Source organism: Sphingomonas silueang, assembly GCF_040049155.1.
Classification (GTDB): Bacteria; Pseudomonadota; Alphaproteobacteria; order Sphingomonadales; family Sphingomonadaceae; genus Sphingomonas; species Sphingomonas silueang.
This window is the reverse complement of record NZ_JBDZDK010000009.1, coordinates 111,783-167,261: the sequence shown is the minus strand read 5'-3', so window position 1 is coordinate 167,261 and position 55,479 is coordinate 111,783. Positions and strand designations below refer to the sequence as shown.

The 55,479-nt window shown below is 69.9% G+C and carries 51 protein-coding genes and 1 tRNA gene (1 of these 52 cut by a window edge); 20 read left to right on the top strand and 32 right to left on the bottom strand.

Features of this window, described 5'->3' with window-relative positions; genetic code table 11:
- The first annotated feature begins 227 nt into the window (after positions 1 to 227).
- From ABLE43_RS11120 to ABLE43_RS11105, 4 genes are all read left to right on the top strand, one after another.
- Positions 228 to 1,238, top strand: coding sequence for a ferritin-like domain-containing protein (locus tag ABLE43_RS11120; protein ID WP_348978570.1), 1,011 nt, complete (start codon positions 228 to 230; stop codon positions 1,236 to 1,238).
- Positions 1,239 to 1,258: 20 nt separating this feature from the next.
- Complete coding sequence (locus ABLE43_RS11115; RefSeq protein ID WP_348978569.1) at positions 1,259 to 2,281, top strand: ferritin-like domain-containing protein; 1,023 nt, start codon at positions 1,259 to 1,261, stop codon at positions 2,279 to 2,281.
- Between the two features lie 17 nt (positions 2,282 to 2,298).
- A complete protein-coding gene (locus ABLE43_RS11110) occupies positions 2,299 to 3,627 on the top strand; it encodes an Nramp family divalent metal transporter (RefSeq protein ID WP_348978568.1) in 1,329 nt (442 codons plus the stop codon).
- Positions 3,628 to 3,852: 225 nt separating this feature from the next.
- Positions 3,853 to 4,797 carry an NAD(P)H-dependent flavin oxidoreductase gene (locus tag ABLE43_RS11105; protein ID WP_348978567.1) on the top strand — a complete coding sequence of 315 codons (945 nt, stop codon included), beginning with the start codon at positions 3,853 to 3,855 and terminating at the stop codon, positions 4,795 to 4,797.
- On the opposite strand, the gene ABLE43_RS11100 is transcribed toward ABLE43_RS11105, so the two are convergent.
- Together ABLE43_RS11100 and ABLE43_RS11095 are read right to left on the bottom strand one after the other, a co-directional pair.
- Complete coding sequence (locus ABLE43_RS11100) at positions 4,792 to 5,262, bottom strand: DUF1465 family protein (RefSeq protein ID WP_348978566.1); 471 nt, start codon at positions 5,260 to 5,262, stop codon at positions 4,792 to 4,794. The two genes, ABLE43_RS11105 and ABLE43_RS11100, sit on opposite strands and share 6 nt — an antisense overlap.
- Positions 5,263 to 5,327: 65 nt before the next feature.
- Positions 5,328 to 5,525 (bottom strand): DUF465 domain-containing protein, encoded by a 198-nt coding sequence (locus ABLE43_RS11095; protein ID WP_348978565.1) that lies wholly within the window; start codon positions 5,523 to 5,525, stop codon positions 5,328 to 5,330.
- Between the two features lie 149 nt (positions 5,526 to 5,674).
- Here ABLE43_RS11095 and ABLE43_RS11090 point away from each other — a divergent pair, with 149 nt between their 5' ends.
- Positions 5,675 to 5,830, top strand: coding sequence for a YdcH family protein (locus ABLE43_RS11090; protein WP_348978564.1), 156 nt, complete (start codon positions 5,675 to 5,677; stop codon positions 5,828 to 5,830).
- Between the two features lie 43 nt (positions 5,831 to 5,873).
- Here the strand turns inward: ABLE43_RS11090 and dksA are convergent, their stop codons facing one another.
- The 3 genes from dksA to ABLE43_RS11075 form a co-directional block, all read right to left on the bottom strand.
- Positions 5,874 to 6,317 (bottom strand): RNA polymerase-binding protein DksA, encoded by a 444-nt coding sequence (dksA, locus tag ABLE43_RS11085; protein WP_348978563.1) that lies wholly within the window; start codon positions 6,315 to 6,317, stop codon positions 5,874 to 5,876.
- A 661-nt stretch (positions 6,318 to 6,978) separates the two neighbouring features.
- Positions 6,979 to 7,731: a hypothetical protein gene (locus tag ABLE43_RS11080; RefSeq protein WP_348978562.1), complete on the bottom strand. Its 753-nt coding sequence runs from the start codon at positions 7,729 to 7,731 to the stop codon at positions 6,979 to 6,981.
- A gap of 50 nt (positions 7,732 to 7,781) precedes the next feature.
- Positions 7,782 to 8,234, bottom strand: a complete 453-nt coding sequence (locus tag ABLE43_RS11075; protein WP_348978561.1) for a host attachment family protein — start codon at positions 8,232 to 8,234, stop codon at positions 7,782 to 7,784.
- A 98-nt stretch (positions 8,235 to 8,332) separates the two neighbouring features.
- Here ABLE43_RS11075 and serS point away from each other — a divergent pair, with 98 nt between their 5' ends.
- From serS to ABLE43_RS11050, 5 genes are all read left to right on the top strand, one after another.
- Positions 8,333 to 9,607 (top strand): serine--tRNA ligase, encoded by a 1,275-nt coding sequence (serS, locus tag ABLE43_RS11070; protein ID WP_348978560.1) that lies wholly within the window; start codon positions 8,333 to 8,335, stop codon positions 9,605 to 9,607.
- A gap of 26 nt (positions 9,608 to 9,633) precedes the next feature.
- Complete coding sequence (locus ABLE43_RS11065; RefSeq protein WP_348978559.1) at positions 9,634 to 10,713, top strand: peptidoglycan DD-metalloendopeptidase family protein; 1,080 nt, start codon at positions 9,634 to 9,636, stop codon at positions 10,711 to 10,713.
- Positions 10,710 to 11,720, top strand: a complete 1,011-nt coding sequence (locus ABLE43_RS11060) for a potassium channel family protein (RefSeq protein ID WP_348978558.1) — start codon at positions 10,710 to 10,712, stop codon at positions 11,718 to 11,720. The genes ABLE43_RS11065 and ABLE43_RS11060 overlap by 4 nt, the downstream gene beginning before the upstream one ends.
- A 47-nt stretch (positions 11,721 to 11,767) precedes the next feature.
- Complete coding sequence (gene rimO, locus ABLE43_RS11055) at positions 11,768 to 13,096, top strand: 30S ribosomal protein S12 methylthiotransferase RimO (RefSeq protein WP_348978557.1); 1,329 nt, start codon at positions 11,768 to 11,770, stop codon at positions 13,094 to 13,096.
- Positions 13,097 to 13,275: 179 nt separating this feature from the next.
- On the top strand, positions 13,276 to 14,658 hold the full coding sequence (locus tag ABLE43_RS11050) for a leucyl aminopeptidase family protein (RefSeq protein ID WP_348978556.1): 1,383 nt from the start codon (positions 13,276 to 13,278) through the stop codon (positions 14,656 to 14,658).
- Between the two features lie 141 nt (positions 14,659 to 14,799).
- Here ABLE43_RS11050 and ABLE43_RS11045 read toward each other — a convergent pair whose 3' ends face one another.
- Positions 14,800 to 16,251: a helicase HerA domain-containing protein gene (locus ABLE43_RS11045; RefSeq protein WP_348978555.1), complete on the bottom strand. Its 1,452-nt coding sequence runs from the start codon at positions 16,249 to 16,251 to the stop codon at positions 14,800 to 14,802.
- Between the two features lie 95 nt (positions 16,252 to 16,346).
- On the opposite strand from ABLE43_RS11045, the gene ABLE43_RS11040 reads away from it, so the two are divergent.
- Positions 16,347 to 16,751, top strand: a complete 405-nt coding sequence (locus tag ABLE43_RS11040; RefSeq protein WP_348978554.1) for a ribosomal maturation YjgA family protein — start codon at positions 16,347 to 16,349, stop codon at positions 16,749 to 16,751.
- Here the strand turns inward: ABLE43_RS11040 and ABLE43_RS11035 are convergent.
- Genes ABLE43_RS11035 through ABLE43_RS11025 form a run of 3 tightly spaced genes read right to left on the bottom strand, consistent with a single transcriptional unit; the run spans position 16,687 to position 19,111 of the window.
- On the bottom strand, positions 16,687 to 17,001 hold the full coding sequence (locus tag ABLE43_RS11035) for a 2Fe-2S iron-sulfur cluster-binding protein (protein WP_348978576.1): 315 nt from the start codon (positions 16,999 to 17,001) through the stop codon (positions 16,687 to 16,689). The two genes, ABLE43_RS11040 and ABLE43_RS11035, sit on opposite strands and share 65 nt — an antisense overlap.
- An 8-nt stretch (positions 17,002 to 17,009) precedes the next feature.
- Positions 17,010 to 18,107, bottom strand: a complete 1,098-nt coding sequence (locus tag ABLE43_RS11030; RefSeq protein WP_348978553.1) for a cysteine desulfurase family protein — start codon at positions 18,105 to 18,107, stop codon at positions 17,010 to 17,012.
- The gene (locus ABLE43_RS11025; RefSeq protein ID WP_425475263.1) at positions 18,104 to 19,111 is read right to left on the bottom strand and encodes a cysteine desulfurase family protein; all 1,008 of its coding nucleotides are present in this window, start codon (positions 19,109 to 19,111) and stop codon (positions 18,104 to 18,106) included. The genes ABLE43_RS11030 and ABLE43_RS11025 overlap by 4 nt, the downstream gene beginning before the upstream one ends.
- A 129-nt stretch (positions 19,112 to 19,240) precedes the next feature.
- Here ABLE43_RS11025 and ABLE43_RS11020 point away from each other — a divergent pair, with 129 nt between their 5' ends.
- Both ABLE43_RS11020 and ABLE43_RS11015 read left to right on the top strand, forming a co-directional pair.
- Positions 19,241 to 19,897, top strand: coding sequence for an alpha/beta hydrolase (locus ABLE43_RS11020; protein WP_348978551.1), 657 nt, complete (start codon positions 19,241 to 19,243; stop codon positions 19,895 to 19,897).
- Positions 19,898 to 20,073: 176 nt separating this feature from the next.
- Positions 20,074 to 20,334, top strand: coding sequence for a hypothetical protein (locus ABLE43_RS11015; RefSeq protein WP_348978550.1), 261 nt, complete (start codon positions 20,074 to 20,076; stop codon positions 20,332 to 20,334).
- A 38-nt stretch (positions 20,335 to 20,372) separates the two neighbouring features.
- Here ABLE43_RS11015 and ABLE43_RS11010 read toward each other — a convergent pair whose 3' ends face one another.
- Together ABLE43_RS11010 and ABLE43_RS11005 are read right to left on the bottom strand one after the other, a co-directional pair.
- Positions 20,373 to 20,540, bottom strand: a complete 168-nt coding sequence (locus ABLE43_RS11010) for a hypothetical protein (RefSeq protein WP_348978549.1) — start codon at positions 20,538 to 20,540, stop codon at positions 20,373 to 20,375.
- Entirely contained in the window at positions 20,537 to 21,499 is a 963-nt protein-coding gene (locus tag ABLE43_RS11005; RefSeq protein WP_348978548.1) for a threonine ammonia-lyase, read from the bottom strand. The genes ABLE43_RS11010 and ABLE43_RS11005 overlap by 4 nt, the downstream gene beginning before the upstream one ends.
- Positions 21,500 to 21,638: 139 nt before the next feature.
- Between ABLE43_RS11005 and ABLE43_RS11000 the strand changes: the two genes are divergently transcribed.
- Both ABLE43_RS11000 and ABLE43_RS10995 read left to right on the top strand, forming a co-directional pair.
- Positions 21,639 to 22,877, top strand: a complete 1,239-nt coding sequence (locus ABLE43_RS11000; RefSeq protein WP_348978547.1) for a type III PLP-dependent enzyme — start codon at positions 21,639 to 21,641, stop codon at positions 22,875 to 22,877.
- A 169-nt stretch (positions 22,878 to 23,046) separates the two neighbouring features.
- Positions 23,047 to 24,102, top strand: coding sequence for a 1,9-bis(guanidino)-5-aza-nonane synthase (locus tag ABLE43_RS10995; RefSeq protein WP_348978546.1), 1,056 nt, complete (start codon positions 23,047 to 23,049; stop codon positions 24,100 to 24,102).
- 426 nt (positions 24,103 to 24,528) lie between these two features.
- Here ABLE43_RS10995 and ABLE43_RS10990 read toward each other — a convergent pair whose 3' ends face one another.
- On the bottom strand, positions 24,529 to 27,348 hold the full coding sequence (locus tag ABLE43_RS10990; RefSeq protein ID WP_348978545.1) for a DUF3857 domain-containing protein: 2,820 nt from the start codon (positions 27,346 to 27,348) through the stop codon (positions 24,529 to 24,531).
- A gap of 273 nt (positions 27,349 to 27,621) precedes the next feature.
- Here ABLE43_RS10990 and ABLE43_RS10985 point away from each other — a divergent pair, with 273 nt between their 5' ends.
- Positions 27,622 to 28,107, top strand: coding sequence for a GNAT family N-acetyltransferase (locus ABLE43_RS10985; protein ID WP_348978544.1), 486 nt, complete (start codon positions 27,622 to 27,624; stop codon positions 28,105 to 28,107).
- 373 nt (positions 28,108 to 28,480) lie between these two features.
- Positions 28,481 to 29,455, top strand: coding sequence for a prolyl oligopeptidase family serine peptidase (locus ABLE43_RS10980; protein ID WP_348978543.1), 975 nt, complete (start codon positions 28,481 to 28,483; stop codon positions 29,453 to 29,455).
- 161 nt (positions 29,456 to 29,616) lie between these two features.
- Here the strand turns inward: ABLE43_RS10980 and ABLE43_RS10975 are convergent, their stop codons facing one another.
- The 12 genes from ABLE43_RS10975 to ABLE43_RS10920 form a co-directional block, all read right to left on the bottom strand.
- Positions 29,617 to 31,503, bottom strand: coding sequence for an XrtA/PEP-CTERM system amidotransferase (locus tag ABLE43_RS10975; protein WP_348978542.1), 1,887 nt, complete (start codon positions 31,501 to 31,503; stop codon positions 29,617 to 29,619).
- Between the two features lies 1 nt (position 31,504).
- A complete protein-coding gene (gene xrtA, locus ABLE43_RS10970) occupies positions 31,505 to 33,028 on the bottom strand; it encodes an exosortase A (RefSeq protein ID WP_348978541.1) in 1,524 nt (507 codons plus the stop codon).
- Positions 33,025 to 34,191, bottom strand: a complete 1,167-nt coding sequence (locus ABLE43_RS10965) for a TIGR03087 family PEP-CTERM/XrtA system glycosyltransferase (RefSeq protein ID WP_348978540.1) — start codon at positions 34,189 to 34,191, stop codon at positions 33,025 to 33,027. The genes xrtA and ABLE43_RS10965 overlap by 4 nt, the downstream gene beginning before the upstream one ends.
- Complete coding sequence (locus ABLE43_RS10960) at positions 34,188 to 35,237, bottom strand: FemAB family XrtA/PEP-CTERM system-associated protein (protein WP_348978539.1); 1,050 nt, start codon at positions 35,235 to 35,237, stop codon at positions 34,188 to 34,190. Before ABLE43_RS10960 ends, ABLE43_RS10965 begins: the two co-directional genes overlap by 4 nt.
- A gap of 1 nt (position 35,238) precedes the next feature.
- Complete coding sequence (locus ABLE43_RS10955; RefSeq protein WP_348978538.1) at positions 35,239 to 36,075, bottom strand: XrtA system polysaccharide deacetylase; 837 nt, start codon at positions 36,073 to 36,075, stop codon at positions 35,239 to 35,241.
- A gap of 7 nt (positions 36,076 to 36,082) precedes the next feature.
- Positions 36,083 to 37,510, bottom strand: a complete 1,428-nt coding sequence (locus ABLE43_RS10950; RefSeq protein WP_348978537.1) for an ExeA family protein — start codon at positions 37,508 to 37,510, stop codon at positions 36,083 to 36,085.
- A 41-nt stretch (positions 37,511 to 37,551) separates the two neighbouring features.
- Positions 37,552 to 39,243 (bottom strand): hypothetical protein, encoded by a 1,692-nt coding sequence (locus tag ABLE43_RS10945; protein WP_348978536.1) that lies wholly within the window; start codon positions 39,241 to 39,243, stop codon positions 37,552 to 37,554.
- On the bottom strand, positions 39,240 to 40,229 hold the full coding sequence (locus ABLE43_RS10940) for an AAA family ATPase (RefSeq protein ID WP_348978535.1): 990 nt from the start codon (positions 40,227 to 40,229) through the stop codon (positions 39,240 to 39,242). The genes ABLE43_RS10945 and ABLE43_RS10940 overlap by 4 nt, the downstream gene beginning before the upstream one ends.
- Complete coding sequence (locus ABLE43_RS10935; RefSeq protein WP_348978534.1) at positions 40,226 to 41,749, bottom strand: XrtA system polysaccharide chain length determinant; 1,524 nt, start codon at positions 41,747 to 41,749, stop codon at positions 40,226 to 40,228. Before ABLE43_RS10935 ends, ABLE43_RS10940 begins: the two co-directional genes overlap by 4 nt.
- A gap of 1 nt (position 41,750) precedes the next feature.
- On the bottom strand, positions 41,751 to 42,365 hold the full coding sequence (locus ABLE43_RS10930; protein ID WP_425475261.1) for an XrtA/PEP-CTERM system exopolysaccharide export protein: 615 nt from the start codon (positions 42,363 to 42,365) through the stop codon (positions 41,751 to 41,753).
- A gap of 158 nt (positions 42,366 to 42,523) precedes the next feature.
- Positions 42,524 to 43,744 (bottom strand): pyridoxal-dependent decarboxylase, exosortase A system-associated, encoded by a 1,221-nt coding sequence (locus tag ABLE43_RS10925; protein ID WP_348978532.1) that lies wholly within the window; start codon positions 43,742 to 43,744, stop codon positions 42,524 to 42,526.
- On the bottom strand, positions 43,741 to 45,237 hold the full coding sequence (locus ABLE43_RS10920) for an AMP-binding protein (RefSeq protein WP_348978531.1): 1,497 nt from the start codon (positions 45,235 to 45,237) through the stop codon (positions 43,741 to 43,743). The genes ABLE43_RS10925 and ABLE43_RS10920 overlap by 4 nt, the downstream gene beginning before the upstream one ends.
- A 117-nt stretch (positions 45,238 to 45,354) precedes the next feature.
- On the opposite strand from ABLE43_RS10920, the gene ABLE43_RS10915 reads away from it, so the two are divergent.
- From ABLE43_RS10915 to ABLE43_RS10905, 3 genes are read left to right on the top strand one after another with little or no spacing between them, the layout of a single operon-like run.
- Positions 45,355 to 45,627 (top strand): acyl carrier protein, encoded by a 273-nt coding sequence (locus ABLE43_RS10915; protein ID WP_348978530.1) that lies wholly within the window; start codon positions 45,355 to 45,357, stop codon positions 45,625 to 45,627.
- Positions 45,624 to 46,268 carry an alpha/beta hydrolase family protein gene (locus ABLE43_RS10910; protein WP_348978529.1) on the top strand — a complete coding sequence of 215 codons (645 nt, stop codon included), beginning with the start codon at positions 45,624 to 45,626 and terminating at the stop codon, positions 46,266 to 46,268. Before ABLE43_RS10915 ends, ABLE43_RS10910 begins: the two co-directional genes overlap by 4 nt.
- Positions 46,253 to 47,038, top strand: a complete 786-nt coding sequence (locus ABLE43_RS10905; RefSeq protein WP_348978528.1) for a hydrolase 1, exosortase A system-associated — start codon at positions 46,253 to 46,255, stop codon at positions 47,036 to 47,038. Before ABLE43_RS10910 ends, ABLE43_RS10905 begins: the two co-directional genes overlap by 16 nt.
- Before the next feature lie 7 nt (positions 47,039 to 47,045).
- Here the strand turns inward: ABLE43_RS10905 and trxB are convergent, their stop codons facing one another.
- The 8 genes from trxB to ABLE43_RS10865 all read right to left on the bottom strand — a co-directional run.
- On the bottom strand, positions 47,046 to 48,017 hold the full coding sequence (gene trxB, locus ABLE43_RS10900; RefSeq protein WP_348978527.1) for a thioredoxin-disulfide reductase: 972 nt from the start codon (positions 48,015 to 48,017) through the stop codon (positions 47,046 to 47,048).
- Between the two features lie 106 nt (positions 48,018 to 48,123).
- Positions 48,124 to 48,258 (bottom strand): hypothetical protein, encoded by a 135-nt coding sequence (locus ABLE43_RS10895; protein ID WP_348978526.1) that lies wholly within the window; start codon positions 48,256 to 48,258, stop codon positions 48,124 to 48,126.
- Positions 48,259 to 48,398: 140 nt separating this feature from the next.
- Positions 48,399 to 48,475 (bottom strand) — tRNA-Met (locus tag ABLE43_RS10890).
- 51 nt (positions 48,476 to 48,526) lie between these two features.
- A complete protein-coding gene (locus tag ABLE43_RS10885; protein WP_348978525.1) occupies positions 48,527 to 49,039 on the bottom strand; it encodes a 2'-5' RNA ligase family protein in 513 nt (170 codons plus the stop codon).
- Positions 49,036 to 50,961 (bottom strand): potassium transporter Kup, encoded by a 1,926-nt coding sequence (locus ABLE43_RS10880; protein ID WP_425475260.1) that lies wholly within the window; start codon positions 50,959 to 50,961, stop codon positions 49,036 to 49,038. The genes ABLE43_RS10885 and ABLE43_RS10880 overlap by 4 nt, the downstream gene beginning before the upstream one ends.
- Positions 50,962 to 51,110: 149 nt before the next feature.
- Complete coding sequence (locus tag ABLE43_RS10875) at positions 51,111 to 53,819, bottom strand: exo-rhamnogalacturonan lyase family protein (RefSeq protein ID WP_348978524.1); 2,709 nt, start codon at positions 53,817 to 53,819, stop codon at positions 51,111 to 51,113.
- Between the two features lie 17 nt (positions 53,820 to 53,836).
- Positions 53,837 to 54,466 carry a DUF6250 domain-containing protein gene (locus ABLE43_RS10870; protein WP_348978523.1) on the bottom strand — a complete coding sequence of 210 codons (630 nt, stop codon included), beginning with the start codon at positions 54,464 to 54,466 and terminating at the stop codon, positions 53,837 to 53,839.
- A 98-nt stretch (positions 54,467 to 54,564) separates the two neighbouring features.
- Positions 54,565 to 55,479, bottom strand: partial view of a TonB-dependent receptor gene (locus ABLE43_RS10865; protein WP_348978522.1) — the 3' portion only. 2,319 nt of this gene lie beyond the right edge of the window; only the last 915 of its 3,234 coding nucleotides appear in the window; its start codon lies off the right edge, out of view; it ends in the stop codon at positions 54,565 to 54,567.

Below are 55,479 nucleotides of genomic sequence, written 5' to 3'. Positions count from 1 at the left end.
CCCGCTCCCCCACCCGGCCACCCATCAGGATACTTGCGTGGGTGGCCGGGTGGGGGAGCGGGCCGGTACCGCACTGATCCAGCTTTGCTGGATCAGACTCTAGCGCGCAGGGCATTGAGGCAATACAGCAACCCGCGGCACATGCAGCACGACATGCGCCTGGCGAGAAAGGCTCGCGTCGCCCGCGGCCATGCGGCGGGCGGGGCCACAGGTAAGGGATGCGGTGAATGACCGACGAGACTGAGATCATGGAAGCCTTCGACGCGCGCGCGCGCCGCCGGGCGGAACGTCGCGATTTCTTCCGCGCCTTCGGTGCCGCCGCCGCGATCGGCGGCGGGCTGGCGCTCAGCTCGTGCGGCGGGGGCGACGATGATTCGCCCACCCCGACGCCCACCGGCACGCCGACGCCGACGCCGACGCCCAGCGCGACCAACAGCAGCGGGCTGACCGACGGGGACATCCTGAACTTCGCGCTCAACCTCGAATATCTCGAGGCGCAATTCTATGCCTTTGCCGCGACCGGTTCGGGACTGCCCTCCACGCTGCTGACCGGCGCGGGCACCGCAGGCGCCGTCACCGGCGGGCGGCAGGTGACGTTCAGCGATCCGGTGATCGCCAACTACGCCCGCGAGATCGCGCAGGACGAGCGTGCGCACGTCGAATTCCTGCGCAACGCGATCGGCACCACCGCCGTCGCCATGCCCGCGATCGACATCTCGGCCACCGCCACCAGCGCCTTTTCCGCCGCGGCGCGTGCCGCCGGGCTGATCCAGGCGGGCCAGACCTTCGATCCCTATGCCGACGACAACAGCTTCCTGCTCGGGGCCTATATCTTCGAGGATGTCGGCGTCAGCGCCTACAAGGGCGCGGCGGCGCTGCTGACCAGCCCGATCGTGTTGCAGGCGGCGGCAGGCATCCTCGCGACCGAGGCGTATCACGCCGCGATGATCCGCTCGTCGCTCTATGCCAAGGGGATCGCCACGCCGTCGCTGATCGACGCGACCGAGAATATCTCGAACGCGCGCGACGGCCTCGACGGGGCGAGCGACATCGATCAGGGCGTGCGCCCGATCGGCAACCAGTCGAACATCATCCCCGTAGACGCCAACGGCATCGTGTTCGGGCGGAGCGCCGGTCAGGTGCTCAACATCGTCTATCTCAACCGCAGCGCGGTGAGCGCGGGCGGGTTCTTCCCCGCCGGCCTCAACGGCACCATCAAGACCAGCGCCGCGAACTGAGCCCGGAAGGATTAGCGACCATGACCAACGATTCGATCCTCCGCCTGCTCGAGGTCTGTGACGACCGCCGCGCCCATCGCCGCGACTTCCTGCGCCAGGCGGGCGGCGTGTCCGCCGCCGTCGCCGGGGCATCGCTGCTCGCGGCGTGCGGCGGCAACAGCAGCAACCCGTCGCCCACCCCGACGCCGACGCCGACGCCGACCCCCACCCCGACCACCAGCCCGACCCCGACGCCCACCGCCAGCCCCGCGACCGACGCCGACGTGCTGAACTTCGCGCTCAACCTCGAATATCTGGAGGCACAGTTCTACAGCTTCGCCGCGACCGGTGCGGGACTGCCGAACGACCTGCTGACCGGCGTGGGAACGCAAGGCGCGGCGACCGGCGGGCGGCAGGTGAACTTCACCGACCCGCTCGTCGCACAGTACGCGCGCGAGATCGCCGCGGACGAACGCGCGCACGTCGCCTTCCTGCGCGGCGCGATCGGATCGGCGGTGGTGGCGCAGCCCGCGATCGACCTCGGCGTCAGCGCCACCAGCGCCTTTTCGGCGGCGGCGCGCGCGGCGGGCATTGTCGCGGCGAACGTGGCGTTCGACGTCTATGCCAGCGACGAGAATTTCCTGCTCGGCGCGTTCCTGTTCGAGGATGTCGGCGTCACCGCCTACAAGGGCGCGATCACCTCGCTCGCCAACAAGACCTATGTCGATGCGGCGGCGGGCATCCATGCGGCGGAGGCGTATCACGCCGGGCTGATCCGATCGGTGCTGTACCGCAAGGGCATCGCCAACCCGACGCTGATCGACCGGACCGAGCAGCTGTCGAACGCGCGCGACGCGCTCGATGGCGCGCTCGACCTCGATCAGGGGGTGCGCGCGGTCAACAACGCATCGAACATCGTGCCGACCGACGGTACCGGCATCACCTTCACCCGCGTGCCCGCGCAGGTGCTCAACATCGTCTATCTCAACAACGCATCGGTCACGTCGGGCGGATTCTTCCCGTCGGGCGTCAACGGCCTGCTGCGCACCAGCGCCGCGAACTGACGCTGACGGAGACGCCGATGGCCCCGCCGCCCGCCGACCCCGCGCTGGAGCGGCGGCCCAGCCTGCCCGGATCGTTCCGCACCGTCGCGGTGCCGGGCGGTGCCGGGCAGTTCTGGCGCAAGCTCGGGGCCTTCGCGGGCCCCGGTTATCTGGTCGCCGTGGGGTATATGGACCCGGGCAACTGGGCGACCGACATCGCCGGGGGATCGGCGTTCGGCTATACGCTGCTGTCGGTCATCCTGTTGTCGAACATCATGGCGATGGTGCTGCAATCGCTGTCGGCGAAGCTCGGCATCGTCACCGGGCTGGACCTCGCGCAGGCATGCCGCGAATATTATCCAAAGCCCATACGCTGGCTATTGTGGGTGCTGTGCGAACTGGCGATCATCGCCTGCGACCTGGCGGAGGTGATTGGCACCGCCATCGCGCTGCAACTGCTCTTCGGGCTGCCGCTGGTCGCGGGCATCTGCATCACCGCTATCGATGTGATGCTGATCCTGCTGCTCCAGCAATATGGCTTCCGCAAGCTGGAGGCGTTCATCGTCGCGCTCCTGCTCATCATCGCGGGCTGTTTCGCGGTCGAACTGTTCCTCGCCCAGCCCTCGCTCGCCGGAATCGCGCGCGGACTGATCCCGACGACCGATATCGTGACCAACCCGGCGATGCTCTACATCGCGATCGGCATCCTCGGCGCGACGGTGATGCCGCACAACCTCTATCTCCACAGCTCGATCGTGCAGACCCGCAGCTTCGAGCGGACGCCGGAGGGACGGCGTGAGGCGGTGAAGCTGGCGACGATCGACAGTTCGGTCGCGCTGATGCTGGCGCTGTTCATCAACGGCGCGATCCTCGTGCTGGCGGCGGCGACCTTCCATACGGCGGGGCGCACCGACGTGGCGGAGATCCAGGACGCCTATCAACTGCTCACCCCGATGCTCGGCGCGGGGGCGGCCAGCATCCTGTTCGCGGTGGCGCTGCTGGCGTCGGGGCAGAATTCGACGATCACCGGCACCCTCGCCGGGCAGATCGTGATGGAGGGGTTCCTCAACATCCGCCTGCCCATGTGGCTGCGCCGAATCGTCACCCGGCTGATCGCGATCCTGCCTGCCGTGGTCGTCGCGGGCCTCTACGGCGACAGCGGCACCGCGCAGCTGCTGGTCGCGAGCCAGGTGGTGCTCAGCCTGCAACTGCCCTTCGCCGTCTATCCGCTGGTCCGCTTCACCGGCGACCGCGCGAAGATGGGCAGCTTCGCCAACCGCCCGGTGCTGGCGGCGGCGGCATGGACGATCTGCGCGGCGGTGATCCTGCTCAACTCGACGCTGCTGTACCAGGTGGTGACGGGGTAAGATCGCGAACCGTCATTCCCGCCTGCGCGGAAATGACGAAACACGGGGAGGTTCACTGCGAATACCTCCCGCAACCCTTCGCCGCTGCCGTGCAAACCTCCGCGCGGAATCCGTAGCGTAAACCCTTGGAAACGCGGTTCTCCGGGCATCCTGCAGCGTGAATTGGCGCAACTTTCGCCAATTTCGGCTACTGGACAGCGTGTCCGGTTGCGCTATCCATCGGCGATGGCGCTTCCTCCCCTCTTCGATCGACTGGCGCTGCCGGTCATCGCCTCGCCGATGTTCATCCTGTCCGGCCCCGAACTGGTGATCGCCCAGTGTACCGCCGGGATCGTCGGTTCCTTCCCCGCGCTCAACGCCCGGCCGCAGTCCGAACTGGACGAATGGCTCCACCGCATCACCGAGGCGCTGGCGGCGCACGACCGCGCCCATCCCGACCGCCCCGCCGCCCCCTTCGCGGTCAACCAGATCGTCCACCGCTCGAACGACCGGCTGGAGGCCGACGTCGCCACCTGCGCCAGATGGAAGGTGCCGATCGTCATCACCTCGCTCGGCGCACGCGAGGAGCTGAACACCGCGGTCCATGGCTGGGGCGGCATCACCCTGCACGACGTGATCGACGACCGCTTCGCCCGCAAGGCGGTGGAAAAGGGCGCGGACGGGCTGATCCTCGTCTGCGCGGGCGCGGGCGGCCATGCCGGACGCCTCAACCCCTTCGCGTTCACCCAGGAGGTGCGCGGCTGGTTCGACGGCCCCGTCGCCCTGTCCGGCGCGATCGCCAACGGCGGCGCGGTGCTGGCGGCGCAGGCGGCAGGCGCCGACCTCGCCTATATCGGCTCGCCCTTCATCGCCACCGCCGAAGCCAATGCCGCCGCCGCCTACAAGCAGGCGGTGGTCGACGGCCGTGCCGCCGACATCGTCTACACCAGCGCCTTCACCGGGGTGCACGGCAACTATCTGCGCGGCTCGATCGCGGCGGCGGGACTGGACCCGGACGCGCTGCCCGAACGCGATGCCTCGACGATGAACTTCGCCGGGGCCAAGGCATGGAAGGACATCTGGGGCGCGGGGCAAGGGATCGGCGCGGTCGATGCGGTGGTCCCGGCTGCCGAACGCATCGCCCGGCTGAAGGCGGAATATGCCGCCGCCCGCGCGCGGCTGACGCTATAGCGCCAGCGACAGCCGGTCGAACATCGCCCGCGCGGGGCTGGCGGGCGGCGGGCCGTCGTGCGCCCGCTCGATCCACTCGACCCGGCGATACAGGTCGATGCTGGCCACCGCCAGCGCCCGCGCCCCGCCGGGCATCGCCGCCAGTACCGCATCGTCGGTCCGCGGCGCCGGGCCCAGCACCCGCGCCGGATCGCGCGCGGCATCCGCAGTCATCTCGCCCGTCTCGACCGCGCGCTGGGTCAGCAGCCATGCGACGACATGCATCAGCCGGGTGGTGATCTTGAGCGATTCGCACGAGAATACCACCCGCGCCATCGGGTCGAGCACCGCCCGTTCCCCCCGCCCGCCGTCGTCGAAATAGCCGCGCGCCTCGTCGGCCAGCACCATCGCCTCCAGATACAGCGAATCGATCAGGCGGCGCTGCACGACCGCCGAGCTGCGATGGCTTTCCATGGCGGCGATCATGCCATGACCGGCACGACGGCGGAACGATTCGATCGGATGGCCGCCGTCCCCGAATGCGACAGGCGTCAGGCGATGATGTCGGGGATCAACTGGTCCTCGATCGCCGCGATCTCGTCGCGCAGGCGCAGCTTGCGGCGCTTCAGCCGGGCGAGTTGCAGCTGGTCCGCCGATCCCGCCGCCGCCAGCGCAGCGATGGCATCGTCCAGATCGCGATGCTCGACCCGGAGCACGCCCAGCCGCTGTTCGAGGTCCGATTCGTCCATCGCCCGCCACTTTCGCCCGGTCCGCGCGCGCAGGCAACGGTCCGTCGGCCATTTTTGCACGGCATGTCGAAAAACATGGTGAACGCGGCGACATCGCTGCGTTCGTGTGTTCTACTTCCTTCCCAACCAGCAAGCAGGAGGATGCATCGATGCAGACTGCCCACCTCAACGCCCTCGCCGCGAAGCATGCGACGCTCGACCGCCAGATCGCGGCGGAAGCCGGGCGCCCGTCGCCCGATCAGGCGGTGTTGTCGTCGCTCAAGAAGCGCAAGCTGATGGTGAAGCAGGAGATCGCGGCACAGTAGACGCTGCGCGCGGGGCCGCGGTCCGGCCCCGCGCCTCTTTCCGTTATTCCTCGCGCGAAATCTTTTCCTGCCGCTCGTGGCGGCTCTGCGCCTCGACCGTCATGGTCGCGATCGGGCGCGCTTCCAGCCGGGCGAGCGCGATCGGCTCGCCGGTGACTTCGCAATAGCCATATTCGCCGTCGTCGATCCGGCGAATCGCCGCCTCGATCTTGGCGATCAGCTTGCGCTGCCGGTCGCGGGTGCGCAGTTCGATCGACCAGTCGGTTTCGCTCGACGCGCGATCGGTCAGGTCCGCCTCGCGCAGCGATTCGTTCTGGAGATGCGCCAGCGTTCCCTGCGCCTCGCGGTGGATCGCATCCTTCCATGCCAGCAGCTTGGCCCGGAAATAGGCCTGCTGCCGGGGGTTCATGAACGGCTCGTCGCCATGCGGGCGATAGCCGGTGCCGTCGTCGTTCGCCGGAGGCGGCACGTCGAGTGGTTGTGTCATATCGCTCAAAACCGTTGCCATCCCCAGTCTCCGCTCCGGTGTGCCGCCGAACGCCACCGGCGAGGTCCCGTCCCGTCGATTTTTCTCGGCGGGCCTATATCGGGCGGAGCGATCGTTCACAAGTCGTACGGATCGCTCGACATTCGCCGGCCTGCCCGTTGCCGCGGCACGCCTTGCGCCCGCCGTGGACGAACCACCATCTCTTTGTCTAATGGGACGTCCCTTTACGATACGTTAACCACAGGAACGGGCTGGTTTCCGTGCCCCATTCGATTTATTCGGAACCGGGGCGGCAGGGGGGCGCGTTGAACTTTATCCCCTGTTTCGACTTTTTGTTCCATGGCCGGTCGATTGCCGCTGCAAGCGTCGGGGCAACCGTATGGGAAGAGTGAGACGACATGTCGGTTAAGATGGCACTGGCGAAACTGTGCGCGATCGCTTGCGGCGGTGCCGTGATCGGCGGCGGTGCGGTGCATTACGCCGAATCCGCAAGCAACCGGCAGATCACGAAGCGGACGATCACCAAACGCGCCGCGGCCAAGCGCGCGACCAAGAAGCGCACCGCCAGGCGGACCCCGAAGCAGCGCACCACCCGCAAGAAGTCGACGGTGCGTCGCGCGGTCGCGCTGCCGACGACGACCGCCGCACCCGCGGTCGTGACCTATGCCAGCCCGGCGGTGCCGGTGCCGATCGCGCCCGCCCCGTCCGCGCCGGTATCCTCCGGCGGCGGCACGCCGCCGACGACGTCCGGCGGCGGGAGCGGCGGCAGCAGCGGCGGCGGCTTCTTCGGCGGCGGGGGCGGCTTCGGCGGCGGCGGGTTCTTCGGCGGCGGCGGCTTCGGCGGGTCGAGCGGCATCATCGTCACATCGTCCGGCTCCGGCGGGCAGGCCTCGTCGAGCGCCGGTGCCTCGTCGGGCAGCAGCGGCGGCACCGCCTCGTCGGGCAGCAGCGGCGACGGTACCTCGAGCGGCAACACGTCGTCGGGCAACACTTCGAGCGGCAACACGTCGTCGGGTAACACCTCGAGCGGCAACACCTCGTCGGGCGCATCGTCGGGCAGCAGCGGCGGTGCCTCGAGCAGCGGCGACACCTCGTCCGGCGCATCGTCGGGGAGCAGCGGCACCTCGTCCGGCAGCAGCGGCGGCGCGTCGAGCAGCGGCGATACGTCGTCCGGCAGCACCGGTTCGAGCGGTGCCTCCTCGACCGGTTCGTCGAGCATGGGATGGACGCCCAGCAGCAGCAGCACCTCGTCGGGCACTTCCTCCGGCTCCAGCTCGAGCAGCGCGTCGTCCAGCGGCGGCACGTCGAGCGGCGGTCCGACGCCGGTTCCCGCGCCGCCGATGCTGCTGCTGTTCGGCGCGGCCGCCGGTGCGCTCGTCCTGCGCAGGCGGCTGACGCGCGGCACGCTCCGCACCGCGTGATCCGGGCCGCGCCGGGGTTCGCCCCGGCGCGGGCCACGCTGCGTCAGGCGTCGGCCAGCAGCTTCTCGATCTGATCGACCGGATGGCCGGTCAGGTCCTTGCTGAGCTCGCCCGCCAGCTTCTCGCTCACCGCCTTGTGGTAATGCTTGCGCATCTCGCCCAGCGTCTTGGGCGGCGCGACGACGATCAGCGATTCGAAGTCGTTGGCCAGCGCCCGGCGCTTCAGTTCCTCGGCGGCTTCGGCGGCGAAGCGGTCCTCGGCCTGCTGGTGATAGTCCGCCTCGCCCATCGATCCGCCGCCCGACGCGAAATTGCCGCCGCGGATCGACTGCGCCTGTCCTGCGGCGTCGGTCTTCTGGTGCCGGTCCGCCGGGTTCGCCTGCTGCTGCTGGTCCTCAACCACCAGATTGGGCATGTCGCCGTCGCCTTCGTTGCGGAAGAACAGCATCTTGCGGCCGTCGGCCACCAGCACGCAGGCATCATGGGGGATACGCATCACGCTCGCTCCTTCATGGTCGTGAGGGGGGCGGAACGCGCCGGGGCCGCGCCCGGTTGCGGCTTGCATGGGGCGCGTACGCTCGCCATAGCCCGGCCATGCACGACATCCGCCTGATCCGCGACGATCCCGCCGCCTTCGACGCCGCCCTCGCCCGCCGGGGATTGCCCGCGCGCTCGGTCGAACTGGCGGCGATCGACGAGCGCCGCCGCGCGCTGCTGACCGAGATTCAGGCCGGTCAGGCCCGCCGCAACGAAGCGTCCAAGGCGATCGGCGCGGCCAAGGCGAAACGCGACGAGGATAGCGCCGCCGCGCTGATGGCCGAAGTCGCGGCGCTCAAGGACCGCATGCCCGCGCTCGAAGCCGAGGAGGCCGCGCTCGGCACGCAGTTGACCGGCGTGCTGGAGGCGCTGCCCAACCTGCCGCTCGCCGACGTGCCGCAGGGCGCGGACGAGGATGACAATGTGGTCGAGAAGACGGTCGGCGACCCCCCTGCCTTCGGCTTCACGGCGCGCGAGCACGACGCGATCGGCCCGACGATCGGCCTCGATTTCGAGACGGGGGCGAAGCTCTCCGGCGCACGCTTCACCCTCGTGCGGGGCGCGGCGGCGAAGCTGCACCGCGCGCTCGGCCAGTTCATGCTCGACACGCTGACCGGCATCCACGGATACGAAGAGGTCGTGCCGCCGGTGCTGGTGCGCGGCGATGCGCTGTACGGCACCGGGCAGTTGCCGAAGTTCGCCGAAGACCTGTTCCGCACCACCGACGATCGCTGGCTGATCCCCACCGCCGAGGTATCGCTGACCAATATCGTCGCCGGGCAGATCCTCGCGGAGAAGGAACTGCCGCTGCGCTTCACCGCGCTGACGATGTGCTTCCGTTCCGAAGCGGGCGCGGCGGGGCGCGACACGCGCGGCTTCATCCGCCAGCATCAGTTCGAGAAGGCGGAGATGGTGTCGATCACCACCCCCGACCAGTCCGAGGCGGAGCATGAGCGCATGACGCAGGCGGCGGAGGATATCCTCGCCCGCCTCGCGCTGCCGTTCCGGCGGATGAAGCTGTGCACCGGCGACATGGGCTTTTCGGCGGCGCGCACCTACGACCTCGAGGTCTGGCTGCCGGGGCAGGCGCGCTACCGCGAGATTTCGAGCTGCTCGACCTGCACCGATTTCCAGGCGCGCCGGATGAACGCCCGCTACCGCCCGGAGGGGGAGAAGGCGACGCGCTTCGTCCATACGCTCAACGGATCGGGCCTCGCGGTCGGGCGCACGCTGGTGGCGGTGCTGGAGAATTACCAGCAGGCCGACGGATCGGTGGTCGTGCCCGACGTACTGCGCCGCTATGTCGGGCAAGAGGTGCTGACGCCCGCCTGAGCGGCGGTTGGAGGAAGGGGGAAGCGATGCAACCAGTCACGAAGCGGATCGCGGCACTGACGCTGGCGGGCGCGCTCGCCGGGTGCATCCCGCCCGGCCCCGACCGCATCGATCCCGGCCCGCCCCCGCCGCAGCGCGAGGGCGACGTTGCGCCGGGCACGCCTGCCGCCACCCAGCCGAGGGGCGACGGCGTCACCGCTCTCCCCTCGCCGCCGCCTGCGTGGGAGGCGCGGCGCGTCGTCGCCAATGCCCGCAGCGTGGCAAGCGGCAGCTATGTCGTCCGCCCCGGCGACACGCTGCGCGGCATCGCCAACACCACCGGCGCGGGTTCGGAAGCGATCGCGCGCGCCAACAACCTCGCCCCCCCCTTCACCATCCGCACCGGCCAGCGGCTGGCCATCCCCGGCGGGCGCTATCACGCGGTGCGCGAAGGCGAGACGGGCATCGCCATCGCCCGCGCATACGGCGTCGACTGGTCGCGGATCGTCACCGCCAACGCATTGGCCGAGCCCTATATCCTGCGCACCGGGCAGCGCATCCTGATCCCCGGCGACGCGGTGCCGCGATCGGCGGCGGAGCGCGCGGCGGCGTTCCGGCTCGACATCGACGACATCCTCACCGGCGGCGAACCCGCGATCGAGCCGAACGAGCGCCCCGCGCGCGCCGTGACCTCGCCGCGCCGCGTGCTGCCCTCCACCGCCGCCGTGGCGGCGCCCACGATCGCGCCGGGCGCCTTCGCGTGGCCGGTCGACGGGCGCGTGCTCAAGCGTTTCGGCGCGGGCGACAGCGGCGAGCGGACCAACGGCATCAAGATCGGCGTGCCGCTCGACACGCCGGTCACGGCGGCGGCGGACGGCACCGTCGCCTATGTCGGCACCGGCGTGCCGGGCCTCGGCGGCGTCGTCATCATCCGCCACGGCGGCAACCTCGCCACCGTCTACGGCCATGCCAGCCAGCTGCTGGTCCAGCGCGGGCAGGCGGTGAAGCGCGGGCAGAAGATCGCGCTGTCGGGCGACTCGGGCTATGCCGACCGCCCGCAGCTGCATTTCGAGATCCGCTCGGGCCGCACCCCCGTCGATCCGCTGGCGCGGCTGCCCCGGCGATGAGGGCGTCGCGGGGCAAGGCGATCCTGCGCCAGTCCTCGCCGCTGCCGGTCTGGGCGTCGATCCTGTGGCGGGTCACGGCGGTGCTGACGCTGGTCGGCATCGCGGTCGCCGTCCACTGGTTCGACCGCTCGGGGCTGCGCGACAATTACGACGGGCAGATCAGCTTCGCCGACGTGGTGTATTTCACCATGATCTCGATCACCACCACCGGATACGGCGACATCGCCCCGGTGACGGAGACGGCGCGGCTGTTCGACGCGCTGATCGTCACGCCGATCCGGGTGTTCGTCGTGCTGCTGTTCATCGGCACCACCTATCAATTCGTCCTCCGTCGCAGATGGGAGCGTTGGCGCATGGCGCTGATCCAGCAGAAACTGACCGGTCACATCGTCGTCGCGGGCTTCGGCAAGACCGGCGGCGAGGCGGTCGACGAACTGATCGCGCGGGGCGAGGATGCCCGCCGCATCGTCGTGATCGACCCCGCACAGGCCAATATCGAACGCGCGCAGAAGCTCGGCTGCATCGTGCTCCAGGCGGATGCGACCCGCGACGCGACGCTCTCCGACGTGCGCATCGCCAATGCCCGCGCGCTGATCGTCGCGACGGGCCGCGACGACACGTCGGTGCTGGTCACGCTGACCGCGCGCCACCTCGCCCCGGCCGTGCCGATCAGCGTCATCATCAAGGCGGAGGACAATGAATTCCCCGCCCGCGCGGCGGGGGCGACCACGGTCATCAACCCGGTCAGCTTCGCCGGACTGCTGCTCGCCGGTTCGTGCCGGGGGCCGCACATCGCCGACTACATGATGGACCTCGCCTCGATCGACGGATCGGTCGCGCTCGCCGAACGCCCGGTCGCGCCGCACGAGATCGGCAGGCCGCTGTCGGCGATCACCACGGGGCTCGGCCTGCGCGTCTATCGCGGCGACGGCAAATGCCGCTTCGACAGCCCGGAGGCGCAGGCGTTGCAGGCGGGCGACACGATCGTCGAGGTGGTGGGGCGCTAACCACCCCCTATCATTTTCGGCCGAAATCGCTATGTGGCCATGCGATCATGGCAACTCGTCTTCCCTCCGCCCCCCGTGTGGGCATGGTTTCGCTCGGCTGTCCGAAAAACCTCGTCGACAGCGAACGCATCCTGACGAAGCTGCGCAGCGACGGCTATGCCATGTCGCCCGACTATGCCGGGGCGGATGTGGTGCTGGTGAATACCTGCGGCTTCCTCGATTCCGCCAAGGAAGAATCGCTCGAAGCGATCGGCGAGGCGATCGCCGAGAACGGCCGGGTGATCGTTACCGGCTGCATGGGGCAGGAGGCGGAGACGATCCGCGCCCGCTTCCCGCAGGTGCTGGCCGTCACCGGCGCGCACCAATATGAACAGGTGGTCGAGGCGGTGCACGAAGCCGCCCCCCCGATCCCCTCGCCCTTCGTCGATCTGGTGCCCGAGAGCGGCCTGAAGCTGACCCCGCGCCACTACAGCTATCTGAAGATTTCGGAGGGCTGCAACCACCGCTGCTCCTTCTGCATCATCCCGTCGATCCGCGGCGATCTGGTCAGCCGCCGCCCCGACGCCATCCTGCGCGAGGCGGAAAAGCTGGTCGCGGCGGGCACGAAGGAACTGCTGGTCATCAGCCAGGACACCTCGGCCTACGGCATCGACATCCGCCGGACCCCACGCGCATGGAAGGGGCGCGAGGTCGTGCCGCACATGACCGACCTCGCGCGCGAGCTGGGCCGGATCGCGCCATGGGTGCGGCTACACTATGTCTACCCCTATCCGCACGTGGATCAGGTCATCCCGCTGATGGCGGAAGGTCTGGTGCTCCCGTACCTCGACATTCCGTTCCAGCATGCCGCCCCGAACGTGCTGCGCACGATGAAGCGCCCGGCGAACGACGCCAAGGTGCTCGAACGCCTGCGCGGCTGGCGGGCGGTCTGTCCCGATATCGCGATCCGCTCGTCGTTCGTCGTCGGCTTCCCCGGCGAGACCGAGGCCGATTTCCAGTACCTGCTCGACTGGCTCGACGAGGCGCAGCTCGACCGCGTCGGCGCGTTCCGGTTCGAGCCGGTCGAGGGCGCCGCCGCCAATGCGCTGCCCGATCCGGTGCCGGAGGCGGTCAAGGAAGAACGCTACGCCCGGATCATGGAAAAGACCGCCGCCATCTCCGCCGCGAAGCTCGCCGCGAAGATCGGCCGGACGATCGACGTCATCATCGACGAGGTCGGCGACGAGGGTGCTACCGGCCGCAGTACCGCCGACGCGCCGGGCATCGACGGCGAGGTGTTCCTGCGCGACGCCGCACACCTGACGCAGGGCGACATCGTCAGGGTCGAGATCGAGGACGCCGACGAACACGACCTCTACGGCGTGCCGGTGGCGTAATCCCATCCTCCCCGGCACGGGGAGGGGGACCATGCGCAGCATGGTGGAGGGGGGTGTCCGCATACGGCACGGCTGCGTTCGAGGCACTCCCCCTCCACCATCGCCTTCGGCGACGGTCCCCCTTCCCCGTGCCGGGGAGGAACTTGCCAGTGCCCCCGCCGCCGCCCTACATCCGCACGATGACACCGACCATCGTCGCCGACCGGGGGCAGGACGCCCGCCCGATCCACCTGATCCACCTCGCCGGGTTCGACGCATGGCTCGCTGCCCAGCCGCCGCGCGTCCGCGCCGCCGCCACGGCGCAACGGCTCGCAGCCAGGCCGGGCAAGACCGCCATCCTGCCGGGCAGCAATGACGAAGACTGGTCGGTCGCGACGGTCGTTCCCGATGCGCTGAAGCTCACCCCATGGTGCCTCGCCCATCTGCCCGCGCTGCTGCCGCCCGGCAGCTATCGCGTCGCGGGCGGCATGCCCGGCGCGGCGCTGCTCGGCTGGGCCACCGCCCACTATCGCTTCACCCGCTATCGCACGGCGGAGGACGACGGCCTGCGCATCCTGCTGACCGCCGATGTCGTGCGCATCGACGAGGCGCTGCGCCAGGCGCAGGCGACCGCGCTGGTCCGTGATCTGGTCAATACCGCCGCCGCCGACCTCGGCCCCGCCGACCTCGCGGCACAGGCGAAGCAGCTGGCCGACCGCCACGGCGCGACCATGACGGTAACGCAGGGCCGCGATCTCGAAACCGGCTATCCGATGATCCATGCCGTGGGCAAGGCAGCGGCGAAGGGCCGCGAGCCCCGCCTCATCGAACTCGAATGGGGCAACCCCGCCCACCCCCGCGTCGCGATCGTCGGCAAGGGCGTGTGCTTCGACAGCGGCGGGCTGGACATCAAGCCGTCGGCGGGCATGCGGCTGATGAAGAAGGACATGGGCGGCGCGGCGCACGCACTGGCGCTGGCCGGACTGGTGATGGAGACGCACCTGCCCATCCGGCTCCACCTGCTGATCCCGGCGGTCGAGAACAGCGTGTCCGCCGACAGCTTCCGCCCCGGCGACGTGCTGGCGACCCGCAAGGGGCTCACCGTCGAGAATACCAACACCGATGCGGAGGGGCGGCTGATCCTCGGCGACGCGCTGACGAAGGCGTGCGAGGGCGCGCCCGAACTGCTGATCGATTTCGCGACGCTGACCGGCGCGGCGCGGGTGGCGCTGGGGCCGGAACTGCCCGCGACCTTCGTCAACGACGATGCACTCGCCGCCGCGCTGCTCGCCGCCGGTCGGGCCGAGCATGACCCGCTGTGGCAGATGCCGCTGTGGGACGGTTATGACGAGATGCTGAAGTCCGACATCGCCGATCTGGTCAACGCCCCCGACGGCGGCATGGCCGGTGCGGTGACGGCGGCGCTGTTCCTGCGCCGCTTCGTGACGCCGGGGGTGGCATGGGCGCATCTCGACACCTTCGCATGGCGCGCGAGCGCGAAGCCCGGCCGGGCAAAGGGCGGCGAGGCATATGGCCTGCGCGCGACGTGGCGGCTGCTCAGGGACCGGTACGCAAGGCCATAAGACCCTCCCCGGCACGGGGAGGGGGACCATGCGCAGCATGGTGGAGGGGGGTATCCGCGGACGCGACGGCTACGTGTGCGGCGATCCCCCTCCACCATCGCCTTCGGCGACGGTCCCCCTCCCCGTGCCGGGGAGGATCGTTCAGGCCGCCTCCGCCGCCTCGGTCGTCCACCCCAGATGCGGCAGCGCGATCGACCGCTTGCCCGCCAGATCGGTCCGGCACACCAGCAGCTCGCGCCCCTCGATATAGGCCAGCAGCCGCTTCACCCGCCCCATCGAACTGGTGCCATAGGTCCGCGCGATCTCGTGATCGCTGGGACACGGCCGCCCTTCCCGCGCCGCCCGGGCAATGAGCATGAACGCGCCGAGCATGTCGTCGGGCAGCACCTCGGCGATCGCCAGCGCCTGCGCCCACTCGTCCTCCGGCGCGGCGAAGATGCCCGCGCGCGCGCACGCCAGCCGCCGGGTGAAGCCGGGCAGGTCGAGCGGCGGGCGCGCCAGCCCGACCATCCGGCAGCGCACGTCGAAATCCTGATACAGCACCGCCGCCGCGCGCGGCTGATCCCCCTCGTCCGCCACCAGCGCCTGCAACACCTCCGCCACGATCGCGTCGGTTTCGTCCGCCGACCGCTCGGGCAGGTCGGGTGCGGCCACCGGGCGGGGCGGCGCAGCGATCGCCGCCTCGACCGCCTCGGGCGGCGGCACATGGCGGATCGGGGGGCCGAGCGGCAGCATCGCCTCGACCGGGGCCAGCAGCAGGTCCTTGATGTCGGCCACCGGGCTGCTCGGCAGCGGGGTCAGCTTGGGGCTGCCGCTGCGCGCCGAGGTCTGGACCGGGCCGATCTTCACCGACAGTGGCCTGCGCGACACCGCCGGACCGAGTGCGAGGAAATGCCCGCGTTGCAGGTCGCGGATCGCCTCCGCCTGCCGCCGCTCCATGCCCAGCAGGTCGGCGGCGCGCGCCATGTCGATGTCGAGGAAGGTCCGCCCCATCAGGAAGTTCGACGCTTCCGCCGCGACGTTCTTGGCCAGCTTCGCCAGCCGCTGCGTCGCGATCACGCCGGCAAGCCCCCGCTTGCGCCCGCGACACATCAGGTTGGTCATCGCCGACAGCGAGGCGCGGCGCACTTCCTCCACCACCTCGCCGCCACCCGCGGGCGCGAACAGCTGCGCCTCGTCCACCACCACCAGCGCGGGATACCAATGCTCGCGCGGCGCATCGAACAGCGCGTTCAGGAACGCGGCGGCGCATTTCATCTGCCCCTCCGCCTCCAGCCCCTCGAGGCTCAGTACCACCGACGCGCGATGCTCGCGCGCCCGCGCCGCGAACTTCGCCACCTCGCGCTCGCTATGGTCGGCGGCCTCGATCACGACATGGCCGTACGCTCCGGCCAGCGTCACGAAATCCCCCTCGGGATCGATCACCACCTGCTGGACATGGCCCGCGCTGCGCTCGAGCAACCGGCGCAGCAGATGCGATTTCCCCGACCCCGAATTGCCCTGCACCAGCAGGCGGGTGGCCAGCAGTTCTTCCAGATCGAGCGGTACGGTCTTGCCCGCCGGGTCGGTCCCCATATCGACGTTCACGGTCATCGCGGGTCTTTAGGGCCGGGCGGCCCCACCCTGCAAGCGGTTGCGCCGACGCCCCGTCGCATCGCATAGCCATGTCGGGCGACAGGGGGGGCAGGATGCGCTGGCACTCGGGATATGCGATCGCGACGGCGGCGTTGCTGGTCGTCGAGATCGGCATCGCGCTGTTCGTTCGCGACGCGATCGTGCGGCCCTATGTCGGCGATGCGCTCGCGGTGGTGCTGGTCCATTGCGGCCTGCGCACGATCACCCGCCTGCCCGCAACCGCCGCCGCGCTGACCGCGCTGCTGGTCGCGATCGTCATCGAGTTCGGCCAGTATTTCAACGTACTGCAAGCGACAGGTCTTGCCGATAGCGAAGTAGCGCGCACCGTCCTCGGCAGCGGCTTCGACCCCCACGATTTCATCGCCTATGCGCTCGGCGCGCTGGCGGCATGGGCTATCGACGGGCGTCGCGCGCCTGGGCGGGGACGCGCACGGTCAGGTCGCCGATCGCCTCGCTGAGCACGATCTGGCACGCGAGCCGGCTGGTCGCCACCGCCCCGACCGCGAAGTCGAGCATGTCCTCCTCCTCCTCGCTCGGCGCTGGCAGCCGCGCATGGTCCGCCGGATCGACGATGACGTGACAGGTCGAACACGCCATCTGCCCCCCGCACGTCCCCTCCAGCGGCAGGCCGTACGCCTGCGCCAGATCGAGCAGCCGGTCGCCCGCCGCGCCCCGCGCCTCCTCGACCGAACCGTCGGGGGCGATCATCCGCACGATCACGCCCGTTGCTCCCGCGCCGCCCGGTCGATCGTCTGCAATGCCGTCACCAGTTCCTCCTCCTGCGTATAGCGGCCGAAGCCGATGCGGATCGACGACCGCGCCTCGCCCTCGCGCAACCCGATCGCGCGCAGCACATGGCTGCTGCGCCCCGATCCGCTGGCGCACGCCGATCCCGCCGAAAAGGCGATGTCCCGGCACGCGCTCATCAACCGCGCGACATCGAGTCCGTCCATCCGCACGTTGAGATTGCCGCGATAGCGCGCCGCATCGTCGCCGTTCAGCACCCAGTCCGGCCCGGCCAGCACGCCGCGCGCCGCCGTCCACAACCGCTCGACCTGCTCCGGATCGTCCTGCGTCAGCAACGCCGCCGCTGCCCCGAACCCCGCGCACAGCGCCGGGCTGAGCGTCCCCGACCGCAAGCCACCTTCCTGCCCGCCGCCGTGGAGCAGCGCGTCCGGCTCGGCGCCGCTACGCATCCACAGCGCACCGACCCCCTTCGGGCCGTACACCTTGTGCGCCGACACCGCGATCAGGTCGCACGCCGCGACCGGCAGCGGCACCCGCCCGAACCCCTGCACCGCGTCGCAGAACATCGCCGCCCCCGCCGCCCGCGCCAGTTCGCCCAGCCACGCGATCGGCTGCACCACGCCGATCTCGTTGTTGACCAGCATCGCCGCGACGATCGCGGTGCGCCCGTCGATCGCCGCCGCCGCCGCCGCGCGATCGACCAGCCCGTCCGGCCCCACCGGCAGCACCACGACCTCCGCCCCGGTCGCCCACGCCGTGTCGAGCACACAGGCATGTTCGGTCGCGATCGTCACGACTTTGGGCCGCACCTGCCCGACCCGTGCCAGCGTGCCCTTGATCGCCCAGTTCGCCGCCTCGGTCGCGCCGCCGGTGAAGTACAGCCGCCCGTCGTCCGCTCCCAGCGCCGCCGCCACCCGATCGCGCGCGACCTCGACCGCCGCCTTCGCCCGCCGACCCTCACGATGCGGCGAATGGGGATTGCCGTGGAAATCGCGCAGCCACGGCACCATCGCGTCGAACGCCTGCGGCGCAAGCGGCGTGGTCGCCTGATAGTCGAGATAGGTCATCGCGCACCCAGCCCGGCATAGGCATCGGCGAAGCGATCCAGCTCCTCCGCCGTCGTCGACCAGCCGATGCTGACCCGGATCGTCCGGTCGGCCACCTCGGGCGCGATGCCGAATCCGGCCAGCGCCCGGCTGCGCTTCAGCGTCCCCGACGAACAGGCGCTCCCCGCCGACACCGCGAACCCCATCGCGTCCAGCCGGATCAGCTGCGCGGCGGCGGGCAGGCGCGGGTGCGCCACCGCATAGATATGCGAACACTGAATGCCGGGCTGGAGCACCTCGCCACCCTCGTACAGCCGGTCCCTGAAATCGAACCGCTGCCCGGCATCGGTCGCCCAGTTGTCGATCCCGCCCGCCTCCAGCGCGGTGGCGAAGCCCAGTGCGCCCGGCAGGTTCTCGGTACCCGCGCGATAGCCCGACTCCTGTCCGCCGACCGGCTCGACCATGGCATAGTCGCGCAGCAGCAGCGCGCCGATCCCCGGCGGTCCGCCCAGCTTGTGCGCCGATACGACGATCATGTCGGCGTCGGGCAGCGCCCCCTTGCCCGCCAGTTGCGATGCGTCGACCAGCAGTAGCCCGCCCGCATCCCGCACCATCGCCCGACCGGCGATCGACAGCGGCAGCAGCGTGCCGGTCTCCGAATTGATCGCCTGCACCGCCACCACCGGTGGCGGGCCGTCCGTCAGACAGGCCGCCAGCGCAGCCTCGTCCGGCGCGCCGCCGTCGATCGGCAGCACGTCCGCTCCCGGTGCCGCCCGCGCGACGGCGTCATGCTCGACCGCCGACACCAGCCGCCGCGCCCGCTTCGCCCGGCCCAGCCCGATCGCCAGCGCCTCGCTCGCCCCGCCGGTCAGGATCACCTCGCCATCCCAGTCGAGCGCCTTCGCGATCCGTGCCCGCGCATCCTCCAGCATGCGCCGTGCCGCGCGCCCCTCGGCATGCGGGCTCGACGGATTGGCCCAGCGCGCCATTCCCTCCGCCACCGCCGCCGCCGCTTCGGGGCGCATCGGCGTGGTCGCGGCATGATCCAGATAGATGCGGCTCGTCAAAACACTTCCGTTCCGATTGCGTGGGCCTATATAGCCGCGATCCCTATACGCGCCATCGCCGCGCCCGCATCTTTAACAGGACCGCCCATGCCCGAAGTCATCTTCCCCGGACCCGAAGGTCGACTGGAAGGGCGTTTCGCCCCCGCCCCGCGCCCGCGCGCGCCGGTCGCGATGATCCTGCACCCGCATCCGCTGTCGGGCGGCACGATGAACAACCGCATCGTGCAGGAACTCTACAAGACGTTCCAGCGCCGCGGCTTCGCGACGCTGCGCTTCAACTTCCGCGGCGTGGGCAAGAGCCAGGGCACGTTCGACAACGGCGTCGGCGAATTGTCGGATGCGGCGTCCGCGCTCGACTGGGTGCAGAGCTTCCACCCCGAAGCGCAGACGACATGGATCGCGGGCGTCAGCTTCGGCGCGTGGATCGGCATGCAACTGCTGATGCGCCGCCCGGAGATCCGCGGCTTCATCTCGATCGCGCCGCCCGCCAACATGTACGACTTCACCTTCCTCGCCCCCTGCCCCTCATCGGGCATCATCATCCAGGGCGACGCGGACGAGGTGGCGACCCCCGCCGCCTCGCAGAAGCTGGTCGACAAGCTGCGCACCCAGCGGCACATCACCATCCATCACGACGTGATCCCCGGCGCCAACCATTTCTTCCAGAACGAGATGCCGGAGTTGATGGGCAGCGTGGACAAGTATCTGGATATGCGGCTCGACCCGAATTCGCCGATCAAGTGAGGCTGGCGCGAGCGGATCGGCGCGGCCGATCCGCGCCTCGCGCGCCAGCCCGGCCGGCGGCGCGTAAAGCGCCGACCGACGACGCGGCTTGGCCGCGTCGCCACCCAACATATCCTGCTTGCCATATTGCAAGTCCGACGTAGGATAACGGCAACATTCCGTTACAGGACAAGACCATGCTGACCGCCCTCCTGCTCGCCGCCGCGTTCCAGACCGCTCCCGCCGCTGCGGGGGCACCGCCTGCGGTCGATCCGAACAAGAAGGTCTGCCGTCGCGAGGCGCAGACCGGCTCGATCATGGCGATGCGCAAGTGCCGCACCGCCGCCGAATGGGCGGAGATCGACGCCAGCGCCGCCGACCAGACCAACGAAGCGCTGCGCCAGCGCGCCAATGCGGGCACCAGCATGCGCGAATTCGGCGCGGGCCGCAGCAACTGAGGCCGGCCGGGCAGGATCGGCCACGGTGCCGCTCCTGCCTAGACGGTCCAGATCGCGACGTTCCCCACCATCACCGCCGCGCACGCCAGCATCAGCGCGCCCTTGCGCCGCTCCCCGCGCCGGATCAACCGGATGCCGCCATAGCCCAGCACCGCCGCGACCAGCATCAGCACCGACAGCAGCGTTCCCGCCGGTCCCCCGCTCATGCCGCCAGCACTCGCGCATAGGCGGCGGGATCGACGTTGCCGCCCGACAGCAGCACCAGCGTCCCCGGTACCGCCGCCACCCGCCCGGCCAGCAGCGCCGCCAGCGCCACCGCCCCGCCCGGCTCCAGCACCAGCCGCAGGTGCCGCGCCGCCCAGCGCTGCGCATGGGCGATCTCCGCCTCGCTCACCGCCACCCCGGTCGCGCCACGCCCCGCCAGCACGTCGAACGTGCGCTCGGCGACGCGGGTCGTCTGTAGCGCGTCGCAGGCGGTGGCGGGCGGGCGCTCGCCGACCGGCACGATCATCCCCGCCGCAAGGCTGCGCGCCATATCGTCCCACCCCTCCGGCTCGACGACGATGATCGCGGCATCGGGCAGCGCCAGCGCGATCCCCGCCGCCAGCCCGCCGCCGCCGCACGGCACGACGACGCGGGCGGGCGCGCCCAGCCCCGCCGCCGCCATCTGCGCCGCCGCCTCGATCCCCGCCGATCCCTGCCCCTCGATCACCCACGCATCGTCGAAGCTCGGCACCAGCGTCGCGCCGCGGGCATGCGCCAGATGCGCCGCGATCTTTTCCCGGCTTTCGGTCGCCCGGTCGTAGCGGACCACCTCCGCGCCCAGCGCCAGCGTCGCCGCCAGCTTCACCTCGGGCGCGTCGGCGGGCATCACGATCGTCGCCGGGAATCGCAGCCGCTTCGCCGCCCATGCGACGCCCTGCGCATGATTGCCCGACGAGAAGGCAACGACGCCGCGCGCGCGCGATTCCTCGCCCAGCGCGGTCAGCCGATGCCATGCGCCGCGCAGCTTGAACGCGCCGATCGGCTGCAAGGATTCCGCCTTGAACGCTACATCTATCCCATTGATATCATGAACGAATAACGGCGAAGGCGGCAGGATCGCCGCGATCTTGGCGGCGGCGTCGCGCACGCCTGCGCGGGTGGGTTGTCGCAGAATGGTCATAAATTGCACTTTCCGCCGCAGAACCACTTTACATCACGGGTTCGGGGTCATAGATCGCGCCTCCGCTGCCCCATGGGACTTCCAACCGCAAGGCAGCTTTTGTCACCGTATGCCGAAAGGCAATTGGAGGTCCCTTGAATTGGCCAAGCACCATAGCGCGCTGGGGCTAGCTGCCCCCTTTATCGCCCGTGGCTCCTCGTTCGAGCGCGGGATCGACATTGCAGAGCGCCGACCGGTAGAGCCGGTCACGCTCGTTCGCCCGCACGCTGCCGCGCGCGCCGCCCGATTCTTCGTCGAGAAGTTTCCGGGGCGCTCGATGTATGCGGTGAAGGCGAATCCGTCGCCCGATCTGCTGCGGGTCCTGTGGGACAACGGCATCGTCCATTACGACACCGCGTCGATCGGCGAAGTGCGTCTCGTGAAGGCGACGCTGCCGGACGCGACCTGCCACTTCATGCACCCGATCAAGGCGCCCGAAGCCATCGCCGAGGCCTATTTCGAGCATGGCGTCCGCACCTTCTCGCTCGACAGCATGGAGGAGCTGCGCAAGATCGAGGCCGCCACCGACGGCGCGACCGATCTGACGCTGTGCGTGCGGATGCGCGTGTCGTCCGAATATGCCAAGCTGTCGCTCGGGTCGAAGTTCGGCGTCGGTCAGGCGGATGCGAAGGAGCTGCTGATCGCGACCCGCCAGGTCGCCGACGCGCTCGGCATCTGCTTCCACGTCGGCAGCCAGACCATGTCGCCGGATGCGTACAGCAACGCGATGGAGCGTGTCCGCGCCGCCATCGTCGATGCGGGCGTGACGGTCGACGTGATCGACGTCGGCGGCGGCTTTCCGTCGCGCTATCCCGGCATGACCCCGCCGCCGCTGGAGCGTTTCTTCGAGACGATCCACCGCGCGTTCGAGAGCCTGCCGGTCAGCTATTCGGCGGAACTCTGGGCCGAACCGGGCCGGTCGCTGTGCGCCGAATATGCCTCGGTCGTCGTCCGCGTCGAGCATCGTCGCGGGGCGGAGCTGTTCATCAACGACGGCGCCTATGGCTCGCTGTTCGATGCGGCGCACATCGGCTGGAAGTATCCGGTGCAGCTGCTGCGTCAGCCGGAATCGGACGCGCGCGACATGGACTTCAGCTTCTGGGGTCCGACGTGCGACGATATCGACCAGATGAAGGGACCGTTCCCGCTCCCTGCCGATACCCGCAGCGGCGATTATTTCGAGGTCGGGATGCTCGGCGCCTATGGCTCGGCGATGCGCACCGCGTTCAACGGCTTCGGCAACGGCGAGACGGTCGTGACCGACGACGAGCCGATGGAGTCGATGTATCTGATCGCGGAGGAACCCGCGTTCCGCTCGACCAACGTCGTCAAGCTGTAACGCCCCGCCCCTACCCCACACCCCTCCCTTCCCGCCGCGTGCGGGAGGGGCCGGGGTGGGCATCGCGTCGTAACCGCGCTATGCCGCCGCCTTCGGCCCCCTCGGGGGACCAACCGGGTTTCCGCGTCCCCTTTGAACGACGACGGCATCACCGATCACGGAAGCTTCCATGACCGACACCCAGATCAACGATACCCGCAAGGCGGAACTGCTCTCGACCACCGTCGAGCATGTCGACATCACCAAGTTCGACGCGCGCCCGATCATCGACGCCATGGGCAAGATGAGCTTCACCAGCCGCGACCTCGCCCGCGCTACCGGCATCTACAACCAGATGCTGGAGGACAAGGATTGCTCGATCTTCCTCGTGATCGCCGGTTCCACCTCGGCGGGCGGCTGCATGGACCTGTATGCCGAACTGCTGCGCTCGAACATGATCGACGGCGTGGTCGCGACCGGCGCGTCGATCGTCGACATGGATTTCTTCGAGGGCCTCGGCCATAAGCATTATCAGGCGCTGGAAATCCCCGACGACAATGTGCTGCGCTCGCTCTACATCGACCGCATCTACGACACGTACATCGACGAGGAGCAGCTCCAGGACTGCGACCACACGATCGGCAAGATCGCGGACTCGCTCGAGCCCAAGGCCTATTCGTCGCGCGCCTTCATCCGCGAGATGGGCAAGTATCTCGCCGAGCACGGCAAGAAGGAGAACAGCCTCGTCAAGCTCGCCTATGAGCATGACGTGCCGATCTTCTGCCCGGCGTTCGTCGATTCGTCGGCGGGCTTCGGTCTGGTGAAGCACCAGGTCGAGCGCGCGAAGGAAGGCAAGCCGTACATGGTGCTCGACGCGATCGCCGACTTCCGCGAACTGACCGACATCAAGATCAAGGCGGGCACCACCGGCCTGCTGATGATCGGCGGCGGCGTGCCGAAGAACTTCATCCAGGACACCGTCGTCTGCGCCGAGATCCTCGGTCACGACGATGTCGAGATGCACAAGTACGCGGTGCAGATCACGGTGGCGGACGTGCGCGACGGCGCCTGCTCGTCCTCGACGCTCAAGGAAGCGGCGAGCTGGGGCAAGGTCGACACCGCGCTCGAACAGATGGTGTTCGCCGAGGCCGGTTCGGTCATGCCGCTGCTGGCGTCCGACGCCTATCACCGCGGCGCATGGAAGGACCGCCCGAAGCGCGCCTGGGGTGCGATCTTCAACGACTGATCGGTCCGCGCGGGCTGAACACGGCAACGGCGGGGGAGCGATCCCCCGCCGTTCGTCGTATCAGCCGTCCAACCTCACGTCCGGTCCGACCCCCGGACCGCCCGACCCCCGACCGTTCGTGTCGAGCGCAGTCGAGACACCCCGCGAAAGGTTCGCGGCCCGTCCCTCGACTGCGCTCGGGACGAACGGCAGGAACCGGCGATCCGGCCCGCGCAGGAGCGACAACAGCACGGCAGGAACCGGCGATCCGGCCCGAGCAGGAGCGACAACAGCACGGCAGGGGTCGGCGATCCAGCCCGCGCCGCGGCGATAGCAACCTCGTCACCCCTGCGCAGGCGGGGGGCCATATCCTGTGCCGTTGCGCCCCTATGACCGACGGCAGCATCTATCGATTCCCGCCTGCGCGGGAATGCTGCCCATCCCGCCTTACAGCTTCAACCCGTACCGCGCATATTGCACGTCGATCCGCGGCGACATCCGTCGCGCCGCCGCCAGATCGCTCGCCGCCTCCGCATCGCGCTTCATCGCCTTGAGCACCGCCGCGCGCAGATAGCGGCTGCTGGTCATGTCCGGGGCCGCCGCCAGCACCGCGTCGAGATCGGCCATCGCCTCCTCGTACCGGCCCTTGCGGAACCACACCATCGCCCGGCTGTCGAGCGCGGCCAGCGTGTTGTCCGACAGTTCGATCGCGCCGGTGCAGTCCTTGAGCGCGGTGTCGAGCCCCACCGATCGCGTCCCCTTCACCCAGCAGCGCCCGTTCAGCAGCCCCGGCGAGCCCGGCTTCTCGGCGATCAGCGTGTCGTACAGCTTCAATGCCTCCGCCGGATCGCCGAACTCGCCGAGCAGGCTGGCCTTCTCGCTGCGATATCCCGCCCGCGTCTCGCCGCCCAGCGCGATGCGATCGTCGAGCAGCGCCACCGCACCGGGCAGGTCGCCCATCTCGGCCTTCACCCATGCGATGCGCGTGATCGCAGGGAATGACGAGGGATCGAGCGCCCGCGCCTTCTCCGCATCCGCCAGCGCGGCGGGCAGGTCGCCCAGCGTCATCTGGGTGAACGAGCGTTGCAGATACAGGTCGACCGAGGGCTGCTTGCCGATCACCGCGTTCAGATCGGCCAGCGCCGCGCGATGCTCGCCGATCCCGCCCTCGAACGCGGCGCGACTGGTGTAGCCGCTGGGTTCGTCGGCATCGGCGGCGATCGCCCTGGCATAGGTGGTGCGGATCGCCTTGACCTGGCTCGATCCCGCCATCGCCGCCGGGGTCAGCGTCCAGCGGCGCGGCGTATCGGCGGGCGCAACCAGCCGGGGCACCATCGCCTTCATCCGCGCCACCGCGTCGCGCTCGGCGGCGATCCGGTCGGCGGGCACCTCGACGCCCGTATGGTCGACGCGCTCGTCCATCGTCAGCACGCCGTCGGCCAACCGCGTGGTGCGCTTCACCACATAGCCCGCCGCCGTCACCTCGGCATCGGGCGATCCCTCCAGCGTCATGCCGCGCCCGCCCTCGGGCAGGCGGATGCGCAGCCGGGTGCGCAGGCCCGCCGGGGCGGGTGCCGCGACCGGGATCCTGGTCCATTCGGGGCGGCTGCGATCGGGTGCGAAGTCGATGCTCGAGAAATTGCCGACCAGCGTGCGCTTGCGGCGGCGATCCTCGGTCTGCCATTGGGTGCCGATCACGCCGTTCGCCTGCACCACCACATCGCCCGTCGTGGGATCGGGCGTCATGGTCATGTCGGCGAACTGCCCCTCGCCCACCCATTGCTGGAGCAGGTTGGACAATGCTTCACGCTGTTCGTCCGGCCCCATCTGCGACTTGGCGGCGCGCAGCATGCCCGCCAGCCCGCCATGGACCACCGCCTTCAGCTTCAGCGCGCTCGGCAGGTCGACGGCACCGCTCTCGTCCGCATCGATCGTCAGGTCGATGATCGGCACCGCATCGGCATGCGTCTCGATCCGCAGCGGTTCGGCCCCGCCGCCCCGGAGCGGCAGCACCCAGCCGACGCCCGGCGTATTGCCGATGTCGGCGATCCGTGCGTTGCTGCCGGTGCCGTCCAGCCAGTAGCTGCGCCCGTCGATGATCGCGCGGACGAACACATGGTTGAACGCCGCCGCGCTCGGCAGGCGTTCGGGCACGAAATCGCCCTGCCCGACGTTGGCGAGCACCGCCTCCGCCTCGATCCCCATCGCGCGGAGCATGCCGAGCAGCAGCAGCGTCTTGGCCTTGCAGTCGCCATAGCGCACGTCCCACGTCCGCTGGGGCTTCTGCGGCACGTAATTGCCGCCGTCCATGCCGACCGCGAGATAGCGGATCTTGTCCTGCACCACCTCCAGCGCGCGCTGCGCCCGGCCGATCGGGGTCGCGTCGGCCTTCTGGATCGCGGCCACTTCAGCGGCGAGCGGCGTGCCCGACGCGATTACCCCCTCGGTCGCATAGAGCGGCGCGAAGGTGCGCGACACGTCGCCCCAGTCGGCAAAGGTCGCCAGTTCGATCAGCGGCGGACGGCGATAGCGGGTCGGCGCGTCCTCGGGCATCTCCTTCTGCTTCGCCAGCGGCAGCGGGATGGTGAGTTCGCTGTAGGCGCCGTTCCGCACCGGTTCGGCGCTGACGCCCTCGGCGAAGATCTTCCACCTGGGCGCGGCGGCGGTCGGCCACGAAAAGCGCGCCCGCCCCGCCCCCACCCGCATCGGCGCGGCCATCAGCGCCATCACGTCCTGCACCCGCCCGCCCAGCGCCCCGTCGCGCGCGGTGATCGATACCGCCAGGTCGAGCGTGTCGCCGACCTCCAGCCCCTCGACCGCCATCGTCGCGGTCAGGATGCCGGTCAGCTCGCGCTGTTCGAGCGACTGTTCGCGGCGCAGCACGACGAACTTCTGCCCCTTGGCCAGCAGGTCGATCCGCTGCCCCCCGCGCAGGATGGCGAGGCTGTGGACGATCAGGTCGCCCTTGTCCGGCGCCCATGGCAGCGTCAGCGTCGCCGCCTGCGACAGCATCTCGTTCGACACGATCCTGGTCTGCTGGCGGACATAGGACCACAGTTGCCCGTTCTCGATCCGGTGCTGCAGGTCGAGCAGCGCCAGCGGCGGGGTATTCTCCGCATCGGCGGCGGGCGCGGTCGGCGCGGGTGCGATCCACGCCGGGGCGGGTTGATAGAGCGGCGTATCACTCGCCCACGCCGGTACCGCGAACGCCAACACCCCCGACGCCACGCCCGCCCACATCCTGCCCTGCACGCTATACACCCCCATGTTCGGACCCACGCCCCCGCCGGTCCATCGATTGCAGGTCTAGCCGCTCGCCGCCGATTGTCGAGGGGGCGGATTTTGTGCTGTACCCGCCAGGACGGACCTGGCCGCCGCGGGTAGCGCCTGCCGACGGGGGGGCGCTGTTGGGAAAGGCGATGGCGTTGGGGGATGTCCGCGATGCCGCGTCCCGTTTCTCGAAAACGATGGTGAAATGGGAAAACGACGCGTGGATACGTCGAGTGGAGCACCTCGCAAAAAACAGGTGGTCGGTCACGAATGACGCCGATAGCGTGGCTCGCTATGGCATCACCGTTATCAATTCGTCGCGTCGGCGCAGAACAGGTAGATCAGATTCGTGATCTGTCGGTCAGGGCATACGCCAAGTGGGTTCCCATAACACCCCGCAAGCCCCGACCGATGACGGCTGATTACAGTGCCTCCGTTCTGACCAATCAATTCGACTTCCTGTTCGAGGGGGAGCGATTGGTTGGCCTTGTAGAAACAGTGCAGCAAGATTCTGAATTGATGATCGTCAACGTCGCTGTCGAACCCGATTGTCAAGGCAAGGGCTATGGCACCATTCTGATGCGACATGCCGAGCAACTTGCTAAAGACTCGGGGCTTAACGGCACACGGCTCTACACCAACAAGCTGATGACCGAGAATATCGCTCTTTACGAACGGCTCGGCTATCGATTTGAGAAAGAGACGCACCACGACTTGGGGACGGTTGCTGTCCACATGGTCCGTCCAGCTTCCTAACGGTGCATTCCCTCTCAGATTAGCTTTCCCGATTGGGAACCAGTGATGGGAATGTAGGGCTACCGATCGCGCTGACGGCCGCCTGCGGGTTCCGCTTTCCCGAAACCTGTTCCCGATTGCGCTTTCCCGAAGCGGGCGACGGCAGACGGCGAAACGGGAACGATCGCCCTGCCGAACAAGCGCAGCCTGGAAGCCGAATCGCCAGCCCGAACGTCGGCGTACGGGGCCTGGGCGGAACGCCCGCGCGCCTGCCCCAATCCGGCACCCACCACCCATATCCGCGATATTGCGCCTTGCCTTTCGGTTCATACGCGGCACAGACTCGGCAAACCGACATGGTGCGCGGGCACCGGACGGACGGGAGAGGAAGCACATGACGATCGATCGCCGCACGATGCTGGGCGTGGCCCTTGGCGCGGGGCTGGCGCTGCCGCATCTGGCCGAGGCGCAAGGGTCGGGCGAGGCGCTGACGCCATGGCCGCCGCGCGAACATTTCCGCCTGTGGCCGGGCAAGGCCCCCGGCGCGCCCGCGACGCCGATCGCCTATGCCCCGTCGATGAACGGTCGGCCCGGCATGCGCGAACTGTGGCTGCGCGGGGTCGGCGATCCGGTGGTCGGAGTCTACCGCCCGGCCAGGCCCAACGGCACGGCGATCCTCTCCATCCCCGGCGGCGGCTATGGCTTCGTCTCGATCGAGAACGAGGGGATCGACATGGCGAAGGCGCTGAACCCCGCCGGGATCACCGTGTTCGCGCTCGCCTATCGCCTGCCCGGCGAAGGCTGGGCGCAGCGGCAGGACGTGCCGTTGCAGGACGCGCAGCGCGCGATGCGGCTGATCCGCGCCAATGCCGCGCGGTACGGCATCGATCCGGCAAAGCTGGGATGCTGCGGCTTCTCGGCGGGCGGGCATCTGGCGGGATCGCTCACCGTCGCGCATGACGACCGGGTCTATGCGCCGGTCGACGCCGCCGATACGCAATCGGCCCGGCCCGCCTTCACCGGACTGGTCTATCCCGTCACCAACATCGGCACCATGTCGCACCGCGGATCGCGCGACAATCTCGCCGGGCCGAACGCGCCCGATGCGGTCTATGCCCGCTACGACATTCCGACGCGCGTCACCGCGCAGACCCCGCCGGTATTCCTCGCCCATTCGATTGACGACGGGACGGTACCGGTCGACCAGTCGCTCGACATGATCGCCGCCTGCCGCCGCGCGAAGGTGCCGGTGGAGGCGCATCTGTTCGAGAAGGGCGGCCACGGCTGGGGCGCGCTGCACAGCCCGGCGGACAGTTCGCGGCGGCGCTGGACCGACCTGTTCGTCCGCTGGATCGGCGAGCGGGGGTAGGGCACGCCGCGCTTCTCCCCTCCCTGAAAGGGAGGGGCGGCAAAGCCCCGGCCCTTTCCTACACGCCGTCATTCTGTCACCATGGCCGGGCCGCAGGCTCCCGAAGCCGTCCCGCCAAGGTCGAAAACACCGCGTCCAGGTGTAAACTTCGTAAACTTTGCCTAGCCGAACAGCCGCGCGGCGCTGCGCTCCAGCATGACGAGCTGCCACAGCGTTCGGCCATGCTCGGCCCGCCCGGCGCGATGCTCGGCGGCGAGCCGCTCGATTGCGCGCGGGTCGAACCACGTCGCCAGCACCCCCGACCGCGCCAGCCCCGCCGCCTCGTCGGCCAGCGCGCCGCGGAACCATGCGCTGACCGGCGTCACGAACCCCATCTTGGGGCGATAGAGGATCTCGTGCGGCAGCCACGGCTCCAGCGCCTTCTTCATCAGCCACTTGCCCTGCCCCCCGCGCAGCCGCATCGCCGGCGGAAGGGTCGCGCAGAACTCGATCAGCCGATGGTCGAGCAACGGCTCGCGCGCCTCCAGCGCCACGCTCATGCTGGTGCGATCGACCTTGGTCAGGATGTCGCCGGGCAGCCAGTGGCGGAAGTCGGCATATTGCGCCCGGTCCAGCCCGTCGCGCGCCGGGGCGTCGCGCATCGCCCGGACATAGCGGTCCTCCCCGCGATAGCCGCCGATCGCCCGCCGTATCGCATCGCCGTACAGCCGCTGCCGCACCGCCGGGGTCGTGACCCCGACCGCGCGCGCATAGGCCGCCTCGCCGCCCTCGGCCAACCCGAGCAGCGTCGTCCTGGCGCGGAACGGGCGCGGCGCCCAGTCCGCCTTGGGCCACGCCCGCCCGAGCGCGCCGAACACCGGCGCCCGCAATCCTTCGGGCAACAGGGCGCGCACCCGCTCCTCGGCGGCATGGAATTTGTAGCGGCGGTACCCGGCCAGCGCCTCGTCCGCGCCGTCCCCCGACAGGGCGACCGTCACCGACTGCCGGGCCAGCGCGCACACCTGCCACGTCGCCAGCGCCGACGCATCGGCGAACGGCTCGTCGAACGCCGCGACCAGCGTGTCGAGGATCGCGAAGTCGCCCGACGCCACGATCCGCTCGCGATGCTCGGTGGCGAAGCGGCGGGCGATGACGCCTGCGGGCCCACGCTCGTCATGGTCCGCCGCGTCGAACCCGATGGTGCAGGTCTTGACCGGCGCGGGCGATGCCTCCGCCATCAGCGCGACGACCGCCGAACTGTCGACCCCGCCCGACAGGAACGCGCCCAGCGGCACGTCGGCCACCATCCGCGACCGCACGCCCTCACGCATCCGCTCGATCAGCTCCGCCGACAGGTCGCGCACGCTGCCAGTGGCCCGCGCGGAGAAGTCCACGTCCCACCACCGCACCGGCGCGGGCACCGCCCTGCCCCGCTCCAGCAGCAGGAAATGGCCAGCGGGCAGCTTGCGCACGCCGCTGACGATACAGGCGTCGTCGGGCACATAGCCGAGCGCCATATAATCCTCGATCGCCGCCACATCGGGCGTCCGCCGCACCAGCGGATGCGCCAGCAATCCCTTCAGCTCGGAGGCGAAGGCGACGCCGCCGTCGCTCAGCTCGACATAATGGAGCGGCTTCACCCCCATCCGGTCGCGCGCGACGAACAGGCTGCGGCGGCGCGCGTCATAGAGCGCGAAGGCGAACATGCCGTTCAGCCGCGCCAGCATGTCCGGCCCCCATGCGGCCCAGGCGTGGAGCAGCACCTCGGTATCGCCCTGGGTCACGAACGCCGCACCCAGCCCACGCAGTTCGGCACGCACCTCGGCGAAGTTATAGATCTCGCCGTTGAAGGTCACGACCGCCGAGCCATCGGGCAGCGCCATCGGCTGCGGGCTGCCCGCGACGTCGATGATCGACAGGCGGCGGTGACCCAGCCCCACGCCCGCATCGGTCCACACCCCCGATCCGTCGGGGCCGCGATGCGCCTGCGCATCGGTCATCGCCCGGACCCGCGCCGGATCGACCGGCTTGGGCGTCAGCGGATAATAGAGCCCGGCGATCCCGCACATCTCAGCGCATCCCCGCCGCGCGATCGGCGATCGCATCGATCGGGCCCGCCGCCGCCACGAAATCGGCGATCGTCCCGCGCGGATCGCCGCCGCGCTGCCGCTCGGCGGACAGCAGCACCGCCACCCCGCGCTGCGGCCCGCCGAGCAGCCGGACCTTGAGCGTCTCCAGCTTCACCCGGTCGGCATCGCCGGTCACGATGTCGCCGATGCGGTACCAGGTCGCCGTCTCACGCTCGACCGGTCCCGCCGCCATGCGCAGGCTCGCGCCACCCGCGATCGACGGCGTGTTCGCGATCCGCACCCAGCGGTCGTTCTCCCGTATCGCCCCGCGTCCAAAGCCCACCAGTTCCTGCCCTTCGCGCTGCGCGCCATAGACCGCGACCGCCATATCGACCTGCCGCCCGCGTTCGTCACCATAGCGCCCGATCAGGAAATGATCTGCCCCCGGATAGTTCGGCACCCACGGCTCGCCCGTGATGGCGATCCGCCGCCAGCCGGGTACCTCGGGCAATTCGATCCGCGCGGGCAACGGCTGCGTGCGCGCATCGATGGCCGCACCCCATCCGGCGAACCCGACCGCGATCGCCAGCGCCGCCACCATCGCCAGCGACCGGTCGGCGACGCGCATCGGCATCGCGTTCAGCAGCCCCGCATCGAACCACGGCGCATCGGGATCGCGATCGAACCAGCGCCAGCCGATCGCCAGCACCGCCGCCATCGTCAGCGCGAAGAACACCCAGCCATAGACGATATGGTCGAACCCCGTTGCCGCCTCGACCGAGGTGAGATGGGCCGCATAGATCGTCCCCGCCGCGCGCACGCCGTTGGCCAGCACCGGCACGACGATCGCGACCGCCATGAACGCCGCCCGCCGCGCCCAGGACACATAGCAGACATTGGCGACCAGCGTCCCATAGGCGACCATCGCGATCAGGAACTTGGCGCCCGAACACGCCTCCGCCACCTCGAAATAGCCGTTCGGAATGGTGATGAGCACCCCGTCGACGCTGGCCGGAACCCCGAGCAGCGCGAGCAGCGGCATGGTCAGCGCGACGGTCAGCGACTGGAGCGGCCGTTCGAGGAAATCCCCGAACGGCACGAGGAACGCCATATAGGCCAGCGGGAACGCCAGCCCCGCTGCGACCCGCCGCCCGAGGACGGTCACCGCCGCCCCCTGCAACATCACGACCAGCCCGGCATGGCGGAACAGCGCGACCGCCGCCGCCTGCCCGACCAGCCAGCACGCCCCGCCGAGCGCGATCAGCGCCAGTCCCGGCCACCACGCCGCGGGGCGCAGCTTCGCGAGGTCGGCGCGCCGCTGCCACACCAGCCAGCCGAGGATCGGCGGCACGAACAGGCAATGGCCATAGGTCGTGGAATTCCACCAGATATCGACGATATCGCGCACGTCGCCGCGCAACAGCACCAGCAACGCCGCCCACAGGCCGCCGAGCGCGAACAACGCGCCACGCCAGCCCGAACGATCCGACGGTACCGATGGCGAGCGTTCGAGCGTAAGGCTCACGCGCTGCCCAGCCCGAGCAACCGGCCCAGCGGGGCCAGCCGCGCGTCCCAGCCATAGCGGGTGACGACCCGCGCCCGCGCCGCCTGCCCCAGCGCCGCCGCTGCCGCCGGATCGGCGATCAGCGCGCCGACTTCGCGCGCGAACCCATCGGCATCGCTGCCGATGCGCAGCGTGCCCGCGTGATCGATCCCCTCGGCGGCGGGCAGCGAGGCGACGACCGGGCGGGCCATCGCCATCGCCTCCAGCACCTTGTTCTGCACCCCGCGCGCCAGCAGCAGCGGCGCGACCACCACCGCCGCCGCCGCGATCCAGCCGCGCACGTCGGCGACCTCACCGGTCACGATCACCGCCTCGCCCGCCAGCGCCTGCACCGCCGACGTGGGCTTGCGCCCGACGATCGCGAAGCGCGCCGTCGGATGCCGCGCGCGGACCTGCGGCAGCACCGCGCGCCCGAACCAGCACACCGCATCGATATTGGGGCGATAGTCCATCTGCCCGGTGAAGACGATCAACGGTCCGGCGACATCGACCGGCACGACGGTCGCCGGATCGAAGAAGGCGGCGTCGATGCCGTTCTCGATCGCCTGTACGCCTTCGTCCGTGCCGAACAGCGCCGCCTCGGCGGGGCTGACGAACAGCGACGCCATCGCCCGGTCGGCGATCGCGCGCTCCTCCCGCGCCAGGAGCCGCGCCTCTCGCGCCAGCATCCACCGCATCGGCGGGCGCGCCGCATCGGCATAGGCGGCGAACTTGGCGGAATCGACATCGACGAAATCCATCACGAAGCGCGCGTCGGCGGGCAGATACTGCGCCATCTGCCCGGAATAGACATAGATCGCGTCGTAGCGCCGCGCGGCGAGCAGCGCCTTGATCGTGGCGCGCATCGTCGGCGCATCGAACGCGGTCAGCGATACCGGGCGACCGCTGCCCAGCGCCTCGATCGCGGCGCGGGCGTTGGACTTGGTGCGCGGGACGATGGTCGCATCGGCGCACCACGCTGCCAGTGCCCCTTCGTGCCCGATGTCGCGCGCATCGTTCGCGAAGGCGGCGAGATGCACCCGCCCCAGCCGCGACAGATGCCGCAGGATGTGGTGGCTGCGTACCTTGTCGCCACGATCGGGGGGGTAAGGGGTGCGATGGGCGAGAAACAATATGTCGCTCACCCGAGCCCTCGCGCGATCCACGGCCCGATCCGGTTGGCGATCGGGACGGGCAGCTTCTGCCACGCGGCGATCTTGGCACGGTAGCGCGGGTTGAGCGGGCTGGCGTCGCGCGGGGCGGCGCCCGAGGCGGTCCAGGTCGGATAGCCGAGCGGTTCGCCGACGAAGCCCCAGTTCTTCTTGTACGCCGCCGGGCCGGTGCCGACCTTCGACCGCCCGAAATCGAACGCGGTGCAACCGCGCGTGCGGGCGTGGCGCATCAACTCGAAATACATCCGCTCGTTGGCACGCAACCCCCGCGCCGCCGCCGTGCCGCCGCCCCAATAGGGATAGACCGTGCCCCGCCAATAGAGCGACAGGACGCTCGCCACCGCCCGTCCTTCATGACGGATGGTCAGCACGTCCGCCGCGTCCCCGAACCGCGCAATGGTCTCGGCGAACAGCGCGCGCGGGAACACCGGCGTCCCGAGATTGCGGACCGACGTGCCATAGACGCGGAAATGCTCGGCCAGCGCCGCGCGATCCCGCCCGATCGCGACCGTGAACGGCATCGCCAGCGCCTTGCGCACGTCCGCCCGCTGCTTGCGGGGGATCGCCAGCAACTCCGCATCGTCATCGGCGGCCAGCGCCCGGACGAATCCCCGATAGCGGGTGTCGTCATAGGTCCAGCCCGCGCCCTCCGGCATCGGCCCGCCGCGCAGTTCGATGGTGGGAACGTCCAGCGTCGCCGCCAGCGCAACGGCGGCATCCGCCAGCGCCTGTGCGGAAGCCGCGTCGCTCGCCAATATGCCGCCGCCGACCCCGAACCCGGTCGATACCAGCGCGGCCCCGAACAGCGGCGAACGGACATGGGTGAGGGGCAGGAGCCCGGTGATCTCCCCCGCCTGTTCGCACAGCAGCATGCGGAACGACTGGCCGCAGCCCGCCGCCGTCGCCTCCCCCCATTCCGGCAGGTGGAACGGGGTCCCGCCGGGCTGCGCGGCGACATAGGCGTCGATCCGGGCACGCTCGACCGGGTCGGCCAGATTTGCATCACGCGGTGGCGTCACGTCAGTCGTCCATGTGTTCGGCGACGATCCGGTCGGTGCGGTCCCACCGGTGCGCCGCGAGCAGCCGTTCGAGCTTGCCCGCCATCGCACCCAGCCGGGAATAGTGCCGCAGCTTCGACCGCATCGGCGCGCGCGCGACGCGCGGCTGGCGGGGATCGATCTCCCACGGGTGGAAATAGAACATCGCGGGATGGGCATCGGCGGCATTGCTCCGCTCGACGGCGCGCGCGACGACCCGGTTGGGCAGCAGGCGGAAGAACCCGCCCCCGGCGGGCACCTCACGCCCGAGCACCCGCGCGAGGGTGATCGGCCATTCGACCAGCGCGGCGTCGGCAAGCGGCCGGTGCAGCGTGCGCGGTGCCTGCGGCCAGCCGTAATGGTCGTGGGTGACCGGTGCGACCGACGAGGAATAGGCATAGCCCGCCTCCGCCAGCACCGGATGCGCCCATGGCGTGCGTGCGTCGATCGAGAAGCTGGGCGCGCGATAGCCGGTCACCGCCTGCCCCCCGGCATCCTCCAGCGCGCTCCGCGCGCGGGCGATGTCGTCGCGGAATTCGGCTTCCGTCATGGTGAACACGCGGCGATGGTCCCAGCCATGGCTGGCCAGTTCATGCCCGCCCGCGACGATCCGCCGCATCAGCGCCGGATGACGTGCCGCGACCCAGCCCAGTGTGAAGAAGGTTGCGCGCACCCCCGCCGCGGCGAACAGGTTGAGCACGGCGTCGGTATTCGCCTCGACGCGATGCTCCAGCCCGTCCCAGTCGCGGCGGTCGATGACCTTCTCGAACGCACCGACCTGGAACCAGTCCTCGACGTCGACCGACATCGCGTTGCGCATCGCTGCCTCAGCCCGCCGCGCGCATGCTGCCGAGGTCGGGCCGGCGCTCGTCGCCCTCGACCCAGTCGACCAGCAGCGTCAGCACCCGGCGCAGCGCCGCTTCCTGTTCCTCGACCCGCGCCTCGAGCATCGCCACCCGTTCGCGCAGCGCGGCGGAATCGTCGTGATCGACGGGTTGCGGTGCGGGTTCGGCCTCGGGCTGTGGCGTCGCGGCGACCGGTTCGGCAGCATCCGGCACGGGATCGCCGTCATACCATTGGTCGCGCACGTCGGGCAGCGCGTCGTGATCCTCGGCATCGCGATCCAGCAGCGTGGGCGCCTCCCACACCGGCGTCGACACGATCGACAGGTGCAGCGGACGCGGCGGCATCGGCGGCGGCGGCGGGGTCATCGGCAGCGGATCGACGTCGATCGTCGCAGGCACAGGTTCGGGTGCCGCGATTTCGGGTTCGATCGCCTGCGGTTCGGGCGGAAGCGGCTCCGGTTCCGGCTCCGGCGTATGGGCCACCGGTTCGGGATCGACGGCAACCGGCTCGGGCTCGATCACCACCGGCTCGGGCGCGGGTACGATCGGCGCAACCGCCGCCGTACGCGGCGCGGCATCGCGCAGCACCCCGCCCAGCCCGTCCCCGTCGAGGTCGTCGATCACCTGCGCGACATGCTCGGGCTCGAACCGTTCGATCCCCTCGATCGCGCCGAACAGCAGCACCCGGCCCGCCAGCTGGTTCACCCGGCGCGGGATGCCGCCCGACCATTGGTGGATCAGCACCACCGCGCCCTGCGAGAAGCTCGGCCGCCCGCTCCAGCCGACCACGCCCAGCCGGTGTTCGAGATAGGGGCGAACCTCCTCGACCTCCATCGGCTCGAGGTGGTGCATCGCGATCACCCGCTGGCGCAGCTGTTCCAGCCGGTCCGATCCGTGCAGCTTCGCGCGGAACTCGGGCTGGCCCAGCAGGAAGATCTGCAACAGCGCATAGCCGCCCGCCTGGAAGTTGGAGAGCATCCGCAGCTCCTCGATCGAGGCGACCGGCAGCGACTGCGCCTCGTCGATCACCAGCAGCGTGCGCTTGCCGGTCCGGGCAACCGCGTGCAGCCCCCGCTCGATCGCGTCGAGCAGCTGCGCCTTGGTCAGCCCGGTGTGGTCGACGCCCAGCCCGCCCGCGACCATGCGCAGCAGGTCGTCGGCATCGATCTGGGTCGTCACGATGCGGATGACGTTCAGCCGCTCGATATCGATCGTCGCCATCAGATGGCCGAGCAGCGTGGTCTTGCCCGTGCCCGGCTCGCCGGTGATGACGATGAACCCCTCGCCCTGGCTCAGCCCATAGCCGAGATAGGCCATCGCCTTGCGATGTGTCGCGGTGTCGAACCAGAACGCCGGGTCGGGGGTGAGCTGGAACGGGCGTCCGTTCAGGCCGTAATGATCGTCGTACATGCTCGCCTCCGTGGGACCCTACGCATCCCGTTCGCACCGTTTCAGAACCGGACACCCATCGCCAGCAACGCCTGGGCGACCAGATCGGCATCGCCGCCCTCGACATCGAAGCCGTACAGCCCCGCCGACAGGCTGCCATAGGCGCGCCCGAACGACCGGAAGTAGCTGCCCTGCGCGCCGCCGCCCCATACGTCGGGTGCGTCGGCGATCCCGCTGACGAAGTAGTTGCCGTACAGGTCGGCGGTGAACCCCGACCGGCGGTCGATCGCCCATTGGCCGAAGCCCTGGATATAATAGCTTTCGTCGTTTCCGCGATACACGACGGTACCCGGAATCGGCGGCAGATAGTAGCGCCGGTTGCTGTACCCCGCGCCGACGCCCAGCCGAGTGCCGCCGCGCGACACCGCCCAGATCGCGTCGATCCCGCGCGCGCGGAACGGTGCGCTGTTGATCGACTGGAAGGCGGGGGTCAGGCAGCCGCCCGGCTGCGGCGCACCGTCGGGCGCCTGTCCGCCGCCGAACACGCAACCGCCGAACGCCGATCCGAACGGATCGCTGCCGCCGAAATAACTGGTGGGCAGCGCGCCGAGGCTGCCGGTCAGCTGCCGCCCGAACGTCGTGACCGCGTCATAGACGCTGATCTGGAAGCCCGCCCCCTCGCCCCTGCCCGACGAGAAGGAGCCGGTGTAGATCATCGAGCCGTAGCGCCGCCCGACCCGCGCCTCCAGCCGGGTGCGCGGGCTGGGCCGCCACAGCACGCCCGCGTCCCAGATCAGCCCGTCGGTATCATAGGCGATGCGCGGCGGCGAATCGGGATCGGTCACGAACCGGCCCGATTCGTCGGTCACGATATTGCCCGCCTTGTCGCGCAGCGGATCGCGTTGCGACACCTCGATCTTCTCATAGCCGACGCCGCCGACCAGCGCGACGGTGCGGCTGACCGGCAGCACGCCGTCGAGCCGTCCGAACGCGCCGACGAACTGCTGGTCGAGCTGGCTGGCGTCCTCCCGCACGCCCGCCCCCGACAGCGTCAGCCCGATCGGCAGCGGCGATCCCGGGCGGGTGCCGATGCTGCCCGTCACCAGATGGCTGGTCGATTCGTCGAATATGTCGAGCCGCCGTTGCCCCGGCGTCAGGTCGATGAACCCCGGTGCCTCCGCCTTGGTATAGCCGAAGCGATAGGCGGCGTTGACCGTGAGCGGGCCGGCACGCCTTGCAAAGGTCGGCCCGGCGAACAGGCTGTAGACCTGCGACGAATTGAGGCTCGACCGGTTGAGCAGCGGGCCGAACCCGCCGCCGCGCGCATCGGCCCGCGCCCGCGTCGCGATCGCCCCCGCATCGAGAATAAGGTCGCGCGACAGCTGGACGGTGCCGCGCGCCAGCCCCGAATGGACCTGTCCGTCGACGCCGTTGTCGCCCCAGCCGAGGTAGCGCTGATACTGGTAATTCGCCTGGACCTGCACCCGCCGCGTGGTCACGCTGGCGTCGATGCCCGCCGTCAACTGGGTGAAGGTGACGACATCGCCGTCGGTCAGGTCGGCGGCGACCGCCTGTCCGATTTCGATATAGGGGGAGATGCGGGTGCGCTTGCCCGCGTTCGGCCCGCCGCCGCGCGGTGCGGAAGCCGGAGCCGCACCGCCCGACCCCAGCGACGGCGCGACGCCGCCCTGCGCCTGCGCCGGGACGGCGGCGACCGGCAACAACGCCAGCGACAGGGCGATCCGGCCGATCATTCGCGGTCGAGCCCGTAATAGCCGAAGCGCGCGCCCTGCGTACGATACGTCGTGGCGTTGAGCAGCAACTGGATTTCCTCGCACCCGTCGAGCAGCGCCACCGCCTCGCGCACATCGACTTCGCTGCTGCGGTCGGCCCGTACCACCAGCACCGTCTGCCCGACCAGCGCCGCCAGCACCGACGCCGACGAAGCGGCCAGCGCAGGCGGCGAATCGAACAGGATGATCCGGTCGGGATCGGATTCCAGCAGCCGGTCCAGCACCGCGCGCGCGCGCTCGCTGCGCAGCAGTTCGGTATCGTCGTGCGACCGGCTGCCCGCGGGCAGCAGCGAAAGCTGCGGCACGTCGGTGACAATCACCAGCGTCTCCGGGTCGATCGTCGGGTCGGCCAGCGCATCGAGCAACCCGCGCCCCGGCTTCACCCCCATCCGGTCGAGCACTTCGGGCTTGTGGAAATCGGCATCGATCAGCAGCACCGCCATGTCGCGTTCGGCGGCCAGCGACAGCGCGAGATTGATCGAGCAGAAGGTCTTGCCGTCGCCGGGCTGGGCCGAACAGATCAGGATCAGCCGCGAAGCACCGGCATCGCGCCACGCCACGCGCTCGGCGGTGGCGAGCAGCTGGCGCTTGACCAGGCGGAACTCCTCGGCGAGCGAATTGACCGGGCCGCCGGGCACCAGCATGCCCCGCTCGGCCAGTGCGTCGCGGTCGATCGTCGCGATGTCCGCCGGGCGGATGCGCGCGGACGGCATGGGTGCCTTGCGCGGGCGGGCGACGGGATCGGGCACCGGCGCGGTGACGGGTTCGGCAACCGGTGGGGCGGGCACCGCGGGCGACGGCGTCACCGGCTCGGCAACGGCCGGATCGACCGGAACCGGGCGCGGCGCATCGCGCGCCGGGATCGCGAAGTGACCGGCGGCGCGTTCGAGCAGCGAAGGCCGCGCCGGACGATTGCGGGTCGGCTCCACGGCGTCCTCCCCGGTCATGCGACCATCCCCCGCTGCACGAACTCGACGCCCAGCAGCAGGATGAACGCCGCGCCAAGGGCACCGGCGGCACCGGCGAACATCCTGATCCGCCGCTGCCGCTTGGCGCGTACGGCATCGGTCACGACCTCGCTGATCTGGCCGAGCACGCGCATGCCGCTGACCTTCTCGAGCTGCCCCGCGTTCGCGAAGCTGGTCTTCAGGCGGCTGATCGCGAACGCCGCCGCCACCCCGGCCCCGACGCCCGCGACCAGCACGCCGAACAGCAGCAACGGCCGGTTCGGCGCGCTCGGGCGGCGCGACTGCGTCGGCGGGTCGATCACGCTGAACTTGACCGCATCGGTATCGGTCTGGACGCTGCTTTGCAGACGCACCTGCTCGCGGTTCTGGAACAGCGTGTCATATTGCGTCTTGAGCGAGGCGATATCGCGGTCGAGCTGCGACTGCTGTGCCGCCGCCTGCGGATCGGCGGCGATGCGCGCCTGCAATGCGTTGAGCTGCCCCTCGATCTGGCGCTTGCGCTGAGTCAGTTCGGCGACGCGCGCCTGCCGCTCGCCCTGGGTGGCGCGCAGTTGGAGGTACAGCGGATTGGCCTGCGCATCGGTGCCGCCGGTCGTCCGCACCGCCTCGCTGTTCGCCGCCGCGCGGGCGACCGCGAGCTGACGGTTGAGCGCGATCATGTCGGGGTGCACGTCGGTCCAGCCGCGGCTGCGCCCCTCGGCGATCTGCCCCTCAATCGTCGCGACCCGCGCCCGCGCCGGGCCGGTCACCGCCGAACCCGCCGTGCCCGGCAGCGTCGCCGTGGTGCCCGCAAGCTGCGCGTTGATGGCATTCAGGCTGGTCTGCGCCGCGACGAGGTCGCCGTCGATCTGGGCGAGCTGTTCGCGCGCGCCCGACATGCGATCGTCGACCGATCCGGTTCCGGGCAGCAACGTCATGTACCGCGCCTCGAACGCCTGCCGCCGTGCCTCGGCGTCGGCGAGCTGCTTCTGGCGCTGCGACAACTGCTGGTCGAGGAAGCGCAGCGACTGGACGGTCGCGTCGCGATCGCTGGTCAGATTGTCCTGGACGAAGATATCGATCATCTTCTGCACGATCTCGCGCGCGACCTTCGGCGTGTCGGCGGTCGCCGAAATCTCGAACAGATTGTCCTGCTGCTGCGTCAGCTTGATCGCGTTCTGGAGCGATGCCACCCGATCCGCCACGTCGCGGTCGTTCGCGACCGTTTCGGCGATCGAGGTACCGCGCACCACCTTTTCGAGGTTGACGGCGGACGTCAGCGACTGGCGCACCCGGTCGATGTCCTTGCCCAGTTCGGCCTGCGCCGCCTGCCCCTCCGTGCCGGGGAGCACCTGACGCATCTGCACCTGCACCCGCGCGGTCGATTGATAGACGTTCGGTATCTGGCTCACCACCAGCCATCCGCCGAGGCAGATCGCCCACGCGATGGCGAGCGCGATCCACCGCTGCCGCCAGATGGCGTGCAGCGTCAGGCGCAGTTCGGCATAGAGCACCGACATGTCAGAACATGCTTTCGGGAATGATGATCACATCGCCGGGTTGCAGGCGGACGTTGGCCGCGGTGTCGCCGTTCTTGAGCAGGCTGGAGAGGCGCAGGCCGAACTCCTGCTGCTTGCCGGTCGCCCGGTCGTACCGCACCAGCCGCGCGCGGTTGCCCGAGGCATATTCCTTCAGCCCGCCGACCGCGATCATCGCGTCGAGCAGCGTCATGTTCGCGCGGTACGGCAGCGACGCGGGCTTCTCGGTCGCGCCGACGATACGGATCTGCTGGCTGTAGGTGCCCGCGAAATTCTCGACGATCACCGATACCAGCGGGTCCTTGATATATTCGCTGAGCGCCAGCTTCAGGTCGTCGGCCAGCATCGCCGGGGTCTTGCCGGTCGCGGGCATGTCGTTGATCAGCGGCGTGGTGATACGGCCGTCGGGGCGCACCTGCACCTTGGTCGACAGTTCGGGATTGCGCCACACGAACACGGTCAACTGGTCGAGCGGGCCGATGATGTAATCCTCGCCCGGGGCCTCGCGCGCCTGGACGAACGGCGCGGGCGGCAGTTCGGGGCGGCTGCCGCCGGCGCAGCCGCCGAGCAACGCCAGACCCGCCGCTCCGATACCCATCAGCCGATTGCTGCGCATACTCACCTCATCCGAACGGGCGCACGCGCCGAAGCGCATGCGCGGGATTGAATCCGACCCTTGCTCCCCAGGAGTAAACATTGGGTTGCTGCACGGCGGCACGCAACCGCTATGCCCCATTCAGGGACGGAACGGTGCGGTCAGACCAGTAGTTCCCGCGGCGGCGGGTGGCCCAGAAAGCCCTGCGGACTGGCGGTAGCGCCATAGGCTCCGGCCTGAAACAGTACGATCGTATCGCCGACCGCGACGTCGGGCAGCGCGATCCGGTCGGCCAGCCGGTCGAGCGGGGTGCACAGGCAACCGACGATCGACGCGGTCATTGCTGCGGGTGCGTCCATCCGTTCGGCCACCGCCACCGGATAGTTGCGGCGCACCACGGTGCCGAAATTGCCGCTCGCCGCCAGTTGATGGTGCAGCCCGCCATCGACGACGACGAACCATTCCTCGCCGCTGCGCTTCACATCGACCACGCGAGTGCAATACACCCCCGCCTCCCCCACCAGCCAGCGGCCCAGTTCCACCGCGAAGCCGGTATCGCGCAGGATCGCGGGACGCGCGGCCAGCGTACACCCCAGCGCCGCGCCGATCGCGGTGACGTCGACCGGCGTGTCGCCCGCGAAATAGGGGATGCCGAACCCGCCCCCCAGATTGACGAAGGCGGGCGCGGCACCGGCCTCCTCCGCCAGCCGCGCGGCGAGGGCGACGGTCGCCGCCTGCGTCTCGATGATGGCAGCGGTATCGAGCGTCTGCGAGCCTGCGAAGATGTGGAAGCCGTGCCAGTCGCCCCCGCGCGCCCGGATCGCGCGGACCAGTGCTGGCACGCGCGCGGCATCGACGCCGAAGGGCGATGCGCGACCGCCCATGCGCATGCCCGATCCGCGCAACTCGAAATCGGGGTTCACCCGCACGGCGATGCGAGGTCGGCGTCCTGCCGCCTCGGCGAGGGCCAGCATCCGGTCGACCTCGCCTTCGGATTCGGCGTGGAGCGTCGCCCCGGCGGCCAGCGTCGCCGCCAGTTCGTCGTCGCGCTTGCCCGGTCCGGCGAAGCTGATCGCACCCCCCTCCCGCACCGCCATTGCCTTGGCCAGTTCGCCGCCCGATGCGACGTCCAGCCCGTCGACCAGCGGCGCGATGTAGCGCAGCAGGTCTGGGTGCGGATTGGCCTTGATCGCATAATGGATGCCGACCGCCTGCGGCAGCACCGCGCGCAACGCACCGATGCGGTCGGCGATCGCGGCCCGATCATAGAAGAACGCCGGGCTGTCGCCCGCGCGCGCCAGCAGTTCGGCGAAGTCCACGCCGCCGACGTGCAGGCGCGACTGGCCGCGGAAACGTTCGGGGATCGGGCCGATCGGCTTCATGCGCGCCCAGCCTCGGCCCGGATCGCCACACGGTCGAGCTTGCCGTTCGCGTTGCGCGGCAGCGCATCGACCCACAGGTAGCGTGCGGGCTGCTGGAACAGCGGCAGGTCGCGGCGCAGCCGGGCACGCACCGCCGTCTCGGCATCGTCGATCGCGGCGCGGGCGACGACGACGATCGCCTGCCCCTGGCGCGGGTCGGGAATGCCGACCGCCACCGCTTCCGCCACCTCTCCGCCTGCCAGGACCGCTTCCTCGATCTCGGTCGGGCTGATGCGGTTGCCCGCGACCTTGATCATCTCGTCGTCGCGCCCGACGAAGCGCAGCAGTCCGTCCGCCCCCAGCGCCACGCGGTCGCCGGACCAGACGGCGGTGCCGCCGCTCGCCATCCATGCGGGGGCCGGGCGGAAGCGTTCGGCGGTACGTGCGGGATCGTTCCAATAGCCCTGCGCGACCAGCGGCCCGGCATGGACCAGTTCGCCCGCCTCGCCCGGATCGGCGCGGCTGCCGTCGGCACGGACCACCGCGACCTCCGCGAACGGGATCGCGTGCCCGATCGCGTCGGGATGGGCATCGATCAGCGCCGGATCGAGATAGGTCGAGCGGAACGCCTCGGTCAGGCCGTACATCGCGTAGAGATTCGCCGCGGGGAAGCGTTCGCGCAACGCCCGCACCATGCGCGGCGTCAGCGCGCCCCCCGAATTGGTCAGCCGCCGCAGCCGCGAAGCGGCACCCTCGGGCCAGTCCGCCTCCAGCAACTGCGTCCATAGCGGCGGCACCCCGGCGAGCGTGGTGACGGCGTACCGTTCCACCGCCTTCACCACGTCACGCGCGGTCAGATAGTCGAGCGGCACGACACTGCCCCCCGCCGCCCAGGTCGAGAGCAGCTGATTCTGGCCATAGTCGAAACTGAACGGGAGCACCGCCAGCACCCGGTCCCCGGCGGTCAGCCGCAGATAGTCCGCGACGGCGACCGCCCCGAGCCAGAGATTGGCGTGGCTGAGCATCACCCCCTTGGGCCGCCCGGTCGAACCCGACGTATAGAGGATCGCCGCCAGCCCCTGCGGATCGCCATCGCGCGGTGGGATCGCCGGACCGTCGAGGTCTTCGGTCACGACCCGGCACCCGCCCGGCACGTCCCCGGCTTCCAGCGTCGCGGCGCGTGCAGGCTGGGTCACCAGCAGCGACGCGCCACTGTCGGCAAGGATATGCGCGACCTGCGCCCGCTTCAGCGCCGGGTTGATCGGCACATGCACCACCCCGGCCCGTGCCGCCGCCAGCGGCAGGATGCACGCGGTGCGCGTCTTGGGCAACCATGACGCGACGCGCGCGCCCGGCGTCAGTCCGGCGGCGACGAGCGCGCCCGCGAGCGTCGCGACCGCCTGTTCCAGTCCGGCATAGGTCAACGCCCCCTGCCGATCGACGAGCGCGACCGCTTCGGCCACGCCGCGCAGGGTCAGGCGGTCGATCGTCCGGGGATGGGGGTCGAGCGGCATGCCCGCCCCCTAGCCGCTCTCCGCCGCCAAGGCCAGCGACCCGGCTTGGCAGCGCCGCCGCCACCGCCTACATCGGCCGCTTGCCGCCTGTCGGGTCGGCCGAAAACGGGGGGATGCGTGGTTCCTGAAGGCAAGAGCGAGATCAAGAACACCGTGCGCGCGGTGCTGCGCGACGTGCTGGGCCTGTCGCCCGAGCGGGCGGCGGCGTTCGACGATGCCACGCCGCTGTTCGGTGCGCTGCCCGAACTCGATTCGATGGCGGTCGCGGGCGTGCTGACCGAACTCGAGGACCGGCTCGGCATCCTGATCGAGGACGACGACATCGACGCCGATACGATGGAAACCTTCGGCGCGCTCGTCGCCTTCGCAGGCGGCAAGGCGCTCGTTTGATCGATCGCTACGACTGGGCGGGCGGCAGCGAGGCGCTATGGCGCTTCGGACCGCAGGACGGCCCGGTCGTCGCCTGGGCACTGCCGCCGTTCGAGGAGGCGAACCGCACCCGGACGCTGGTGGTGAGGATGTGCCGCCTGCTGGCGCATCACGGGATCGGCGCGGTCCTGCCCGACCTGCCGGGACAGGGGGAGAGCACATGGCCGACCGAGGCGGCGACGCTGGAGGCATGGCGGCAAGCATTCGTCGCGGCCTGTACTGCGGCAGGTAGTCCGGTCGTCAGCGCGACCATCCGCGCCGGAGCGTTGGTCGATCACGACGCGGTCGTCGCCGGCCGATGGCAGCTTGCCCCGCAACCGGGCGCGGCGCTGATCCGCGAACTGCACCGGATCGGCGGCGACGGCATCGAACTGGGCGGCAACCGGATCGGCGAGCGGCTGCGGGACGCACTGGCGAACGCCGAGCCCGCCGTGGTCGAGCCATTGCGCGTCGTTCGCCTCGGCAGCGACCCGGCACCGGCCGACCATCGCATCGCGGCGGCACCGCCATGGCGGCGGGCAGAGCCGTCCGACGATCCCGCACTCGCCGCCGCGCTGGTCGCCGATCTGGCGGCATGGACCCACGCATGCGCCGGTTGCTGACCTTCCCCTGTCGGGGCGAGACGCTGGCGGGGACGCTGGACGGTGCCGAGGGCAGGACCGGACTGTTGATCGTGTCGGGCGGCAACGAACTGCGCATCGGCGCGCATCGCGGCATGGCGCTAGCGGCGCAGGCGATCGCGACGGCGGGCTATCCGGTGTTCCGCTTCGACCGGCGCGGGGTGGGCGATTCGACCGGCGGCAACGGCGGTTTCGAGTCGAGCGCCCCCGACATCGCCGCCGCCGCCGACACCTGCCGCACGATCGCGGGTATCGAGCGGATCGTCGCCTTCGGCAATTGCGACGCGGCGACCGCGCTGGCGATGCATCACCGTGCGGCGGGGATCGACGCGCTGGTGCTCGCCAATCCGTGGATCATCGAACCGGCGGACGACCTGCCCCCGCCTGCCGCGATCCGTGCCCGCTATGCGTCGCGCCTCGCCTCATGGGACGCCTGGCGACGGCTGCTGACCGGGCGGGTCGATCTGTCGCGGGCGGTGCGCGGCCTCGACAAGCTGCTCGGCACGCCGCCGTCGCAATCCCTGCCGTTGCTCGCGCCATTCGTCGCAGGTCTGAAAGACGCCCCCCCGACCCGCATCCTGCTGGCCGAGCGGGACAATACCGCGCTCGCCTTCGCCGATCATTGGCGACACGAAGCGCTCGCCCGCCGCATCCCGACGCTGCGCTGCCGGACGAACAGCCACAGCTTCGCGCGAACCGCCGACGCGGCGTGGCTGCGCGGCCAGTTGCTCGCCGCGCTCGCTGCCGCCTGACGCGCGGTTACTCCGCCGCTTCGGCCAGATCGCCGAACTCGGCGGCCTGCAGGAAGCGTTCGGCGTCCAGCGCGGCCATGCAGCCGGTCCCTGCCGCCGTCACCGCCTGGCGATAGACCTTGTCCATCACGTCGCCGCACGCGAACACGCCGGGCACGCTCGTCCGGGTCGATCCGGTTTCGACCGCGATATAGCCGTCCTCGTCGAGCGCGAGGTGCCCGCGGAACAGTTCGGTCGCCGGATGATGGCCGATCGCGACGAAGCCGCCGTCGACCTCGATCGTCGAAAGCTCGCCGGTCACGGTATCCTTCAGCTCGATGCCGATCAGCCCGTGCGGGCTGCCGCCGCCGACGAAGCGCTCGACCTGCTTGTTCCACAGCACACTGATCTTGTCGCTGGCGAACAGCCGCTGTTGCAGGATGCGTTCGGCGCGGAAGCTGTCGCGGCGGTGGATGATCGTCACGTCGTCGCTATGGTTGGTGAGGTACAGCGCCTCCTCGACCGCAGTGTTGCCGCCGCCGATGACGGCGACCTTCTTGCCGCGATAGAAGAAGCCGTCGCAGGTGGCGCAGGCCGACACGCCCTTGCCCTTGAGCAGTTCCTCGCTGTCGAGGCCCAGCCAGCGGGCCTGCGCGCCGGTGGCGATCACCAGCACCTCGCCCTCGTACACGTCGCCGCTGTCACCCGTCAGGCGGAAAGGGCGCGTGGTGAGATCGACATCAACGATGGTGTCCCACATCATCCGGGTGCCGACATGCTCGGCTTGTGCCTGCATTTCGCCCATCAGCCACGGACCCTGCACCACATCGCGGAAGCCGGGATAGTTTTCGACATCGGTGGTCGTCATCAGCTGGCCGCCGGGCTGGATGCCCTGCACGACGATCGGCTCCATGCCCGCACGCGCGCCGTAGATGGCGGCGGACAGGCCGGCAGGGCCCGAACCGAGGACGAGCATGCGGGTGTGGTGGGTAGCGGCCATGATGTTGCGTTCCGTCGAAAAGGTCCGCGCCGTCTACGACGAACGCGCGTCGAAACGCAACATTGGGGGGCGCCGCGCCCGTGGCAAGGCGCGCGGCGGTTCGGGGTCAGAAGATCAGTGCGAGAATGCCTGCCCAGATCGGCACCGCGACGATCATGCACAGTACCAGTCCGGTGGCATTGGGCACCGGATCGACCTCGAGCGAGCGATGCGGGTGCACGCCGGGAGCAATCTTCGCCATGGCAGACCATCCTCTCTTGTTCTGTTGTCTCGATACCAACGAACGATGCACGGATTGGTTCTGTGCCACGGCACATGAAATCACGGTTAACGCAAATTTTGTTTCGGGGGCGAAACGAGCGCTTGGGCGCCGTCGGCGGGTGGTAGCGAAGGAGGGATTTGAACCCCCGACCCCAGGATTATGATTCCCGTGCTCTAACCAACTGAGCTACTTCGCCCCGCCGTTTCCCCGTGGGGAGGCGGCCCTATACGAACGCGAATCGCGGTCGTCAAGCGAACATGTGCCGGGAAAGCGCCTCCCATGGGCCGCCACGATACCACCAGCTCGCAAGGCCCGCGATCCGGACGGGACGGGGCAGGAACCCGGCGCTCAGGCGGGCGAGCAACGCCTTCGCTTCGGCAGGTTCGACCTTGTTCTGCACGGTGACATGCGGTCGCCACCCGGCGCGGTCCTGTGGGACCAGCATCGTGGAAAAGGCGTCGGCGAGCTCGGCACGGATCGCCTCCAGCCCGGGCGATTCGATGCGATAGGCGACCCCGCGCCCAAGGTTCACCAGCCCGCCGATCCGCGCGTGTGGTGCCGCCTGCCCGCGGGTCGCGGCGGTCAGCCGCTGCTTCAGTTCCGCGCCAAGCTCAGGCGCGATATGGTGGAACATCGTGCAATGCGCCGCCAGCACGTTGCGCTCGGGCGGGAAATACGCCCGGCGCTGCGCGTCGAACCACGCCTGATCCTCGCGCGCGAACAGCGCGGTCACGATGATCGGGGCGGGCCCCTCGCTCAAATCTCCACCTGGCTGCCGAGCTCGACCACGCGATTGGTCGGCAGGCGGAAGAATTCCATCGCGCTTTCCGAATTCTGGAGCATCCACGCGAACAGCTTCTCGCGCCAGATCATCATCCCCGGCCTCGACGAGGGCAGCAGCGTCTGGCGCGCGAGGAAGAAGCTGGTGTCCATCATCCGGAAATCCCCGCCGCAGCTTCCCACCGCCTTCAGCGCGCCGGGCACGTCGGGATCCTGCATGAACCCGAACTTCAGGATCATGCGGTGGAACCCCTGCCCCAGATCCTCGGCCTTGGTCCGGACCTCCGGATCGACATAGGGCGTATCGGCGATCTTGACCGTCAGCAGCACCACCCGGTCGTGCAGCACCTTGTTGTGCTTGAGGTTGTGGAGCAGCGCGTGCGGTACCCCTTCGGGCGTCGAGGTCATGAACACCGCGGTGCCGGGTACCCGCGTCGCCGAATTGGCGGCGGACTGGATGAAGACCTTGATCGGCATCGCGGCCTCGCGCATCCGCTCGATCATCAGCTTGCGACCCTTGGCCCAGGTCGTCAGCAGCACGAACATGACGATGCCGACCAGCAGCGGGAACCAGCCCCCGTCGGGCACCTTGGTCAGGTTCGATGCGAAATAGGCCCCGTCGATGCACAGGAACAACGCCACGAACGCACCCGCAATCCAGTTCGGCCAGTTCCACACCCGCTTGAACAGCACGCCGATCATGCAGGTGCTGATGAACATCGTGCCCGTCACCGCGATGCCGTAGGCGGCGGCGAGGTTCGACGATTCCTGGAAGCCGAAGATCAGCAGCAGCACCATCACCAGCAGCGCCCAGTTGACCGCCGGGATATAGATCTGCCCCGCCGCGTCGGCGCTGGTATGCTCGATGCGCAGCCGTGGCATGAGGCCGAGCTGCACCGCCTGCTGCACCACCGAGAAGGCGCCGGTGATGACTGCCTGGCTGGCGATCACCGTCGCCGCCGTCGCGAGGATGACGAGCGGCAGCCGGAAATCCTCCGACGCCATGAAGAAGAACGGATTTTCCGCCGCCCCCGGATTGTCGAGCAGCAGCGCCCCCTGCCCCAGATAGTTGATCATGAGCGCGGGCAGCACGAGGTACAGCCATGCCACCTGGATCGGTCGCCGCCCGAAATGGCCCATGTCGGCGTAGAGCGCCTCCGCCCCCGTCACCGCCAGCACCACCGAGCCGAGCGCGAGGAACGCCAGCACCCCGTCCGCAGCGAAGAAGCGCACCGCCCAGATCGGGTTCAGCGCCTGGAAGATTTCCGGCCGGTCCATGATGTTGAGGATGCCGAGCACCGCGAGCACCGCGAAATAGACCAGCATGATCGGCCCGAACAGCCGCCCGACACTGGCCGTGCCGACCGCCTGCAACCAGAACAGGCCGATCATGATCGCCACCGCGATCGGGATGACGAAGGCGTTGAACCCCTCGTTCACGGTCGCCAGACCCTCGACCGCCGACAGCACCGAGATGGCCGGGGTGATCATGCAGTCGCCGAAGAACAACGCGGTCGCCAGCACGCCGAGGATGACGAGGCTGGCGGTCCAGCGCCCGCCGCTCCCGCTCTTGCGCTGGATTAGGGCCAGCAGCGCGAGGCTGCCGCCCTCGCCGTTGTTGTCGGCGCGCATGATGACGAAGACGTATTTCAGCGTCACGATCAGCATCAGCGACCAGAAGACGAGGCTGACCACCCCGAAGATGTTCAGCTGGTTCACGGTCAGCGGATGATGCCCGACGAACACCTCCTTCATCGCATAGAGCGGCGAGGTGCCGATGTCGCCGTACACCACGCCGATCGCGCCGAAGGCGAGCTTGACGAGCGACTGGCGCGGACCGTGATGGCCCGTCGGGTCGGCGGGATTGATGGCTTGCGGCGAAGCCTCGGTAGCAGCGTTCACGAGCGCGGGGACCGCGCCGGCGTGGCAACGATAAGGGTCATGGCGACCGCGTCCCAATGGTTCAGGGGCGGGCCGTTAGCATGGGCAATTCGGCGCTGCAACGTTCCCGTCTGCCACCGCTGCATGGACGGGACATGAACCGCCGCGCCTCAGCCGTCGGCCCCGCCCCCGCCGCGTCGCGGGCGCGGCGTTCCGGCATCGATGGCGGCGGGGATCAGCGCGAGATTCATGATCGCGGCAAGGCCCCATTGCGATGCGGCATTGGTGCTGACGCCGGGCCATTCGACGATTCCGCCGGGCAACGTCCGGCGCGGATCGGCGGTCACGGTGCCCAGCCCCGCGCGGCCCGAGAAGAACTCGCCCGCCGCCCGCGTGGCAAGCGCGGCGTCGTCGGTCTCGTGCGCGGCATAGGCGGTGAGGCGCGAATGGGCTTCGGCAAGGTTCTCCGATCCCTTGCGCGGGCCCCAGCGCGCCTCGAACGCGGCGCGCGGCGCGTTGTAATAGCGGCAATAGTCGAGCCACGCCGTCCGGTAGCGCGGCACGTCGAGCAATTGCAGCAGCTCGGTGTTGATCTCGACCGCGCCGAACACCGCATTGAGGTGCGACAGTGCCACCTTGTCGCCCGGCCCGACGAAGCGACCGCTGTCGAGATGATAGGGCGCGCTGCCCGCCATCCAGCCGTTCTTCAGTCGCCCGATGCTGTCCATCCCCGCGACCAGCCGGTCGCGCCAGCGCCGGTCGCCGGTGCGCTCCCACTCGGTCAGCCACGCCGCGGCGAGCGAGCACCATACCGTGCCGAACGACATCTCAATCGTGCCGGGGGGCAGCACCGGCCGTTCGGCACCGGGCACCTTGCGACCGATCTCGACCGTCGTCAGCGTCCGGTCCGATTCGAGCAGGTCGCGCATCAGGTCGCCGACCCGCTCGTCGGCGGTCAGATAATAGAAGATGCGGCGATAGGCGGCGTTGCTGACGCGCGGCTGCTTGGAACTGTCGCTCCAGTGCTGCACGCCGTGGCGCGTCCCCATCCCCTTGAACCGACCGAGGTGATAGACGTCGACCTCGCCGGTATGGCGGGTCATCGCCTCGGCCAGCCGGTACGCCTGCCCCCCGCCGGTGCGCAGCGCCTGCAGCCACAGCCACAGGTCGGGCGAGAGTTCGCTGTTGGCCCAGGCGAAGCCGCCGATGTCGTAGCGCCACTGGTGCCGGTCGGCGTCATAGGTGTGCATGACGTCGCCATGGTTCCAGAAACCGTACCAGTGCCGCCGCTCGACCTCGCCCGCGTAGAAATCGACGAGGTTCGCCAGCTGGTTCTCGATCGCAGCGCGGTTGGGGGTCGACCGGTCGGGCAGGCTCCAGTCGCCGAACACGCCCGCCGCGTGCAGCCCCGCCGGGTCTGCCACCAGCTGCGGCGGTTCGGCGGCGAGATTGGCCAGCGCCTGCAACCGGTCGGTCGCGGGCGTGGCGGCGAAGGCCCACAGCATCAGCTCGCTGGTGCGGGCGATGCCGGTCGCGCTGTCCCAGCCCGGTTCGTAATCCTCATAGGTGACGGCCAGCCCTTCGTTCTGCGCCGCGAACGCTTCCATGCCCATGACGCCGCGATAGGGGCGCAGGTCCATCGCCGGGGCCTGCGGCGACCATAGCCATGCCGTCAGCCGCGCCGCATCGCCCGCCGCACCGTCGATCGCGATCTCGCCCGGATGGCGCTGCCAGAACCAGCGCGCGGCGATGGCCGCCCCGCCCTGCGGCGATCCGACATAGCCGAAGCCGGGCGCACGGGCCCCCTCGCCCGCGTCGATCCAGCCATGGCCGGGGCCGGTCCGCTTGCGCAGGGTGAATCCCCCCGCCGACAGCTGCGCCAGCGAGACGTCGCCCCAGGCGGGGATACGCTCCAGCAGGTCGCCGACCGGGGTGGCCATGGCGGCGGGCGGCGGGGTCGCCTGTCCCGCGATCTGCGCCTCGCGCGCCGCCGCCCCCGGATCGTGGCGCAGGCCGGTGAGCGGGCGCACCGCCTCGACGAACATCGCATCCTTCGCGGTCGCCAGGCGGAAATGGCGGTCGTGCAGCGGTGCCGTCATCGGCACCTGCGTCGTCACGCCGATCCCGGACACGAACAGCGCCGCCGGATCGACGTCATGGACGAAGCTGTGGACGATCCGCAGCCCGTCCGACCCGGCATAGGCATAGAGGCGGACGACGAACGGCAGGATCGACAGCCCGTCGCCGACATGCCGCCCCTCGATCTTCACCACCGCGCGCACCGGGCCGCGCTGCTCGACGGTGACCCGCTCGATCCGGCCGGTCAGGGGCGTGCGCGGGCCTTCCGGATCGCCGCGCCGCACCTCGCCGGTCAGCCCGACCGTGGTCAGGACGGCGCGATCGCCGCGCGAAGCCTGCCGCACCAGCGCGTCGCCGCTCCGCGCGATCTCCCAGCGCAGGTCGCCGCTGACGATCACGATCGCATCGTCGCGTCCCTCGATGCGCAGCGGAGCGGCGGGCGCCGTCGCCCTGCCCGGTGCCACCGTAAGCGCGGCACCGGGCAGCACATCAGCGGGCAGCGCGTGCGCGCTCCACTTGACCGTGCCGTCGGGCCAGGTGGCCGTGGTCCAGCTCTGCGCCGCGATCGCCCGTCCGCCCGCGTCGGTGAGCGCCAGCTGCGTCCGGCGCGACACCGCGCCCTGCGGCCACGCGACGCCGAAGGTCTGCCCGGTATGGACGGCAGGCGCGCTCCCCTCCACCCACCGCGCCCGCACCGGCACCCGTGGCCGCCGCGCGGGTGCGGCGGCGATGGCGGGAAGGTGCGGGACCACGGCGGCGAGGATCGAGGCGCCCATGAGGCGGCGGCGGGTGATACGCATGGAAACGCTCCGGGATTTCAGGGTCGGGTGATGCGCAGGTCGCGGATGCGCAAATGGCTCTGGGTCGTGCGGATCGCGAACCAGCCGGATCGATAGGGCGCCGGATCGCGCAGCGTGAACAGCGGCCTGCCGTCGCGCTCCACCGCGATGCGCGCGCCGTCGGCGATCAGGACGATCCGGGTCGGCACATTGGCCTGCAACAGCGCGGGGTGGTCGCCCCGGTCGTGTTCGGGCAGCAACGGACGGACGCCGGGCCTGCCCACATAGCGCCGCATCCGCGTGGTCGTATTCCGGTTGCCGCCGATGCCGACGTAATAGGTCGTCAGCGTGTCATAGTCCTCGAACCGGCCGCTGCGCTTCGCCGCGAACACCGATCCGTCCGCCGCCGCCGGATCGCGCGCCATCCAGAAGGCGTTGAGGTCGCTCACCTGGTCGTTCGGCCCGCCCGCCGACACGGCGGTTGCGGTGAAGGCGATCCGCACCGGCCCGTCCAGACGCTTCGCATACCACAGCGACAGCCCCCGCGCGCTGTCGATATCGATCGCGCCGCCGGGCAGGAAGGTGACACGGGCGGCGGGATCCTCCGCCTCGATCCGCCAGTCCGCCGGGGCGGGCGCATGAACGCAACTACCCAGCAGCGCAGACAAGACGATGCCCGATCGTCCGAGCGACGACCGGGCAGAGGGGGGAGACAGGAACGTCAACGGCCGACCGCGATCCCGTGCGGTGCGATCGGCCGCCGAGGTCACAGCTTGAACTGCGCGCCGACGAAGATGCGGCGGCCGTAGTCGCTGTATTCGATGGCGCGGGCGTCATCGATGTACGAGCGCGCCAGTTCGTTCGTCAGGTTCAGCGCCTCGAAGAACAGGCTGTACTGCGGCGTGATGCGGAACTGCACCCGCGCGTCGATATAGGTCTCGCCGCGACGGAACACCGGGTTGTTGCTGACCGTCGCATCGGCGGCGACCAGCAGATAGTCGCTGCGCCGGTTGTAGCTGATGCGGGCGTTCAGCCAGTCCTTGTCGTAGAAGAAGCTGCCGTTGTAGGTGTACTTCGACAGGCCGGGGAACGCATCGAGCGGCTCACCCGTCGCCACGTTCGTCAGCGAGCTGTTGAGCGCGCGGCTGTAGGTGAAGTTGCCGTTGATGCCGAAGCCGTCGAACGGCGCGGGGAGGAAGGTGAACGCGGTCGAGGCGCTGACCTCGAACCCGTCCAGCTTCGCGCCGAAGCCGTTGACCGGCTGCCGCACCGTATAGAGCAGCCCATCGCCGAACAGGTCGACCCCCGCGCGCACCGATGCCGGCAGCACGAAGCTCTTGATGTCCTTGTAGTAATACCCGACGCTGATGACGGTGTCGGCGTTCGGATACCATGCGGCGTTCAGGTCGTACTGATCGGCGCGATAGGGCTGCAGCGCCGGGTTGCCCGCGGTGCAGCTGTCCTCGCCCGCGATCGTGTCGGCGGTGTCGATCAGGCAGTTGACGGTCGGCGACAGGTCGCTCGGCTTGGGCCGGGCAAGGTTCTTGGCATAGGTCGCGCGGACGAACAGGTTGCGCTGCACCTCCAGCGACAGGTTCACCGCGGGCAGCCAGTCGTGATAGTCGTTCGTCAGCGTGACTTCCTGCACCGCGGTCGTCGCGGTTTCGATCACCGCCGGAAT

Bases quoted from the DNA above. Each gene is read 5' to 3' on its own strand.
- ABLE43_RS11120 (WP_348978570.1), top strand. From the start codon at position 228: ATGACCGACGAGACTGAGATCATGGAAGCCTTCGACGCGCGCGCGCGC.
- ABLE43_RS11115 (WP_348978569.1), top strand. From the start codon at position 1,259: ATGACCAACGATTCGATCCTCCGCCTGCTCGAGGTCTGTGACGACCGC.
- ABLE43_RS11110 (WP_348978568.1), top strand. From the start codon at position 2,299: ATGGCCCCGCCGCCCGCCGACCCCGCGCTGGAGCGGCGGCCCAGCCTG.
- ABLE43_RS11105 (WP_348978567.1), top strand. From the start codon at position 3,853: ATGGCGCTTCCTCCCCTCTTCGATCGACTGGCGCTGCCGGTCATCGCC.
- ABLE43_RS11100 (WP_348978566.1), bottom strand. From the start codon at position 5,262: ATGATCGCCGCCATGGAAAGCCATCGCAGCTCGGCGGTCGTGCAGCGC.
- ABLE43_RS11095 (WP_348978565.1), bottom strand. From the start codon at position 5,525: ATGGACGAATCGGACCTCGAACAGCGGCTGGGCGTGCTCCGGGTCGAG.
- ABLE43_RS11090 (WP_348978564.1), top strand. From the start codon at position 5,675: ATGCAGACTGCCCACCTCAACGCCCTCGCCGCGAAGCATGCGACGCTC.
- dksA (WP_348978563.1), bottom strand. From the start codon at position 6,317: ATGACACAACCACTCGACGTGCCGCCTCCGGCGAACGACGACGGCACC.
- ABLE43_RS11075 (WP_348978561.1), bottom strand. From the start codon at position 8,234: ATGCGTATCCCCCATGATGCCTGCGTGCTGGTGGCCGACGGCCGCAAG.
- serS (WP_348978560.1), top strand. From the start codon at position 8,333: ATGCACGACATCCGCCTGATCCGCGACGATCCCGCCGCCTTCGACGCC.
- ABLE43_RS11065 (WP_348978559.1), top strand. From the start codon at position 9,634: ATGCAACCAGTCACGAAGCGGATCGCGGCACTGACGCTGGCGGGCGCG.
- ABLE43_RS11060 (WP_348978558.1), top strand. From the start codon at position 10,710: ATGAGGGCGTCGCGGGGCAAGGCGATCCTGCGCCAGTCCTCGCCGCTG.
- rimO (WP_348978557.1), top strand. From the start codon at position 11,768: ATGGCAACTCGTCTTCCCTCCGCCCCCCGTGTGGGCATGGTTTCGCTC.
- ABLE43_RS11050 (WP_348978556.1), top strand. From the start codon at position 13,276: ATGACACCGACCATCGTCGCCGACCGGGGGCAGGACGCCCGCCCGATC.
- ABLE43_RS11045 (WP_348978555.1), bottom strand. From the start codon at position 16,251: ATGACCGTGAACGTCGATATGGGGACCGACCCGGCGGGCAAGACCGTA.
- ABLE43_RS11040 (WP_348978554.1), top strand. From the start codon at position 16,347: ATGCGCTGGCACTCGGGATATGCGATCGCGACGGCGGCGTTGCTGGTC.
- ABLE43_RS11035 (WP_348978576.1), bottom strand. From the start codon at position 17,001: ATGATCGCCCCCGACGGTTCGGTCGAGGAGGCGCGGGGCGCGGCGGGC.
- ABLE43_RS11030 (WP_348978553.1), bottom strand. From the start codon at position 18,107: ATGACCTATCTCGACTATCAGGCGACCACGCCGCTTGCGCCGCAGGCG.
- ABLE43_RS11025 (WP_425475263.1), bottom strand. From the start codon at position 19,111: ATGCGCCCCGAAGCGGCGGCGGCGGTGGCGGAGGGAATGGCGCGCTGG.
- ABLE43_RS11020 (WP_348978551.1), top strand. From the start codon at position 19,241: ATGCCCGAAGTCATCTTCCCCGGACCCGAAGGTCGACTGGAAGGGCGT.
- ABLE43_RS11015 (WP_348978550.1), top strand. From the start codon at position 20,074: ATGCTGACCGCCCTCCTGCTCGCCGCCGCGTTCCAGACCGCTCCCGCC.
- ABLE43_RS11010 (WP_348978549.1), bottom strand. From the start codon at position 20,540: ATGAGCGGGGGACCGGCGGGAACGCTGCTGTCGGTGCTGATGCTGGTC.
- ABLE43_RS11005 (WP_348978548.1), bottom strand. From the start codon at position 21,499: ATGACCATTCTGCGACAACCCACCCGCGCAGGCGTGCGCGACGCCGCC.
- ABLE43_RS10995 (WP_348978546.1), top strand. From the start codon at position 23,047: ATGACCGACACCCAGATCAACGATACCCGCAAGGCGGAACTGCTCTCG.
- ABLE43_RS10990 (WP_348978545.1), bottom strand. From the start codon at position 27,348: ATGGGGGTGTATAGCGTGCAGGGCAGGATGTGGGCGGGCGTGGCGTCG.
- ABLE43_RS10985 (WP_348978544.1), top strand. From the start codon at position 27,622: ATGACGCCGATAGCGTGGCTCGCTATGGCATCACCGTTATCAATTCGT.
- ABLE43_RS10980 (WP_348978543.1), top strand. From the start codon at position 28,481: ATGACGATCGATCGCCGCACGATGCTGGGCGTGGCCCTTGGCGCGGGG.
- ABLE43_RS10975 (WP_348978542.1), bottom strand. From the start codon at position 31,503: ATGTGCGGGATCGCCGGGCTCTATTATCCGCTGACGCCCAAGCCGGTC.
- ABLE43_RS10955 (WP_348978538.1), bottom strand. From the start codon at position 36,075: ATGCGCAACGCGATGTCGGTCGACGTCGAGGACTGGTTCCAGGTCGGT.
- ABLE43_RS10950 (WP_348978537.1), bottom strand. From the start codon at position 37,510: ATGTACGACGATCATTACGGCCTGAACGGACGCCCGTTCCAGCTCACC.
- ABLE43_RS10945 (WP_348978536.1), bottom strand. From the start codon at position 39,243: ATGATCGGCCGGATCGCCCTGTCGCTGGCGTTGTTGCCGGTCGCCGCC.
- ABLE43_RS10940 (WP_348978535.1), bottom strand. From the start codon at position 40,229: ATGACCGGGGAGGACGCCGTGGAGCCGACCCGCAATCGTCCGGCGCGG.
- ABLE43_RS10935 (WP_348978534.1), bottom strand. From the start codon at position 41,749: ATGTCGGTGCTCTATGCCGAACTGCGCCTGACGCTGCACGCCATCTGG.
- ABLE43_RS10930 (WP_425475261.1), bottom strand. From the start codon at position 42,365: ATGGGTATCGGAGCGGCGGGTCTGGCGTTGCTCGGCGGCTGCGCCGGC.
- ABLE43_RS10925 (WP_348978532.1), bottom strand. From the start codon at position 43,744: ATGAAGCCGATCGGCCCGATCCCCGAACGTTTCCGCGGCCAGTCGCGC.
- ABLE43_RS10920 (WP_348978531.1), bottom strand. From the start codon at position 45,237: ATGCCGCTCGACCCCCATCCCCGGACGATCGACCGCCTGACCCTGCGC.
- ABLE43_RS10905 (WP_348978528.1), top strand. From the start codon at position 46,253: ATGCGCCGGTTGCTGACCTTCCCCTGTCGGGGCGAGACGCTGGCGGGG.
- trxB (WP_348978527.1), bottom strand. From the start codon at position 48,017: ATGGCCGCTACCCACCACACCCGCATGCTCGTCCTCGGTTCGGGCCCT.
- ABLE43_RS10895 (WP_348978526.1), bottom strand. From the start codon at position 48,258: ATGGCGAAGATTGCTCCCGGCGTGCACCCGCATCGCTCGCTCGAGGTC.
- ABLE43_RS10875 (WP_348978524.1), bottom strand. From the start codon at position 53,819: ATGCGTATCACCCGCCGCCGCCTCATGGGCGCCTCGATCCTCGCCGCC.